Genomic DNA, 56,209 nt, shown 5'->3' with positions numbered 1-56,209 from the left:
GGGCCGCGGAACCTGCGCCTCGCCGGTGAGATCGCCGACGGTGTCATCCTGCTCAGCGGTGTCTCCCCGCGGACCCTGGCCGCCGCCACCGCCCGGGTGCGGGAAGGCGCCGAGGCGGTCGGCCGGAGTGCCGGGACACTGCCGGTGACCGTCTCCGCGTTCTGCGCGGTGACCGACGACATCGCGGCCGAGGCCCGGCAGATCAAGCCGATCTGCGCCTCGATCGCGCAGAACGGCGGCGCGCCCTTCCTCGCCCTCGCGGGGATCGACGTGGACGTCCCGGCGACGGTGGAGGGCGTCTATCCGGACCTCGTGCACGCCGAGGACTGGGACGCGGCCGTCAGGATCTGTTCGGCCTGGATCAGCGACGAGGCGGCCGTCCGGTTCGCCCAGGAGTTCTGCCTGTTCGGAACGGCCGCACAGATCACGGAACGGCTGCGGACACTGCGCGCGGCGGGAGTGACCGATGTGTTCCTGCAGCACGTCGGCTCCTACGACGCGCCCACCGAACTGATCGAGACCGTCGGCTCCTCGGTCCTGCCGGCCCTCCGTTCCGCCGCCCGGAGCGGCAAGGCCGGCACGTGAGGACGTCAGCGTCGTCCGGCGGGCGGCAGGAGATCCTTGCGTACGACGCCGTCCTGGACGACGCACACGATGTTCCCGGGATCGCCGAGCACCCCGATGTCCGTGAGCGGGTCGCCGTCGCACAGGACCAGATCGGCGGTCTTGCCGGCGGTCAGGGTGCCGAGCCGGTCGGAGAGGCCCAGGAGCTCGGCGGAGGTGCGGGTGCCGGCGACGACGGCGGCCATGGGGTCCATGCCCAGGTCCACGAGGTAGCGCAGCTCCAGCAGGTTCTGGCCGTGCGGGCAGACGGCGGCGTCGGTGCCGAGCGCGATGCGGGCGCCCTGCTCGATGGCGCGGGCGATGTTCTCCTTGGTGATGCCCGACCAGCGGATCTTCTTCTGGTAGTGGTGCGCGGGCATCGTGTCCTTGTCGATCCCCGCGAACACCGTGGACAGGGTCGGCACCACGAAGGTCCCCCGCTCGCCCGCCAGGTCCAGCGCCTGCTCGTCCAGGCCGTAGCCGTGCTCGATGCTGGTGACGCCGCCGTGGATGGCGTTGAGGATGCCCGCGGTGCCCTGGGCGTGGGCGGCGACCGGCTTGCCGCCGTGCCGCCGGCACTCGTCCACCACGGCCCGGATCTCCTCTTCGAGCAGCCCCTCGTCCTCGGGCTGGTCGTAGGGGCTGGCCATGCCGCCGGTGGCGCAGATCTTGATCACGTCGGCGCCCGCGCGCAGCATCGTGCGTACGGCGAGCCGGGACTCGTCCACGGTGTCGGCCAGTTGGGCCATCTCTCCGCCGCTGAGGTCGGTGCCGTCGGGCAGCCGGAAGTCGGCATGTCCGCCGGTGTGGCTGATGATGCGGACGGCGGTGTGCAGGCGGGGGCCGACGATCCGGCCGGTCTCGACGGCGGTACGGAATCCGGTGGACAGTCCGCCCAGGTCACGGGCGGTGGTGATGCCGGCGTCCAGGGTCTGCCGGAGCCGGGTCGCGGTGTCGTAGGTGACCAGCACCGGGTCGAGTTCGCCACGGCGCCCGGGCGGCGAGCCATGCGCGTACGCGAGGTGGGTGTGGCAGTCGAAGAACCCGGGGAGCACCGTCCGGCCGCCGGCGTCGATAATCCGGACCGTGGAGGTGTCACCGGGCATCGGCGGGGCCGTGGCGGCCGGGCCGGCGTAGGTGAGCGTTCCCTCCGCGTCCGAGACGATGACGGCGTCGTCCACCGGGAGGGCGCCGGTACCGTCGATGAGGCGGGCATTCTCGACTCGCAGCGCGGTCCTGAAGGTCTCTTGCGTCATGGCATCCGTCATGGTGGGGCCGAATCACTCCTCGGTATCAGGAACCCCGGTATCGGGCACCTCGGTGTCAGGAACAGGCGAAAGGGAGTCTGCAATGCACGAGAGAACCCAGCGCTACGGTGCAGCTTCCGGTCGTGATTTCAGTGGGGCACGCAGGAATGCGCCGTCCCAGGAGGCGCAGGATTTCGCTGCGTCGGACCTCGACGAACTCGACCGCGGTGTCGTGCACGCGCTGCAGATACACCCCCGGGCCCCGTGGACTCTGGTGGGCGACGTACTCGGCGTCAACCCGGTGACGGTCGCCCGGCGCTGGCAGCGGCTGGAGGAGGCCGGCCTGGCATGGGTGACCGCCTATCCGCGGCTGTCCGACTTCCGGATCGTGGTGACGGGCATCGTCGAGGTCGACACCGAGCCGGGCGTCGCGGAGGACGTGGCACGCGCGCTCGCCGCCGAGCACGCCGTGGCGAACGTCAAGATCACGGCCGGCGGACGCGATGTCGTGACCGCCGTACAGACCAGGGATCTCGACGAACTGGCCCACCTCACCACCCGGCTCTTCCAGCAGACACCCGGCGTACGGGCGACGCGTACGCACGTCTCCACCGGTGTCCCGACCGAGGGCAGCCGCTGGCGGCTGCGCAGCCTGGACGCGGCACAGTGCGCCCGTATCGAGGCGAGCCACGCGTCGGACGTTCCGCCCGATGCGGGCACGGGGACCACCGCGCCCTGGGACGCCCTGGACGCACAGATCCTGGAACTGCTCAGCTCCGACGGCCGGATGTCGATCCGCGCCCTGGCGACCGCCACCGGCGTCGGTCTCACCACGGTGCGCCGCCGGCTGCAGTCGCTGCTGGCCTCGCGGGTGAGCCTGCGCTGCGACCTGGCCAGGCCGCTGTCCGGCTGGCCGCTGTCCGCGGTGTACTTCGCGTCCGTCCCCGCCCAGTACCTGGAGGAGACCAGCCGCGTGCTGTCCGGTGTACGGGAGGTCCGCTCGTGCGCGATCACCGCGGGCCCGCACAACCTGGTGATCGACGTGTGGCTGCGCGCGCTGGCCGACGTGCACACCTTCGAGGCACACCTGTCGCGCCGGCTGCCCCGCCTCGTGATCGACGACCGCTCGGTGGTGCTGCGTACGGTCAAGCACATGGGACGGCTGCTGGACCGGGACGGCCGGTGCGTCGGCGTCGTGCCACTGCGGGAACCCCAGGCGACCCACGCCCCGGCCGACCGCCTCGCGGAGATGCCGGACGAGAGGCGTCTGTGGCGATGAGGACGCCACCTGCGAACCCACCGGCCTCCCGTTGCCCGACGCCTGCTGAGGAGCACTGATGCGATCCACGTACATCCCGACGGCCGGCGGCCACATGCGCTGGATCGACATCCCCGGCGAGGGCCCCGCGCAGGTGTACATCCACGGGCTGGGGTGCGCCGGTTCCGCCGATTTCACCGGGACCGTCACGCATCCCGGCCTCCAGGGCCGGCGGGCGGTGGTCGTCGACCTCCTCGGGCACGGGTTCAGCGACCGTCCGGAGGCGTTCCCGGGCACGCTGGAGGCCCATGCCGAGGCGGTCGCCGCCGTCCTGGACCACTGCGGGATCAAGGACGCCGTTCTCATCGGGCACTCGATGGGCGGGAGCATCGCGATCGTCCTCGCCGCGGCGCGCCCGGAGCTGGCCTCGCGGGTCGTCGTGGCCGAGCCCAACCTGCGGGCCGGCGGCGGGCTGTACAGCGCGGCCATCGCGGCCCATCGGGAGGAGGACTTCGTCAGCCATGGATTCCGTACCGTACTGGCGGGGCTGGAGCCCGACTACGCGGCACGGGTGCGAGCGGCGGACCCCGCGATCCTGCACCGCAGCGCGGTGAGCCTGGTGGGCGGTACCACTCCCGGGACGGCGGAGATCTTCTACGGCCTTCCGCAGCCCCGGGTCATGCTGCTCGGCACCCGCAGCCGCCCGTACGAGGACGAACGCGCGGTCCGGGCGGCGGGCATCCCGGTCGTCGAGGTCCCCGACGCGGGCCACCACATGATGCGCGACAATCCCGCGGGTTTCGTGGCGGCCCTCGTCGAAGGCGGTGCGGTGCCCGCCCTCACAGCGGAGGGAGGAGGGACTCGTACCGGGCGAGTCGCGCCGTGATGATGCCCGACGCCCGGGTCAGGGCCGGGAGCAGCCGGGAGATCCTGCTGCCCGCCGTGGGGGCGATGACCGACAGCGCGCCCAGGTAGGCGTCGTCGGTGCCGCGCACGGGCACCGCGACCGCGAGGTAGCCGAGCCGTCTCTCCTCGACCTCGACGGCGTGGCCCTGCTCCCGGATACGCCTGAGCTCGCCGGGAAGCTGGGCGGGGCCGAGCGTGTACGGGGTGCAGCGGACCGTCAGCGGGAGGATCCGCGTGAGCGGGTACTGCTCGGGGAGCAGGGCGAGGGTGAGCTTGCCCGCCGCGGTGCTGTGCAACTGCAGACGCCGGCCGCCGGCGGTGGAGCGGGCCCGGTTGCGGTGGGTGCCGAGGCTCTCGACGCACAGCAGCTCGGAGTCGTGCGGTATCGCCAGGATGACGGCGTTGTCGAGGCTCTGGGCGAGGTTCTCGATGACGGGCCTGGCCGCCTCGCGCAGGGTGCGCTGGTGGGGTGAGCGCAGACCCATCGCGTAAAGCCGTACGCCCAGACGGTAGTTGCAGCCGTCTCGCTCCAGGAAGTCGGTGGCGACGAGCTCCTGGCAGAGCCGGTAGACGGTGGCCTTGGCTATCCCGGTACGGGACCGCAGCTCGGCGAGGCCCAGCGAGAAGTCGTCGTCCCCGAAGGCGGACAGGATGAGACTCACCTTGCCGAGCACCGAGTTGGGCCGCTCGTCGGCCGCCCGGACATCGCTGACGGTGGTCATACCGCCGCCACCCATTCGAGGATGTGCCGGGAGAACTCCTCGGGAAGCTGCTCCGGCACGGGGACGTGGCCGCCGGGGATGACCAGCGTCTCGCAGCCTGCGTCCGCGAACTTCTCCAGACCCGGCATCGAGAAGTGGTCCTCGGAGGCGCAGACGGCGAGGGTGCGGGCGGTGACGAGGGGCAGCCGCTGGTCCATCATCGAGCCCCGGACCGCGACATGACCTTCCTCCACCCGGTCCAGCACGGTCAGCGCGTCGACCATGAACCGGTTGAGGGCGGCCTCCTCGCCGTCCTTGTAGAACGGGCGCCGGAGGTTCCACAGTTCGAGCAGATGCGAGCCGTCGGGGCGGGGGACGACATGGTCGACGGCCTTGCGCTGGTCCGCCGTACGCCGCTTCTCCTCGTCGATGAAGGGCGTGCCGGACAGGAACAGGCTCGCGACCCGTTTCCCGTGGCGCGCGGCGAGTTCCACCGCGATCACCCCGCCGGTGTGGTGGCCCACGAGATGGAAGCGCTCCAGGCCCAGTTCCTCGATCAGGTCGTCGGCCGCGTCCGCCCACCGGTCGATCGTGTGCGGTTCGTCGGGTTTCGCGGAGGCGCCGAAGCCCAGGGTGTCCATGGCGATGGCCCGGTGCACCGCCCCGACGCGGGGGAGCACCTCCAGGTACTCGGTCCAGGACCGGGGTGTCTGATGGAGCATCAGTACGGGCTCGCCCGTACCGCATTCGGCATAGTGCAGCTGACCGAAACGGCTGGATACGTAGCCGCGGCGCAGCGTGTGGGTCATGAGTGACTCCCTGGTTTGTGGCAGGCCGTCAGATGGCCCGGCGCCTGTTCGGTGAGTTCGGGGCGCTCGCTGCGGCAGTGGTCGTCCGCCAGCCAGCAGCGGGAGGAGAAGGGGCAGCCCGCCGGAACGTCCGCGGGGGAGGGCAGTTCGCCCTTGAGGACGATCCGTTCGCCCGGCTCGGAGCCGGCGCCCGGCTCCAGGACGGACGAGAGCAGCGCCATCGAGTACGGGTGCTGCGGAGCCTCGAACAGCTCCCCTGCCGGGGCGATCTCGACGATCGACCCGAGGTACATCACGGCCACCCGTTCGCTGAGGTGGCGGACCACACCGAGGTTGTGCGAGATGAACAGGTAGGCGATGCGGTCGCGCTGTTGGATCTCCTGGAGGAGGTTGAGGATCTGCGCCTGGATGGAGACGTCGAGTGCCGACGTCGGCTCGTCCAGGACGATGACGGACGGCCGCGGGGCCAACGCGCGGGCCAGTGCGAGCCGTTGGCGCTGGCCGCCGGAGAACTCGTGCGGGTAGCGGGTGGCCGCCGCCGCGTCGAGGCCGACCTCCTCCAGCACCTGCGCCAGTCGGGTACGCCGGTCGGCGCGCGGCACGCCCCGGGCGCGCAGCGGTTCCTCGATGCTGGAGCCGACCGGCAGCCGCGGGTTGAGCGAGCCGTTGGGATCCTGGAACACCATCTGCACCGCACGCCGGAAGGCCTTCAGGTCGGCACTCTTCGGCTGGTGCGTCATGTCCCTGCCCTCGAAGCGCACCGCGCCGCGAGTGGGCCGGTACAACCGGGTCGCGATCCGGCCCAGCGTGCTCTTGCCGCATCCCGACTCGCCGACCAGACCGACCGTCTCGCCGGGGTTCAGGGTGAGCGAGATGTCGTCGACCGCCCGGACACCGGAACGGCCCGGGCGGCCGCCGAACTCGTGCCCGATACCGGAGAGTTCGAGCAGCGGCTCGCTCACGGTCCGGTCCGGCTGCGCTTCACTCATCGTTTCCTCCGGCTGCCGTCGGGGCGTCCTCGATGTCGCGCCAGCAGCGCGACACCCACCCGTCACCGACCGGCCGCAGCGGCTGCGGGTCGGCGCAGGCGTCGGCGGCGCTCGGGCAGCGCGCCGCGAAGCGGCAGCCGGGCAGCCGGCGGGCGTCGTCGGTGAGCTGGCCGCGGATCGCGGTCAGCGGGGTACGGTCGCCGTCCCTCATCCGCGGTACCGCCGCGAGCAGCGCGCGCGTGTAGGGGTGCCGGGGTGCGTTCAGCACCTGGTCGACGGTGCCGGACTCGACCGCCTGACCGGCGTACATCACCTGCACCCGACTGCACATGGCGGTGATGACACCGAGGTCGTGCGAGATGAGCAGCATCCCCATGCCGTGCTCCTCCTGGAGCGAGCGCAGCAGGCGCAGGATCTCGGCCTGCACGGTGACGTCCAGCGCGGTCGTCGGTTCGTCGGCCAGCAGCAGCCGCGGGTTGCCCGCCATCGCGATGGCGATGACGACGCGCTGCCGCATGCCGCCGGACAGTTCGTGCGGGAACTGCCGGGCCCGGCGCTCGGGCGAGGGGATCTCCACGAGGCGCAGCAGTTCCACCGCCCGCTCCCGGGCCTCCTGCCGGCCTGCCTTGCCGTGGATCCGCAGCACCTCGGCGACCTGCGCGCCGACCCGCATGCACGGGTTGAGGGAGGTCATGGGCTCCTGGAAGACCATCGCCACCCGGTCGCCGCGCAGGCTCTCCAACTCGGCGGGGCTGCTGCCCAGCAGATCCGTGCCGCAGGCCGTCAGCCGGTCGGCCCGGACGGAGGCGCCGGACCCCAGCAGCCCCATGGCCGCGAGCGCGACGCTGGACTTGCCGCAGCCGCTCTCGCCGATCAGGCCGACCACTTCGCCCTGTTCGACGCGCAGGTCCACACCGGAGACCACGTCCGAGCCGCCGAATCCGATGTGCAGTCCCGACACATCGAGGACCGGGCCCGTGCCGTCCGCCTCCGTACCGGTCCGAGGGGGAGTCAGTGTGTCGGCTTTCACGGCACCAGCCACGCGTTCTTCAGGTTGAGGCGGGTCGCCGTGGCATCCGGCTGGTAGCCGTGCAGCCGGTCGCTCCACGCCTCGCCCCGCACCGCCTTGGCATAGGGCACCAGCAGGTAGGCCTCGTCGGCGATGTACTGGGCGAGCTGGTGGTACAGCGTCACCCGCTTGGTGTTGTTCTCCTCGGCCTTCGCGGCGGCCATCAGGTCCCACAGGTGCTGGTCCTTGACCTTGGTCCCCGGGCTGCCCTTGGCGAACCACAGGTCGAGGTACTGGCTCGGGTCGGCGTTCAGCACGCTGGTCATCATCACCATGTCGCTGTAGTCGCCGGCCAGCACGTGCGGCACGATGCTCGCGAACGGCACGAGCTTGAGGTTGAGGGTGATGCCGACCTTGGACAGCTGGGCCTTCATCAGCTCCATGGCGGAGATGTCGGGGCCGTAGGCCGGGTCGCTGGGGGCGAGCAGTTCGATGTCGACCTTGCTCTGGCCCGCCGCCCTGAGCAGGTCCTTGGCCTTGGCCTGGTTCTGCTGGTACATCGGGTCGGAGGCCGTGGGGGTGGTGCCGTACGGGTCCTGGGGCGGGATGACGTAGCCGAAGGTGGCGGAGCCGCTGCCCAGGGTCTTGATCAGGGTGTTGCGGTCGATGGCGAGGTTGAACGCCTGCCGCACCCGCTTGTCGGCGAGCGGCCCGCTCAGGGTGTTCATGTTGAGCCAGATGCTGGAGACGAGGGGCCCGTTGGCCTCGGTGACGCCGTTCGTGCTCTTGACGTCCTCGACCATGCGCAGGTCGCGGAAGGACAGCAGCTGTACCGAGTTCGAGCGCAGCGAGGCGACGCGCGAGGTCTCATCGGGTATGAGCCGGTAGGTGACCGAATCGAGGTACGGCTTCGGCTTCTCCCAGTAGCCGCGGTAACCGGAGAGCTGGATGGAGACGCCCTTCGTCCACTTCTTCAGGGCGAAGGGGCCGGTGCCGTTCTCCGACTGCTTGAGCTGGTTGCCGGTACGGGACGTCGTCCACTTCCGGCTCATGATGGCGCCGCTCCACGGGCGGGCCAGGAAGTTGTACAGGGACGGCTGGGGGGTGCTGAGCTTCACCTCCACCGTGCTGCCGTCCACGGCGGTCACCGTCTTGATCTTGTACTGCTGGGTGTACGGCGACTTGATCGCGGGATCCATCAGCCGCTTCAGGCTGAAGATCACGTCATCGGTGGTGAGCTTGCTGCCGTCGTGGAAGGTCACCCCGTCGCGGAGCGTGAAACGGTAGGTCGTGGGGTTCACCTGCTGGTAGCTCTTGGCGAGGCCGGGCTGCACCTTGCCCTTGCTGTCCAGGCTCAGCAGGCCCTCGTAGAACTGCGCGACGATCTGCTGGTCGAAGTACGCCTGGGCCACATGCGGGTCGAAGCCGACGGTGGGCTCCCCGTCGAGGCCCACGAGGAGGGATCCGCCGCTGACCGGCTTGCCCGAGACCTTGCCGGCCGTCGCCGTGCCGCCGCAGCCCGCGAGCAGCAGGCCGGCCAGCGTGCTCCCGCCGAGCGTCAGCGCCGTTCTGCGCGTGTGTACATGGTTCGTCATGGTGACCGCCTGTTTCTCAAGAACGTGAGGGTGAAATGACGTGGACCGACGTCCGATCAGGTGGTGCGGCGCTTGCCGCGCGGGTTCAGCTGTTCCTGCAGGCCGTCGGAGATCAGGCCGAAGGCGGCGGTGGCGACGGCCAGCGTGATGCCGGGGACGATCACCAGCAGCGGGTCGTCCTTCATGTAGCGCTGCCCTTCGAAGATCATCCGGCCCCAGCTCGGCGTCGGCGGCTGGATGCCGAGGCCCAGGTAGCTCAGGGACGCCTCGACCAGGACGCAGGTCGCCGCCGTGTTCGCGTACTGGACGAGCGCGGAGGACAGCACGTTCGGCAGCACATGGCGGCCGATGATCACCGGGGTGCGGACCCCGGCGATACGGGCCGCCGAGACGAAGTCGCGCTCGCGCACGGTCAGCGCCGGAGCACGCACGATCCGGGCGAAGTACGGCACGAAGATCAGCCCCATGCCGGTGATCAGGACCCACATGCCCGGGGTGAAGACCGACACCAGCACGAGCGCGAGCAGCACCGAGGGGATGGACATCGCGGTGTCCATCGCCGCCATCAGCACGGCGTCAAGCCGCCGGGCGTTGTAACCGGCCACGAGACCGATCGGCACGCCGATCAGCGCCGCGAGCGTGGTCGCCCCGAAGGCCACTAGGAGGGACTGCCGGGCGGCGACGAAAGTCCTGGTGAACAGGTCACGGCCGAGGTTGTCGGTGCCCAGCCAGTGGCTTCCCGACGGACCGGTGAGCAGCGAGTCGCTGACGTCCTCCGCCGAGTAGCGGCCGAAGCCGGCGATGAGCAGGGCCAGCACCACGATCGCGCCGAGGATGCAGACACCCGTGGTCAGCGTCGGGTTCCAGCCGAGGCGGAGCCGTCGTCGTGGCGCCGCGGTCACGGGGACGGCGGACGCGGTGGATTCAACCGTCACGGCGAGCTCCAGTCGTCCGGATGCGGGGGTCGATGAGGGGGTAGACCAGGTCGGTCACCAGGTTGATCAGCACGTAGGAGGCGCCCAGCGCGAGGATCGCGCCCTGGATCACCGTGAAGTCGTGCTGGGTGATGGAGTTGACGATCAGTGAGCCGAGCCCGGGGAGGGCGAAGACCTGCTCGACGATGACGGTGCCGCCGACCAGCACCCCGAGCTGGAGCCCGCCGGCGGTGACCACCGGCACCAGCGCGTTGCGCAGCGCGTGCCGCAGCATCAGCCGTCGCCGTCCCGCGCCCTTCGCCGCCGCCGTCCGCATGAAGTCCTGGCCCTCGACGTCGAGGACGGCGGTCCGCATGTAGCGGCAGAGCGTCGCGCCGAACGGGATGCCCAGCGCCACCGCGGGCAGCAGCAGCACCTGGAGGTTGAGGAGCGGGTCCTGGGAGAACGGTACGAACGAGAACAGCGGCCAGGCCGGTGCCAGCGTGCTGACCAGGAGGACCATGACCGTGCCGACCACGAACGGCGGGACGGCGAGCCCCATGAAGGCAGCGCTGTTGACCACCCGGTCCTTGACGCGCCCCTGGTGCATGGCCGACCAGATCCCCGCAGGAATGCCCCACAGGACCGCGATCACCGCGGCGTAGACGGCGAGTTCCAGGCTCACCGGGAGGCGCGCGGCGACCTGTGCGGCGACGCTCTGCCCGTCCAGCAGCGACGAGCCCAGGTCGCCCCGGACGGCGTGCCCGATCCAGCTGAGGTACTGCGACCACACGGGCTGGTCGAGTCCCAGTTGCCGGGTGATCTCGGCACGCAGCTGGGGAGTCGAGTTCTCGCCCGCGATCAGGGCCGCCGGGTCACCGGGGACGAGATGCGCCAGGGCGAACACGATGGCGCTGAGGCAGAGGACCACCGCGAGCGAGCGGACCAATCGGATCGACAGATAACGCAGCACTGGGTCTCTCCCCTTACATCGCGGCGGCCGGCGCCGACGCCCGGGGCGTCGGACGGGCCGGATCGGAGGGACGGCGGCGCGCGGCCAGGGCGGCGGGGACGGACTCGGCCGCGCCCGGGTCCACCGCCCGGCCCTCGCGGAACACCGCGCGCAGTCGCCGCCGGTCGGCGAGCACGCTCAGATCGGCGAGCGGATCGCCGTCCACCAGCAGCAGGTCCGCCCACATCCCCGGGGCGACCGTCCCCGTCCTGGCACCGAGGCCGAGGGCGTCCGCGGCCGCCGAGGTCGCCGCGACCAGGACCTCCGCCGGTGTCATGCCGATCTGCTCGTGCAGCAGCTCCAGTTCGCGTGCGTGGTTCCCGAAGCGCATCGTGTTGGAGGAGTCGCTGCCCGAGATGATCCGTACACCGGCCCGGTAGGCCCTGCGCACGGACGCCAGCCGGCGCTCGTGGAGCCGCTCCGCCTTGTCCAACTGCTCGGCGGCCAGGCCGCGCCCGGGCCCGTGTTCCCTCATGAACTCGCTGATCGAAAGGGTCGGGCACAGGAAGGTGCCCTGTTCGAGCATCAGCTCGATGAGGTCCTCGTCCAGGTCGGAGCCGTGCTCCAGGGTGTCGACCCCGGCGCTCAGCGCCGCCGTGATCCCGCCCCGGGTGTGCGCGTGGGCCGCCACCCGCAGGTCCAGGGCGTGCGCCTCGTCGACGATCGCGTCGATCTCGGCGTCCGTGTAGTTGCGCCACTCGGTCTTGTCGCCGAGGGAGAGCGTGCCGCCGCTCGTGCAGATCTTGATCAGGTCCACGCCCATCCGGGCGTACTGCCGGACCCGCTTGCGGCACTCGTCGACCCCGTCCGCCGGCGACCACATCCGCTTCTCGTCGAGTGTCGCCGGACAGAACATGTCGCCGTGTCCCGCGGTCATGCCCACGAGACCCGAGGCGACGACCCGCGCCCCGTCGAGGACGTACTCGTCGATCACGTGCTTGACCGCCACCTCGGGCAGCGAGCCGGCGGTGTCACGGACCGTGGTGAAACCGGACCGCAGCGCCTCACGGGCGTTGGCCGCGGCATGGAGGGTCTGTTCCTCCACCGAGGTCAGCATGTTCCACAGGTGCACGTCGTGCGGCCGGGTGCCCGCGTTGGACCGCAGATGCACATGACAGTCGATGAGGCCGGGCAACAGGGTCGTCCCCCGCAGGTCGTACACCGTGTCCCGGGGGGTCGTCGCCACCGTGTCCGCGGGACCCACCTCGGCGATCACGGCACCGTCGATCACCACGGTCGCATTCGCCCGCGCGGCACTCCCCGTGCCGTCGATCAACGTCACTCCCGACAGGACCGTTCGCTCCGTCATGAGGCTGTGTTCACTCCTCTCCGTGGGAACTGGTAAGGAGGAGTGTGAGTGGGCGAGGGTATGCCCGTGTTGCGGTGCAGCTTTCGCTTGGAATTCCGTCGGGAGGCGCAGGATTGCGCCACCCCTGGAGACGCAGATTTGCGCCACCCCGTCCGTCAGGCACGGTCTTCGAGGGAGTTCACGAAGGCGGTGTCGACACCCACCGGTCCCAGCCCGCTCGCCCCGCCCGGCGTGCCGAGGGGAGCCGTACGGCCGGACAGCGGCTCCTCGAAGAAGCGGCGGTTGTCGGCGCGGAACTCCGGGTCGGCCAGCCGGTCGACGGTGATCGCCTGCTCGGGGCAGGCCGTCTCGCAGGCGCCGCAGTCGATGCACTCCACCGGGTTGATGTAGAGCTTGCGCTCGCCCTCGTAGATGCAGTCGACCGGGCACTCCTCCATGCACGACCGGTCCATGATGTCGACGCAGGCCGATCCGATGACGTAGGCCATGTCAGTTCTCCTTCTCCGTGGAATGTCCGGGGAACAGGGCCGCCTCCGGATCGATGACGGTGGCCGCGTTGTTCACGGCGGTGGCGACCTCGCCGAAACCGACGGAGATCAGCCGCACCTTGCCCGGGTAGTCGGTGATGTCGCCGGCGGCGAACACCCGGGGCAGGTTGGTGGCCATCCGGGTGTCGACGGCGATCCGCCGGGCCTGGAGTTCGAGTCCCCAGGTCTGGAGTGGCCCGAGGTCGGCGACGAAGCCGAGGGCGGCGACGACGGTGCGGGCGGGCAGCAGCCGGGTGGTCTTCTCGGTACGGTGCCGGACCTCGACCCGCTCGACGCCCGACGCGCCGTGCAGCGCGCTCACCTCGGAGTCGGTGATGATCTCGATGCCGAGGGTGCGTACCTTCTCCACACTCGCCGCGTGCGCACGGAAGCGTGCGCTGCGGTGGACGAGGGTGACGGACCTGGCGATCGGGGCGAGCAGTGCCGCCCAGTCGAAGGCGCTGTCGCCGCCGCCGACCACGACCACGTCGTGGCCGGTGTGCTCGGCCGGGTCCGGCACGAAGTACACCTGCCCGCGGCCGAGGTAGTCCTCGCCCGCCGGGAGCGGCCTGGGGGTGAAGGTCCCCACTCCGCCGGTGATCACCACTGCCTCGGCCCGCACGACGGTTCCCCGGTCGGTGCGGACCAGGGGACGGCAGTCGGGCCCGTGGGCCAGGTCGACCGCCCGCTCCCCGAGGAGGTAGCGGACGCCGTACGGCGCGGCCTGCGCGACCAGGTTGTCGACGAGGTCGCGCCCGCGCACCGACGGGAACCCGGCGATGTCGAAGATGGGCTTCTCCGGGTACATCGCGCTGATCTGGCCGCCGCACTGGGGCAGTACGTCCATGACGGTGACGCGCAGTCCGCGGAAGCCGGCGTAGTAGGCGCCGTAGAGGCCGGACGGGCCGGCGCCGATGATCAGGATGTCGGTCTCGGTCACCGACGACTCGTCCGGGGCGACCGGCTCAACTGTAGGAACGCTCATGCTTCAGGAGCGTAGGAACGGGCCGCTCTCCGCCCAACGGAACCGGTCCGGCTGACGGGACGACGGTCAGGCGAGGGCCAGTTCGACGGTTCCCGTCACGCACGGGGTGCCGTCGGCCTTGTGGACGGCCACGTCCAGGGACACGCGCGCGCCCTCCACGGCCCGGACGGTCGCGGTCCAGGTGAGCGGTTCGCCGGCCACCGCGGTCGTACGGTTGCGCCAGCTCACCGTCTCCAGACGGGCGGCGGGTCCGGCCCACGCCAGCGCGTACCGGCTGAGTGTCTCGCCGTGCAGGGTGGACTGCACGACGACGTCCGGGAAGCCCTCCGAGGCGGCGAACCCGGCGTCGTAGTGGATGCGGTGGGCGTTCCAGGACACGGCGCTGAAGCGGAAGAGCTGGACGTTGCTGTGCGTGTACTGCCGCGGCGGACAGATGTCGCCGGCGAGGGGCGTGTTCATGCGGCTCCAGGGGAGTCGAGTGCCTCCATGACGACGATCGTCTCGTCGACGGCCGTCAGTTCGGTCCCGTCCGCCGAGGTGAAGCGGGTGGTGAGACCGAGCAGGACGAAGGCGCCGGACCGGCCCTGTTTGCGCTCGGCCGAGGTGACCGCACGCGAAGCGGTGACGCGACTGCCCGCGACCGGGGCCCGGCACAGCCGTACGGTCTGTCCGCCGTGCACCTGGCGCACCGGCAGGCCCTCGGTGCACGGTGACTCCCGGGCGGCCAGCCCGTCCGGCCGCAGGTCCCCCTCGACCGGCCCGTCCTCCCAGCTCATGGTGGCCGCGAGGAAGAGGACGGGCGCCTCGACCGCCGCGCCCGCCGCCTCCCGTTCCCGGGCCCGGCGGATGTAGTCGGCGTCGTTCAGCGCGGCGGCGTACCGGCAGAAGTCCTTGACGGTCACCGTGCCGCAGTCCTCGTCCTCCCACCGGCCGACGAGACTCCGGGCCCGGGCCAGTACCTGGTCCAGGACGCTCACAGAGCCGACCGCAGCGCCCGACCGATGCCCAGACCCGCGGTGCGCAGCGCGCTCGCGTGCGCGGCGGCGTCCACGCGGTAGGTCGGGGCGGTGATCGACAGAGCGCCGGCGAGGGTGTCCTGCCGGCCGAAGACGGGCACGGCCATGCTCATGTAGCCGAGCCGGACCTCTTCCGCCTCCGCGGCGATGCCCTCCGCCCGGATGCGCTCCACCTGACCGCGCAGCCGCCCCGGAGAGGTGATCGTGTGCCGGGTGAACGGTTTCAGCCCGTTCCTGACCACCTCCCCGAACAGGGTGGCGGGGGAGAAGGCCAGGATCGCCTTCCCGGTGGCGGTGCAGTACAGCGGGAGCCGCCCCGCCACCCGGGACTCCTCGCTCAGACCCCGGTGCGGCAGGATCTTCTCCAGGTAGACCACGTCGAGGCCGTCGTGGATCGCGAAGTGGATGGTCTCCTGGGTGGCCAGCAGCAGATCCTCCATGTACGGCTGGGCCACCTCGCGCAGGATCCGCTGCCGGTGCACCCGCTGCCCGATCTCGAAGAGCCGCAGCCCGAGCCGGTAGTCGCAGCCCGCCCGCTCCAGCAGTCCCCAGACGACCAGCTCCTGGCAGAGCCGGTGCACGGTCGCCTTCGCCACGCCCGTACGGCGCACGAGATCCGCGAGGGAGAGCGACTCGTCGTCGACGGTGAACGCCTCCAGGATGGGCCGCACCTTGCCGAGGACGGAGTTCATCGAGTCCGGACCGAGAGACGGCCCGGTCTCGGCAGGCGGGGCGGCAGGGGCCACGGCGCGGGCGATCGGGACGACGGTCATGGCAGACACCTCACGATCAGGGGTTACGGCTGGAATCTCACGATCAGTGACCGGATGACGACTCGGCGAGGAACGCGAGACTCAGCGGGTTGTACAGCGTGGCCTTCTCATGTTGCGGCCAATGCCCGCATTCGGTGAAGACCTCCAACCTCGCCCCGGGAATCGCGGCGGCGATCGCCTCGGCCTCCGGGACGTCCCCGAGCGGGTTCTTGTTGCCCCACACCACCAGTGTCGGGGCCTTGATCCGCGCCATCCGGTCGGGACGCAGCAGGTTCCGCTCGCGGGCGTCCACCTCCTGGAGGGCCAGCAGGTTGTGCAGGTTCCGCTGGAAGTCGGGGTGGTGGTAGATCTCGTAGCGCACCTGGGTCAGCTCCTCGCCCAGGTCCTCGTCCCACTCGGCCCACAGCAGGGCCAGCCGGTCGCGGGTGTAGGAGACCTCCGGCTCCAGGGCCGCGGCGCGGGTCGAGGTCTTCAGCCGCTCCATCACCGCCGGGTTGACCTTCGTACCGCCCATGCACAGCAGCTGGAGGGAGGCGACCCGGTCCGGGTGCTCGCTCGCCGCCCAGGACGACACCCACCCGCCCAGCGACTCGCCGACCAGGTGCGCGCGCTCGGCGCCCACCGCGTCGAGGTAGGCCATCAGGTGCTCCACGTACGCGGGGATCTCGCCCGGGCGGTCCGGCTTGCCGGTGTAGCCGTGGCCGAGCATGTCGATGGCGTGGCAGCGGTAGCCGGCCTCGGCGTGCGCCGGGATGTTGCGGACGAACGCCTCCAGGTGGCCGGTCGTGCCGTGCAGGAACACGACGTGCTCGCCGTCCTCGGGGCCGGCCTGCAGGGCGCGGGTGGTGACGTCGCCGGTCTTGACGTACGCGTGGCGGTAGTCGATGCCCGAGAGTTCGGTCCAGATGCTCATGACTGCCTTTCGGTGTGTGCCTGTGCGGGGTCGAGGACGGCGACGCCCATTCCGGTGAGCCACTCGGGCATCGGTTCGTACGCCAGCCGGCGGCCGGGCACGTGGTCGAGCACGGCCGACATGAGCAGCCAGGTGCGCAGCTCCTGCGCTCCGTTGCCGGCGACCTTCTCCAACTCCTCGGTGGAGTACGCGGTGATCCGCGCGGTCTCGCCGCGCTCGACGAGGGACAGGAAGCCGTCGTCGAACTCGGGGTTGAGCGCGGCCTCGGCGGCGCGGATGATCTCGCGGCGCCGGACGTCGTAGTCCTGCCAGTTCTCCCGGCCGTTCAGCCAGGCGCCGACCATGAACTCCTCGTCGTCGCCGTGCGGTTCCCGCCAGTCCGGCCAGGGCAGCCGGTGCGAGAGCCCGCCCGAGCCGATCACCGCGACGCGCCGGTCGCCGGGGAAGGCCAGTACGGCGTCCCGGATCGCCCGGCCCAGTTCCTCGCAGCGCGTGAGGGTGGGCAGGGGCGGGGCGAAGACGTTCACGACGAGCGGCACGATCTCCACGTCCAGCCCTTCGAGGAGGTACTGGATCGCGTGCGACTGGCCGTGGTCGATCTGGAGCCTGGCCGAGAACGCCGGGTCGAAACCGCCGTCTTCCACGAGGGAGCCGGCGATGTGCCGGGCCAGGGGGACGTCCACCGGCTGGGGGCCCTTCGGGGTGCCCGACTCGCCGCTCGCTATGCACTCGCCGACACCGATGGTGAAGCTCGGGATCAGGTCGAGCCAGAAGCCGCGGAAGTGGTTGGAGCCGACCAGGATCACGGTGTCGGGGCGGGCCGCGGCCAGGGCCTCCCGGGCCTCGACGAGCGCGTCGCGGAACCGCTCGGCGCGGTCCTTGTGGAAGGTCTCCTCCCAGTGGGTGTTCATCAGCGTGCTGTGGGATGCGCCGACGCCCAGGACGATCTCGGTCACGGTGTTGCTCCTTCCACCTCGGCGCGGGACCGGGTGACGGTGTCGACCGCCGTACGGATCAGATGGCGCGTCAGCTTCTCCATGGCCTGTACGGAGACGGTGTTCATGCCGCGGGCGAAGTCGATGTCGAACAGGGAGTCCGTGACCTTCGGCATGCCGACCCGCACGGTCGGGATGCCGCGCCCGCGCAGGATGTTGGCGTCGGTGGCCCCGCTGTTGCCCCGGATCACCTCGTGCGCGCGTCCCTCGAAGGCCTCCCAGCCGGCGGTCGCCGAGCGGCAGATCCAGCTCTCCGGGTCGGTCCGGGTGCCGGGGATCGCCAGGACCAGGTCGGCGGTGACGTCCGCCGGCACCTTGTCCAGGGCCGCGAGGAACTCCCGCTTGGCCTGCATCGGTGTCGTGTCCGGGCCGATGCGCAGGTCCACCATGAGGGTGCAGGCGGCCGGTGTCACCGCCGCCATCCGGGGCCAGCCGCCGCGGATCGAGGAGACGATGCCCTGCGGCGCGACCGTGCCGGCGGTGTGCCGGTCGGCGTACTCGACGAACCACTCCTCCAGATGCCGGGCGACCTCACCGGCGCGCGCGACGGCGTTGTCGTAGGGGAGGCGGTGGCGTGAGCCCACATAGGTGTGCGTGCCGTGGACCGTCACCTCGAACCACACGAGGCCGACCTCGTCCCAGGACACCGTCCAGCCGGGCTTGGCGATGAGCGCGTAGTCGGTCCACACGCCCTGCTCCAGGAGGAACGAACAGCCCACCCCCTGACCGGTGTTGCGGCGGGTGCCGCCGGGCCGGGCGTTGGTGGGCATGCCGCCCGCGCCGAAGGCCGCGACCAGGTCGCCGGTGAGCGGGATCCCGGCGAGGGCGATCGCCTCGGCGGCCATCATCACGCAGGCGGCGTGGCCCTTCGGGTTGGAGGCGCCGAGGCCGACGACCAGGTCGTCGTGGACGGTGGCCCGCGGGCGCATGTCGTCCCGCAGCTCCGGCCCGATCCAGGGCAGGTCCTCGCTCTCCTCGCCCACGGTCAGGGTGTCGATCGGGGCGTACAGCATGAGGTCGGGGCCGGTGCCGTCGCCGGAGAGCCGGGCCCAGGCGTTGGCCTGCCGGTCGTCCAGGGACTGGACCCGGGCAGGGCAGCCGGCGGCCGTGAGGGTGGCGGCGATGTGCTCCGCGAGCGGGCCCTCGTCGCCGGTGGGGCTCGGGATGTCGACGAGACCGGTGATCAGCTCGCGCAACCGGTCGCCGGAGACCTGCCGCCAGGCGTCCTCGACCCAGCCGCGCCGCCGGGCGTCCAGCCCCGCCAACTCGCCTGCGGCGCTCATTGGTTGATCCTGTGGACCTGGGTCATGGTGGTGCGCGCGAAGCGCTTCCTGGCCAGCGGGAGCCCGATGGCGATCCCGGCCCCGATCAGCAGGGTGAGCAGTGTGCGGCCCATGGTCATGCCTTCTTCTCGTCGGTGCCGGCATGGGAACCGCTGCCGGCGAGCTTCTTGCCGTACTCCTCCTCGCTGAGGTTCCGCCAGGCGGTCAGCGAGATGTCGGGGCGGTAGAGCTTCTCCGGGGGTGCGTCGGTGATGTCGACCATCCACGCGTCCTGGCCGGAGAACTGGCCGTGGAACAGCCAGCGGATCGCGCCCAGGTACTTGCCGTAGAAGCGCAGGGTGTCCCAGCCCTCGGTGAAGTTGACCATCACGCCGACGTAGCGGTGGTTGTCCTCGTCGACGGGGACGTAGAACTCGTAGTGGATGAAGTTCGGATACGCGATGCGCAGCACGCCGGGCATCGACAGCGACGCGAAGCCGGGGAACTCCTGGGCCTCGATCGTCGGGTCGACCTTGTCGGGCTTGCCCGTGTTGCCGATGTTGAAGGTCTCCTTCGGCGGCTGGGCCTTCCACCAGCGCTTGTTGGTCCAGCGGCCGACGCCGGGGAACTCCGCCTCCCAGTACACCTCGTCCTGCACGCGGAAGATCCAGCGGCCCTTGGCCACGATCCGGGTGATGTTCCAGGTGGGCATCGGCTTGAAGAGCCGCCACAGGGCCGTGCGGTGCAGGTACTTGGCGTGGCCCTCGTCGAAGCCGTTCTCGCAGGCGAAGCGCCAGTTGCCGCTGCGCGGATCGATCCGGCCGCCCATCACGAAGGCGTTGGAGACGAGTTCCTCGGGCAGTTGCGAGTCGATGGGGTGCGGTTCCTCGTCGGCGAGGGGGATGTACACCCACACCATGCCGAGGCGCTCCTCGACCGGGTACGTCCGCACCGAGACCTTGCCGGTCAGGCGGCAGCCGGGCCCGTCGGTGATGACCGCGGCCAGCTTGCCGGTGGGCAGGTCGAAGGTCCAGCCGTGGTACGGGCAGCTGACCGTGCCGGGGAACTGCTGGTTGCCCTCGGACAGCGGCACACCGCGGTGCGGACAGCGGTTGTGCAGCGCGTACGCGGTGCCGCCGTCCCGGATCAGTGTGATCTTCTCGCCGCAGATCGTGAACGGGAGCGGATCGGCGGTGATGTGGCTGGACCAGGTGACCGGATACCAGTACCCGCGAAAGCCCGCGCCCGCGGCGTCGTAGTGCGGCCACGACTTCCAGTCCTGGCGGCCGGGCTCTCCTGCTGGTCTGCGGCGGCTCCGGACCGGGGGCGGTGTGTCGGGAGAGTCGTCGACCGTCATCGTGGGCGTCCTCCTGCTGCCGGGTGAGCTGTGAGGTGAGCATGCGGCGGGCCGCAGGATCCGCCCAAGGGACCCGGTCCGCTGAGCAGACCGGGTCGCGTGGAGCCGCCGGAAGACCGGGGCCCACCTGCGCGTCCCGTTCAGCGGACCCTTGTCGATGCGCGACGGACACCCTCCGTTCTACGGTGCGCCAAATCCCGTGCCGCCCCCCACCGACCAGCCGAAGCCGGCGGTCTCCCATCGACCCCTGAGGTACTCATGGAGACACGGTCCACGACACGCCACCCCCTCGCAGGCCCCGCCGCCCTCGCCGTCGCACTGCTCACGCTCTCCGCGTGCAGCGCGGCCACCACCGACTCCGCCGCCGGCTCCGGCCAGAGCGCCGCGGGCCCCACGATCCGCATCGGCGTCGGTATCGACGCCTCGTACGCGCCCTTCTTCCTCGCCGACGCCGAAGGCCTGTGGGCCAAGCACGGTGTGAACGTCGAGCTGGTCCAGTTCGGGCAGGGCAGCGAAGGCGTCAACAACCTCGTCGCCGGCCAGGTCCAGATGTCCGGAAACTCGGACAGCACCACCATCAGCATGCTGCCCCAGGACCCCGACCTGCGGTCCTTGATGGTCTACGAGCAGTCCGGGAAGTACCTCAAGGTCGTCCTCGGCCCGAAGGTGGCGTCCCCTGCGAAGATCCGCAAGATGGCCGTGGCCCCGGGGCTGTCCGAACTCGCGGCGACCCGGTTCCTGGAGTCGAAGGGCATCGACCCGAAGTCGGTCGAGTTCGTCACCGCCGACCCGCCCGAGATCCCGGCGCTGATGAAGAAGGGCGACGTCGACGCGTACGTGCTGTGGGAGCCCTGGCCCACCAAGGGGGTCGCACAGGGCGGCAGGATCCTGGAGAACACCGGCGCCTACGGCGTGACCTACTCCCAGTGGCTGCTCACCAGCGCCGCCTGGCTGAAGGCCAATTCCGACACCGCCACCAAGGTCGCACAGGCCCTGGAGGAGGCGTCCCGGCTGACCGAGACCGACCCCGAGGCCGCGGCCCAGGCGACCGAAAAAGCGGTGAAGGTCCCGGCGGCCCAGACCCTGACCGCCATCAAGGAAATCGACTTCGGAGCCCGCGACTTCACCGCCGCCGACCTCAAGGGATACGCGGACACGGCCAAGTTCTTCGTCGACACCGGCAAGGTCAAGGCCCAACCGGACGTGTCGGCGGCCGTCCAACGCGGTTGGTTCACCCAGCACTTGAAGGGAACCTCATGACGGAGGCCGTGGGGACCCACCCCCCGCAGACCGGTCGCCGCGGCGCGGCCCTGACCGCCGACGGCGTCGGTATCCGCTTCGACTCCTTCCAGGCCGTACGGAACATCTCCCTCGACATCGCCGCCGGTGAGTTCCTCTGCCTGCTCGGCCCCAGCGGCTGCGGCAAGTCGACGCTGCTGTCCGCCATGGCGGGCTTCGTGACCGCGGACGAAGGCACTCTGTCCGTCGGCGGTTCCCCGATCACCGGTCCCGATCCGGAGCTGGGCATGGTCTTCCAGAGCAGCGAGGCGCTGTTCGACTGGATGACGGTGCGTCAGAACGTGGCGTTCGGCCCACGGATGCGCGGCGCCTCACGCGCGGAACAGACGAAGCTCGCCGACGAGTACCTGGGCCTGGTGGGGCTGCGCCACTGCGCGGACCGCTTTCCGGGGCAGCTCAGCGGTGGCATGCGCCAGCGGGTGCAGATCGCCCGCGTACTGGCCAACGAACCGGGCGTCATGCTGATGGACGAGCCGTTCGGGGCGCTCGACGCGCAGACCCGGCAGGTGATGCAGGAGGAGACGGACCGCGTCTGGCGCGCCTCGGGCTGCACCGTCGTCTTCGTCACCCACGACATCGACGAGGCGATCCTGCTGGCCGACCGGATCGCCGTCATGACGGCGGGCCCGGCGGCCTCGGTGAAGTCCGTCTATCCGGTGGACCTGCCCAGGCCCCGGGACGAGGACGATCCGGCCGCCGTCGAACTGCGGCGCCGGCTGCGGGAGGACATCGGCGAAGAGGTCCGCAAGGCGCTGCGCGACCAAGGGCTCGACACCGAGGAGGACGAGCGATGACCGTCGCGACGGCTGCCGCCGCCGGCAGCGCGGAAAGCCGCAAACGCCCGGCCTGGGCGAGCGTACGACGGCTGCGCACGATCGGGATGTACACCCTGTCCGTCCTCGTCGGTCTCGGCGTCTGGCAGCTGCTGGCGATGCGGTACGGCTCCTCGCTGGTCGCCTCCCCGAGCGAAACCCTCAGCGCCGCACGCCAGTTGGCGGCGGACGGCACACTCACCAACTCGATCGTCGCCTCCAGCCGGCGGATCCTGATCGGCTGGGGGCTCGGCGTCCTCGTCGGCGCACCGGTCGGTCTGCTCGTCGGACAGGTCCCGGTGGTACGCCAACTCCTGGAGCCCTACATCGAGTTCTTCCGGTTCATCCCGCCGGTCGCCTTCGTGACCCTGGCGGTGGTGTGGCTGGGCATCGGCGAGTCGTCCAAGGTCGTCCTGATCTTCTACACGGCCGTCTTCATCGTCACGGTGAACACCAGCGCCGGCGTGCTGGCCGTGAGCGAGTCGAAGCTGCGGGCCGCGCAGAACCTGGGCGCGAGCCGCCGCCAGATCCTCCAGGGGATCGTGCTGCCCTCGACCGTGCCGCACATCGTCACCGGTGCGCGCCTCGCCATGGGCAACAGCTTCCTGACCATCGTCTCCGCCGAGATCGTCGCCTCCCGGGTCGGGCTCGGCTCACTGATCTGGACCTCCCGCAACTACGGGCGGATCGACTGGGTCTTCGTCGGAATCATCACCCTGGGAATCCTCGGGTTCGTCTTCGACCGCGTCCTGCGGATCGTCGCGTCCCGCGTTCTGCGTCGATACGGAGTGAAGCTGTGACAACCGGTACGTCCCGCGCCCTGGTCCTGGAGACCTTCGGTTCCCTGCCCCGCCTGGTGGAGCGCCCGGTGCCGGAACCCCGCCCCGGCCACACCCTCGTACGGATGCGGGCGGCCCAGGTCGGCCACCTCGATCTGAACGTCGTGGACGGCAGGTTCGGCATCCTCCCCGATCTGCCGGCGGTACCGGGCACCACGGGATGCGGGGTCGTCCTCGCCTCGGACACCCACCCCGAGGGCAGCCTCGTCCGGCTCGGCGGGAAGGGCCTCGGCCTGCGCCGCGACGGCTGCTGGGCCGAGCACGCGCTGGTGCCGGACGCCGCCGTGGAGGCGGTCGCGGAGGGCACGGACCCCGCCCTGGCGTGCAGTTGGTTCTCGCCGGCGGGCACCGCGTGGGCGGCGGTGCACACGGTCGCCGCCGTACGACCGGGGGAGCGGGTGCTCGTGACCGGCGCGGCGGGCGCGGTCGGGGCGCTGACCGTGCAGGTCGCCGCGCGGGCCGGAGCCGAGGTGGTCGGCGTGGTCGGCCGGCCGGCCAAGCTCGGTCACGTCCCGGCTCCCGCCAAGCCCGTCCTCGCCGCCGAACTGTCCGCGGAGTCGGCGGGCGGGCAGTTCGACGTCCTCATCGACACGGTGGGCGGCCCGGTGCTGCGGGACGCCCTCCCGCTGGTCCGCCCGCGGGGCCGGGCCGCGCTCGTCGGCTACACCGCCGGACGCGAGTTCACCGTGGACCTCGCGGACTTCCTGCTGGCCGACGTGTCCGTGCTGCCGGTGAACCTGATGTCGCGGGGGAAGGAGGTCGCCGCCGACGCGGAGGGCCTGCTGGCCGACCTGCGGTCGGGGGCGCTGACCCTGGAGATCGAGCGCCACGGCCTCGACGGGCTGGCGGAGGCCGCCGACCGGCTGCGGACCGGCGAGGCGATCGGCAAGGTGGTGCTGGACCTGGACTGAAGGACCCCGGCGCCGCACCCGCGGCCGGCGACGCGCGCCCCGGTCCCGACGCTCAGGGTGCCGCTCGGCCGGCCGGGTCGGGGTAGGTGATGACCAGCATCGTCACCCCGTCCTCGGAGGTCCAGGGCCCGTGCGGCATGCCGGGCGGGCGGCACGCGTACATGCCGGCGATGAAGGTCGTGTCCAGCGTGAGGTCGTGCAGGGCTCCCGACAGGAGGTGGACCTCCTCCCAGAAGCCGTGCCGTGTCACGCCCTGGGCGGACGTGTCGGTGCCCGGCGCCCACCGCACGAGCGCGGTGCGGGCACCGGTGGCCGGGTCCTCGGCGAGGGTCTGTTCCTGTACGCCGAGGGCGGCTCCCGGTGGTGTGGTCCAGGGCGCGTCGGGCCGGTGGAACTCCAGCTCGGGCTTGCTCATCGGCACACCTCCGGTCGTCGGCCGCACACTTCTCGTCCACGGATCGTATGCGCTGGTCCCCCAGGACGAGCCGACCGCGGTGCACCCCCTGGGCCCGTCTACCCCGGGACCACCACCGCCCGCCCCCGGCAACACACCACGCCTTCGGCACCGCAGTGCTCGACCAGATCGAGAGTGACCGCACCGCTGACCGCGTCCACGGACGCCACGGTGCCGGTCACCACCAGCCGGTCACCCACGTGGGCCGGCGCCCGGTTCTGCCACCCCACCTCCCGCACCTGTCCGCCCGTGCCCGCGAACTCCGCGGCGGCACGGTAGAAGAGACAGCCGTGCAGCTGAGCCATCACGACCGGCCCGGCCAGCCCCTCCGACCGGGCGAACCCGGTGTCGTAGTGGATGCGATGGGCATTGCGGGTGACCGCGCCGAACCGCAGCAGGGTGACCGCATCGGGCGTCAGCTCCACGGGCAGGACCGCCTGCCCCACGACGATCCGCCGCGCCTGCTCCGTCATCGGACGATGAACCTCTCCGTGACCTCCACCAGCGTCCCCCGTTCCGCGCCGTACACCTTCTCCACGGTGAGCAGCAGGAAGCCCTCGCCGCTGCCCTTGCGCTCCACGGCCGTGAGCGTGCGCCGCATCTCGATCCGGTCTCCCGGCCGCACCGCCCCGATCCAGCGCACGGCCTGCCCGCCCGCCATCAGCCGGACGTCGAGCCCGTCGGTGCCGGGCACCTCGTCGCGGTACATGCCGTCCGGCCGGAACTCCGCCGGGTCGGCCCCGGGTGCCCCGCGCAACAGACTCACCACGTACATCGGATGGACGGCGAAGTCGGCGCAGGCGGGATCGACGAGACACGGCGTGCTCTCCCCGGCCGCCCGCGCGAACTCCGCCGCGTCCTCGGCCCGTACGATCCCCAGCGAGCGCCGCTCCGCACTCCCGATCGACGCCCGGGCCCGTTCCTCGGCCAGCTCCAGCACGGTGTTGTGGATCATGCGTTGCCTCCTGCGGTCGTCCGGTGCCCGGACGCTAGGGACGGCCGGCGCCGGCCGCCACGGAACCGGCCCGCTCAGCGGACCGTTCCGCTTGGGCGGGGATCGCCGCCGTCCCACCATCGGTCCATGGACCTCATGGACATCCAGGCGCCCCCGGAGGGCACCTACGCGGAAGCGGACGGCGTCAAGTACCACTACGTCGAACTGGGGGAGGGCAGCGCCACGGTCTTCCTGCACGGCGGCGGCCCCGGCTGCACCGGATGGTCGGACTTCGGGCAGGTGGCACCCCTGTTCGCCGCGGACCGCCGGTGCCTGCTCGTGGACATCCTGCAGTACGGGAAGTCCGCCAAGCCCGTCATCGAGGGCCCCATGTGGGACTACCACGCGGCAAAGACCGTGGCACTGCTCGACGAACTCGGTATCGAGCGGGCCGACTTCGTCTGCAACTCGTGGGGCGGCACCATCGCGCTCAACCTGGCCGCCAAGTACCCGGAACGCGTACGGTCGCTGGTGATCACCGGCAGCATGCCCGTCTTCTACGGCCCGCTCGCCCCCCTGCCGGAGGGCGGCCGCCGTGGCCGCAACGCCCGCGACGTGTACTACGGCGGCACCGGCCCCTCGTGGCAGAAGATGCGCGAACTCATCGCCCGCCTGGAGTGGTTCGACCCCGACGCCATCCCCGACGGCACCGTGACCCTGCGCCACGAACAGAGCCTCGACCCGGAGGAGACAGCCCTGGCAGGCGCCTCCGACAACCCGCGCGGCGACTGGCAGGACCTCACCGCCGAACTCGGCCGGATCGCCGCGCCGACGCTCTTCGTGTGGGGCATGCACGACGCGTTCCTGACCCCCGACTACCCGCTGATGCTGGCCCGCATGATCCCCAAGGGCAACCTGCACGTGATCAGCGAGGCCTCCCACCACCCGCAGGAGGAACGGCCGTACGACTACTACAGCGTCGTCTCCGGCTTCCTGAACCAGCGGCACAACTGACTCTCCGGGGAGGAGACATGAGCGAGACCGCCGTGCGTGTCGTCGAACTGTCCAGCCCCTTCACCCGGTTCGCGGGCAGGCTGCTGGTCGGGCTCGGGTACGAGGTCGTGCTCGTCGAGCCGCCGGAAGGCGACGCGACCCGACGCGACCTCGACGGCGACGCGTTCGTCCACTGGCACGCGGGCAAGCGATCGGTGGTCCCCGCCACGCCCGAGGACCTGCGTCGCCTGCTGGCGGGCGCCGACGTGCTGCTCGACGGGAGTCCGAGCGGAGCCGAGGCACTCACCGACGGTCTGGATCACCTGGTACACGTCCGCGTCACCCCGTTCGGCCTCGTCGGCCCCCGCACCGACTGGCAGGGCACCGACCTCGTGGTGGCCGCGCTGGGCGGGATGCTCGCACAGGTCGGTGATCCGGACGGCCCGCCGCTGCGGCTCCCGGAGCACCAGGCCGAGCAGCTCGCCGGCGTCAACGCGGCGATCGCCGCCGTGCTCGGCCTGCGCGCCCGGCGGAGCGGCCCGGGACAGCTCGTCGACGTGTCGGCCCAGGCATGCGTGGCGGCGGCCCTGGAGGCCGGAACCCTCGCCTACCTGCACGAGGACCGGGTGCCGCCACGCCCGGGCCGCGTCCATCCGCTGGTTCCGCACGGTCTGTTCCGGGCCGCCGACGGCTACCTGGGCGGTGGTCTAGGCGGCAGCCCGCGGATGTGGGACGCGCTGCTCGACTGGCTGCGCGAGGAGGGCGCGGCGGCCGATCTCACGGAACCGCGCTGGCAGGACCCGGTCGAACGCAAGAAGCACCAGGAGCACGTCTTCAAGGTCGTCCAGGACTTCGTGGGGACGTGGCCGAAGGCCGAGTTCGCGGAGCGGGCCCAGGCCAGGAAGCTGCCCTGGGCCGCCGTCGACCTGCCCCACGAACTTCCCCGCAACCCGCAGCTCGAGGCCCGCGGCTTCTTCACCCGGGTCCGCACCGAGGCGGGGGAGCGGACCGACCTGGGCTTCCCGTTCGCGTTCCCGGAAGGCCGCCGGGTCCGTGAGCTGGACGTACCTGGTCCGGGCGCGGACCAGGACCTGCTCGGCGAACACCGTCCGAAACCTTCTGCCGCGGACCCGCAGGACCCCGTACGCCCCGCCCTCCACGGCATCCGGGTCCTCGACCTGACGTGGGTCCTCGCCGGGCCGTACTGCACGAAGATCCTGGCCGACCACGGCGCCGACGTGATCAAGGTGGAGTCCGCGGGCCGCCCCGACCCCACCCGCTTCGCCCCCTTCATGCACCTGTCCCGCGGCCCGCACACGAACCCGGACACCAACGGTTACTTCAACGAGGTCAACCGCAACAAGCGCAGCATCGCGCTCGACACCCGGACCGGCGAAGGCGTCGCGGTGCTGCGGGACCTCATCGCCCACTGCGACGTGCTCGTGGAGAACTTCAGTTCCACGGTCATGAAGAAACTCGGCCTGGGCTACGAGGAGTTGCGCCGGATCAACCCGGACCTCGTGTACGTCAGCATGTCGGGGATGGGGCACACCGGGCCGCGCAACGGCTGGGTGTCCTACGCCGACACGGTCTCGGCGAGCTCGGGACTGACCGGACTGACCGGCTGGGGACCGGGCGACGTGGTCGGCGTGATCTACGGTCACGGCGACATCGTCGCGGGCCTGCAGGCAGCCCTCGCCACGGTGGCGGCGCTGGAACACCGGGCCGCCACCGGGCGCGGGCAGCACGTCGACCTGTCCCAGCTGGAGGCGATCGCCGCCCACATGGGCACCAGCCTCCTCGGCGGACCGCAGGTGGAGCCGAGCGGCAACACTCACCCGAGGTGGAGCCCGCAGGGCGTCTACCGATGCCTCGGCGCCGACCGCTGGCTGGCCGTCAGCGTGCGCGACGATGCCGAATGGGCGGCGCTGTGCGAGGTGATCGGCCGCCCCGGACTCGCCACCGACGAGCGGACCCGGACGGCCGAGGCACGCAGGCACGCGGTACCCCTGGTCGATGCCGCGCTGGAGGAGTGGACCCGCACGATGCCCGCCGACCTCGCCGCCGAGGCGCTCCAGGCACACGGCGTCCCGGCCGGAGCCGTCCAGGACGGCCGTGAACTGGTCGAACACGACCCGCAGTTGCGGGCCCGCGGATTCTACGTGCGCAAGGAGCACCCGGTCGCGGGAGCCTTCCTGCACGAGGGCGTCCCGATCCGCCTCACCCGCACACCCGGCGCGATCCGCACGGCCGCACCCGTCCTCGGCGCCGACACCGACGCCGTACTGAGCGAGGTGGCCGGGTTTCCGGCCGAGCGCGTCCGGGAGCTCCGGGAGGCCGGAGTGCTGCGGTGAACGACACCATCCCCGGTCTGCTCGACGCGGCGGCCCGGGACTTCGGTGAACGGACCTTCCTGCGCGTGGGAGAGGTGACGCGGACGTACGCGCAGTCCCGTACGGCCGCGGCCACGATGGCGGGAGCGCTCGCGGAGCGCGGCTGCCGGCCGGGCGACCGTGTCGCCGTGATGGCCGGCAACCGGATCGAGGTCGTCGACCTGATCCTCGGCTGTGCCTGGCTGGGAGCGGTGCTGGTCCCGCTCAACACCGGCCTGCGGGCCGGCGGGCTGCGGCATGTCCTGCGCGAGGCCGGACCGCGGTTCCTGCTCGCGGAACCGGAGGCGGCCGGGCGCGCCGTCGAGGCCGGCTTCCGGGGGGAGTTGTGGATCGTGGGCGGGGACGACGTCCCCGTGCCGGGCGCGGCCCACGCCGTACCGGCGGCCCGCGTGCGTCCGGAGGACACCGCCTTCGTCCTGTTCACCTCGGGCACCACGGGAACGGCGCGGGGCGTGCGCTGTCCGCACGCCCAGACCGTGTGGTGGGGCCGCAACGTCGCGGACTCGCTCCGCCTCACCGCCGACGACGTGCTGTACACCTGCCTGCCGCTCTTCCACACCAACGCCCTCAACACCCTGGCGCACGCCATGGCCGTCGGAGCGAGCTGTGTCATCGGCGAGCGGTTCTCCGCCACCCGTTACTGGGAGCGGGTGGCCGGGGCCGGTGCCACCGCCGTCTACCTGCTGGGCGCGATGGTGCCCATGCTCCTCGCCCAGCCCCCGGGCCCCGGCGACCGTGCGCACCGGGCCTGGCGCGGTCTCTCCCCGGCCACCCCCGGCTCCGCGTGGCAGCCCTTCCGCGAGCGGTTCGGGGTCACTCTCGTCGACGGATTCGGTTCCACGGAGACGAACCTCGTCATCGGGTCGACTCCCGAGCATCAGCGGCCCGGCTACGTGGGCACGGTGCGCGACGGCTTCTCCGCGCGCGTCGTCGACGACCGCCTCGCCCCGGTCCCGGACGGCGTGCCCGGTGAGCTGCTGGTCCGCAGCGCCCGTGCGTTCGCCTTCAGCACCGGCTACCTGGGGGAGCCCGAGCCGGACCGCACCGCCTGGCGGCATACCGGCGACCGGGTGGTCCGCGAACCCGACGGATGGTTCCGCTTCGTCGACCGGATCAAGGACGTCATCCGCCGGCGCGGCGAGAACGTCTCCTCGCAGGAGGTGGAGTCGGCCGTCCGCACGCACCCGGCGGTCGCCGACGCGGCGGCCTTCCCGGTGCCCTCGGAACTGGCCGAGGACGAGGTCATGGTCGCGGTCGTCCCCCGGCCCGGTCACCTGCTGAACGCTCCGGACCTCCTGCGGCACTGCGCGGGCGAGCTGCCCGCCTTCGCGGTGCCCCGGTACGTCGACACCGTCCCGGAGCTGCCGCTCACCGAGACCGGCAAGGTCCGCAAGGCGGTCCTGCGGGAGCGTGGGGTCACCGCCACCACCTGGGACCGTGAGAGCCACCAAACGGATTTTATGGAACATCTCATGCCATATGCTGTCAGAAGTGATGGTGAATCTGAGGGTAGTGGTGGATCAGGGGACGGCAGGCGTTAGCGTGGTGGGTGCTGATGGCGAGCCTGTGCTGGTTCGTGCTGGTTTTTGAGGGGTAGCAGGGGTGAATGTGCAGGGCGGCGCGATTTCATGAGATTTCTGCACACTTCCGACTGGCATCTCGGCCGTGCCTTCCACCGGGTGAACATGCTCGGCGCCCAGGCCGAGTTCATCGGCCACCTCGTGGCGACCGTGCGTGAGCACGCCGTCGACGCCGTGGTCGTGTCGGGAGACGTGTACGACCGTGCCGTCCCGCCGCTGGCCGCGGTCGAGCTGTTCGACGACGCCCTGCACCGGCTCGCCGACCTGGGCGTGCCCACGGTGATGATCTCCGGGAACCACGACTCGGCCCGCCGTCTCGGCGTCGGCGCCGGTCTCATCGACCGCGCCGGCATCCATCTGCGCACCGACCCGTCGGCCTGCGGCACGCCCGTCGTCCTCGCCGACGCCTTCGGCGACGTCGCCTTCTACGGCCTGCCGTATCTCGAACCCGCCCTGGTGAAGGACGAGTTCGCCGTCGAGAAGGCCGGGCACGAGGCGGTGCTGGCCGCCGCCATGGACCGCGTCCGCGCCGACCTCGCCGCCCGCGCGCCCGGCACGCGTTCCGTCGTCCTCGCGCACGCCTTCGTCACCGGCGGCGAGGCCAGCGACAGCGAGCGCGACATCACCGTCGGCGGAGTGGCCGCCGTCCCCGCCGGAGTCTTCGACGGCGTCGGCTACGTGGCACTCGGCCATCTGCACGGCTGCCAGACCCTCACCGAGCGCGTCCGCTACTCCGGCTCCCCGCTGGCCTACTCCTTCTCCGAGGCCGACCACCGCAAGAGCATGTGGCTCGTCGACCTGGCCGCCGACGGCGCCGTCACCGCCGAACGCCTCGACTGCCCGGTCCCGCGCCCGCTTGCCCGCATCCGCGGCACGCTCGACGACCTGCTCGCCGACCCCGCCCTGACCCGGCACGAGGACGCCTGGATCGAGGCCACCCTCACCGACCCGGTCCGCCCCGCCGACCCCATGGCCCGCCTCACCGACCGCTTCCCGCACGCCCTCAGCCTGGTCTTCGCCCCCGACCGCGCCCCGGAAGACCCCGACGTGACCTACGCCCGCCGCCTGGCCGGCCGCACCGACCGCCAGATCGCCGAGGACTTCGTCGCCCATGTCCGCGGCGCCGGCCCCGACCAACGGGAACTGACCGTGCTGGGCGAGGCGTTCGACGCCGTGCGCGCGGACGCCACGGTGCGGGAGGTGGCGCGGTGAGGACCCACACGCGACGGAACACGGAGGCCGTGCGGTGAGGCTGCACCGGCTCGACATCACCGCCTTCGGCCCCTTCGGCTCCACCCAGAGTGTCGACTTCGACGCGCTCTCCGGCGCCGGGCTCTTCCTCCTGCACGGCCCGACCGGCGCCGGGAAGACCTCCGTCCTGGACGCCGTCTGCTACGCGCTGTACGGCACTGTCCCGGGCGCCCGCCAGAGCGGCCAGGGCCTCACCCTGCGCAGCGACCACGCCGACCCGGCCACCCGCACCGAGATCCGCCTCGAACTCACCGTCGGCGGACGCCGGTTGGAGATCACCCGGCAGCCGCCCTGGGAGCGCCCCAAGAAACGCGGCTCGGGCACCACCCTCGACAAGGCCCAGACCTGGCTGCGCGAGTACGACGCGACAGGCGGCGCGTGGAAGGACCTCAGCCGCTCCCACCAGGAGATCGGCGAGGAGATCAGCCAGCTGCTCGGCATGAGCCGCGAGCAGTTCTGCCAGGTCGTCCTGCTGCCCCAGGGCGACTTCGCCCGCTTCCTGCGCGCCGACGCAGGCGCCCGCGGCCAGCTGCTCGGCCGCCTCTTCGACACCCAGCGCTTCGCCGACGTCGAGAAGCGCCTCGCCGAGCGCCGCAGGACGACCGAGGCCCGGGTGCGGGAGGGCGACTCCGCGCTGCTGGCCGACGCGCACCGCATGCAGCAGGAAGCCGGCGACGCGATGGAGCTGCCGGAGCTGACCCCGGGCGAGCCCGGTCTCGCCGAGGCCGTCCTCACCGCCGCCGCCGTCGCCCGCAGCACCGCCCGCGAGCACCTCACCCTCGCCCACTGCCGCCTCACCGCGGCCGAGTCCGCCCAGTTCGCCGCCGACCGCGCACTGGCCGCCGTCCGCGAACTGGCCCGGTTGCAGGGCCGGTTCGCCGAGGCGCGGGAGCGGGCCGGACGGCTGGAGGAGCGGGCCGGGGACCGCCATGAGACGCAGGCGCGGATGGAGCGGGGGCGGCGGGCGGCGGCGGTGGCGCCGGCGCTGGAGCTGCGGGAGGCCGCCGAGGCCGGGCACCGCGGGGCGGCCGCCGCCGAGGCACGCGCGCGTGCGCTGCTGCCGGAGACCTTCGCCGAAGCCGGAGCGGCAGGGCTCGCCACCGCTGCCCGCCGGGCCGCCGAGGAGCTGGGCGGGCTGGAGTCCGCGCGCCGGGCCGAGCGACGGCTCGCCGAGGTCGTCGACGAGCGCGGGCACCTGGACCGGCAGGAACGGGACGACGAGGACGCCCGGCGCGAGGCAGCGGCCTGGCTCGCCGACTGGGACGCCCTGCGCGCGGGACTGCAGTCCCGTATCGACTCCGCCCAGGAGGCCGCGACCCGCGCCGAGCAGTTCGCCGTACAGCGCGAACCCGCCCACCGGCGGCTGGCGGCGGCACGGCTGCGGGACGAGCTGGGCCGGGACACGGACGAGGCCCAGCGCACGGCCCTGACCTCCGCGCGCCAGGCCGTCGACGCCCGGGCCCACTGGCTCGACCTCAAGGAACAGCGGCTGAACGGCATCGCCGCCGAGCTGGCCGCCGATCTCACCGACGGCGCACCCTGCGCGGTCTGCGGGTCCACCGAACATCCCGCGCCCGCACGGAAGTTCGCGGGGCACGTCGACCGGGAGGCGGAGGAGCGCGCGCTCGCCGCCTACCAGCGCGCCGACGAACAGCACGCCGGGGACGAGCGGCGCCTCGGCACCGTCCGCGAGGCACTGGCCGCCGCCACCGCCGAGGCGGCCGACACGCCTACCGGCCAACTCGCCGCCCAGGCCGACGAGTTGGAGCAGGAGTACGCGCGAGCCCGGCGCGGTGCCTCCGACCTGCACGCGGCACACGAGGAGCTGCGGCTCGCCGAGCAGGAGCGCGAGCGCCGGCTGACCGGCCGGCAGCAGGCCGAGGTCCGGGCCGCCTCCCGGCTGACCCGGCGTGACGGCCTCGACGCCCAACAGGCCTCCCTGGAGGAGGAGTTGGCGAAAGCCCGGAGCGGTGCGGCCAGCGTCGCCACCCGGGCCGCGCAGCTGGAGCGGCAGACGGCGCTGCTCACCGACGCCGCCGACACCGCCCGCGCCGCCGACGACACCGCCCGGCACCTGAAGGACGCCGACGCGCGGCTCGCCGACGCCGCCTTCCGGGCCGGCTTCGACACCCCGCAGGCCGCGGCCGCCGCCCTCCTCGACGACACCGCCCACCGGGAACTCCAACGGCGTCTGGACGACTGGCAGTCCGAGGAGGCGGCGGTGCGCGCGGTACTGGCGGAGGCCGACACCGCGGCGGCCGCCCAGCAGCCGCCCGCCGACCTCGACGCGGCGGAAGCCGACGCCGCCGCGGCGGGCCGGCGGCTGCGCGACGCCGCCTCCGCCCGGGACCGGGCCGCCGGCTGCTGCGCCGAACTCGACCGGCTGTCCGCCCGCGCCACCGAGGGCGTACGCCGGCTCGGGCCGCTGCGCGAGGAGTACGAGCGGGTCGCCCGGCTCGCCGCCCTCACCGCCGGCACCTCCGCCGACAACGAGCGCCGGATGCGGCTGGAGTCGTACGTCCTGGCCGCCCGCCTGGAACAGGTCGCCGCCGCCGCGACCGTACGCCTGCACCGCATGTCCTCCGGCCGCTACACCCTCGTCCACTCCGACGACCGCACCGGACGCGGCCGCAGCGGCCTCGGGCTGCACGTCGTCGACGCCTGGACCGGACGGGAACGGGACACCGCCACCCTGTCCGGCGGCGAGACCTTCTTCGCCTCCCTCGCGCTCGCCCTCGGCCTCGCCGACGTCGTCACCGACGAGGCCGGCGGGGTCCGGCTCGACACCCTCTTCATCGACGAGGGCTTCGGCAGCCTCGACGAACAGACCCTGGACGAGGTCCTCGACGTCCTCGACTCGCTGCGCGAACGCGACCGCAGCGTGGGCATCGTCAGCCATGTCGCCGACCTGCGCCGCCGCATCCACGCCCAACTGGAGGTGGCGAAGGACAGGTCGGGCTCGGCGCTGCACCAGCGCGGGGTCTAGGTGCCGATGGCGCGGCGGGGGAGGGGCGAGGAGTAGACGACGCTCGTCGTCACCGAGCCCAGGGTGCCGATCCTGCCGGAGATCTCCTCCAGGTGGCGCATCGAGCGGGCGGTGACCTTGATGACGAAGCAGTCGTCGCCGGTGACGTGGTGCGCCTCCAGGATCTCGGGGGTGGCGGCGACCAGGTCGTGGAACGGCCGGTAGTTGCCGTTGGGGTAGCGCAGCCGGACGAAGGCGAGGATCGGCAGGCCCAGCCGCTCCGGGTCGACCACGGCCGCGTACCCCTGGATCACGCCCGCCTCCTCCAGGCGGCGCACCCGCTCGGTCACCGCGCTCGGGGACATCGCGACGGCACGCGCCAGCTCCGCGAAGCTGGCCCGGCCCTCGCGCTGGAGGACATCGAGGATGCGCCAGTCGGTGGCGTCCGGGGAAAACACGGTCATGGGCGATGGATAACAGGGAATCCCCGGCCGGACAAGGCCGGGGCCGCGGATCACACCTTCAGGGCGGTCGGTCACCGGCCGTAGATTTCGGGTCAAGGAGATCCGCCGCACCGGCGGCCAGCGAAAGGCCCCAGATGCCCGCCACCACCGTGAACCCCGTCCTGCGCGTCGCCCCCGCCGCCCCCGCCGAGGCCGCCGCCCACTTCCGGGCGAGCCTCGTCTTCCACGCCGACGTCTCCGACGTGGCCGCCGCCCTCGCCGCCGACGGCGACCCCGGCTTCGTCGTCCTGGACTCCCGCTCCACCGAGTCCTGGGACCAGGGCCACATCCCCGGCGCCGTCCACCTGCCCACCGCGCTCATCCCCGAGCAGGCGGACCAACTCCTCGACCGGGACGTGCCCGTGGTGACCTACTGCTGGGGTCCCGGCTGCAACGGCGCGACGCGGGCCGCCCTCGCGCTGGCCCAACTCGGCTTCCGGGTCAAGGAGATGCTCGGCGGGTTCGAGTACTGGGTGCGTGAGGGCTTCGAGTTCGAGACCTGGCAGGGCCGTGCGCGCCGGGATCCGGACCCGCTGACCGCACCCGTCCAGGGCGACTGCGGTTGCTGATTCCCGGGGGCGAAGGTGCGCCGTCGCTGTACGTGTAGGTTCACCCCATGACTCGTTATGCGGATCCAGGCGCGGTGGAGTGGGTGGAGTCGGGCGGCGGCCCGCTCGTGGCGGTCCCGGAGACGGTCCTGCCGTTCTGGGCCGGAGCCGACAGCGAGGAACTGGCCACCGACTACGACCGGGCCTGCGAGGTCGACGGCTATGTCGGACTGCTCCCGGTCGGGGACAGCGCGGCCCTGGTCCTCGGCGACGAACCCGCCTCGACGTCCTTCCTGCCGGACCACGGCACGTTCGTACGCTGGTCCGCGGCCAACTCCGAGGACGAGCTCCTGGCCCAGGTCCCCGCCGCGCTGGACACCGCCGTGTGGGAGAACGAGATCCGCTGGCAGGTGCCGGGCCCCGTCGTCCTGTTCGACTCCGCCTGGCCGGGTGGCGAGGCCGAGGGCGGGGACCATCTGCGGGTCCCGCTGGAGCCCGGCACCTACCAGGTGCGCGCCGCCTACACCAGGCCCGGCCCGGAAACCTGGCTGGGCCTGGTGCAGTTGCGCAGGATCGAGTCCTGACCCGCCGTCACTTCACCCCGTCGATCGCGATGTTGAGGTGGCGCGGGCCGCGGAGCACCGCGTTGGGACGATAGGGCGGCGGGTCCTCGACCAGCCGCGGATTGTCGAGCCGGCGGGCCAGCTGCGACAGCGCGAGCTGGGCTTCGATGCGGGCCAGCGGAGCGCCGAAGCAACTGTGGATGCCGCTGCCGAAGCCGAGGTGCTGGATGTCCTGGCGATCCGGGTCGAAGCGGTCGGGGTCCTGGAACCGCTCCGGGTCCCGGTTGCCGGCGCCCAGGACGAGCCAGATGCGCGAGCCCTTGGGAATGGTCACCCCGCGCACCTCGATGTCGGCGATACAGGTGCGCTGCGGCACGAGCTGCACCGGCGGCTCGTAACGCAGCAGTTCCTCCACGATCCGCACCGACAGCCCCGGGTCGTTGCGCAGCCGCTCCAGGATCTCCGGGTGCCGCAGCAGTGTGAGCATGCCGTTGGTGATCAGGTTGACGGTCGTCTCATGGCCGGCGATGAGCAGCAGCACCGCGGTGCTCAGTACCTCCATGGTCGTCATGGAACCGTCCGGACCACTGCTGTGCACCAGGTCGGACAGCATGTCGTCACGGGGCTCCCTGGCGCGCTGCTCCACCAGCCCGTTCAGGTACATGCCGAGCTGCAGCCGGGCCTCCTGCGCGGTGCGCTGGGAGTCGGCGGCCGTACGGGTGTCGGGGTCCAGGCCGGCGACGATCGGGTCGACCCAGGTACGGAAGCGGGGCTCGTCCTCGCGCGGCACGCCGAGCAGCCGGCAGATCGCGGTGACCGGGAAGGGGTACGCGACCTGGTCGACGAGGTCGATCTCCCGTGCGTCCCCGAGGCCGTCGATGAGACCGGTGATGATCTCCTCCAGCTGGCCCCGCATGTTCTCGATCCGGAGCGGCCGGTGCGGTGGCCCGAAGGAGCTGTTGGCGATCCTGCGCAGCCGGTCGTGCTCCGGCGGGTCGAGCCGGATGAAGCTCGGCGGCAGTCCCGTCGCCTCCGGACCGGACAGGTCGTCCCGCCCGCCGACGGTCACATTGGACTCGTCGGAGCTGATCCGCGGATCGTGGAGCAGGGCCTCGATGTCGTGGTAAGAGCTGATGAGGTAAGGACCGTCGTCCTCCTCATGCAGCACCGGCGTCTTGCGGAGTTCCTCGTACACCGGGTACGGGTTGGCGCGGTTCGCGAAGTCGGTGATCTGGCGCAACATCGAGGTCTGCGTCGTCATGACAGGTCCTTGGAGCGTCGGGGCCGGGGCACGGTCAGTGGCGGGCGGGGTGGAAGACCAGCTGCTGGTCGGTCGGCGAGTAGCCGCTGAGGGTCACCATGGGGCCGTGCGTCGGCAGGGCGGGGTCCGGGAAATCGGCGTCGACCGGCACCCGGCCCTCGGGGCGGCGGTCCACCGTCGGGAACTCCACCGGGAACGGCGCGCCCTTCTCGATCTGCCGCTGGTAGAACTCCAGCCACCGGGTGTTGTCGAAGCTCACCGCGGCGATCGTCCGGCCCTTGTAGCCGTACACCCCGACGAACCGGCGTTCGGCCAGCGAGCCCTGCGTGATCATGATCTGCTCGCCCATCGGCGGCACCCCGACCGACTTGATGTTCACCCCGAACTGGGACGACCAGAACGCCGGCACCCACAGGTGCGGCCTGCGCTCGGCGCTCGGGCTGATCATGTTGTGCGCGGCGATCTCGGCCTGCGCGACCGCGTTGCCCCAGTGCTCCAGGGAGAGGAACTGGTAGCCGAACAGCGCGTGCGGGGACCGGGCGACATCGCCGGCGACGAAGATGTCGTCGGTCACGATGCCCCGGAAGTCGAAGGCACGGCAGCCCGCGTCGCAGGCGATGCCCTGGGGGCCCGCGCCGAGACCGGATCCGGTGAGCCAGCCGGTGTTGCGGGTCGCGCCGAGCGACACGATCACGACGTCCGCCTCGACGATGTTCTCGTCGGACAGATGGACGGCGCGCACCCGGCCCGCCGGGTCGCCCTCCAGCGCGGTGACCATGACCCCGGTGCGCAGGTCCACCCCGTTCTCGCGGTGCATGTCGGCCGCGACCGCGCCGATCACCCCGCCCAGGGCGCCCACCAGCGGCGCGCCCGCGCGCTCCGCCACGGTGACCTCGATGCCGTGCTCCCGGCAGGCCGAGGCGATCTCCGAACCGGTGAACCCGGCGCCGATCACGAACACCCGGCGCGGGCCGGCCTTCAGCCGCCGCAGCAGCGCGGCCGCGTCGTCCCGGGTGCGCAGGGTGAACACGCCGTCCAGCCGGGCCTCGTCCTCCTTGGGCCAGGGCCGGGCGCTCACTCCGGTCGCGATCAGCAGACGGTCGTACTCGACCTCGTCGCCGTCGGCCAGCCGTACCCGCCTGGCCTCGATGTCGAGACCGGTCGCCGCCACCCCCAGCCGCCACTTCGCGTCGACCTCCCGGCGGTGGGGCAGCTCGGTGTGGAGCGGGGACGCCTTGCCGAGCAGCACCCCCTTGGACAGCGGCGGCCGGTCGTACGGCTCGTACGGCTCGTCGCCGATCATGGTGAGTTCGCCGGCGAAGCCCTCGGCACGCAGCGTCTCGGCGGCGCGCAGCCCGGCCAGCGAGGCACCCACGATCACGATCCGGCCCTCGCGCCGGAGCCAGTCGAGGTAGTCAGCGGGCGGCATCGGAGGTCCTCCCCACGGCCACGTCCAGACCGTCGGCCGTGATCGCCTGCACGGGGCAGGCGGCGACGGCGCGGGCCAGCCGCTCCCGCTGCTCCGCCTCGGCGTGCGGGTTGTAGACGAGCGATTCCTCGCCGTGCATGGTGAAGACGTCCGGAGCGAGGAACGCGCACTGCGCGTATCCCTGACATCTGTTGAGATCGACGACAAGGCGCATCATGGCTTCGCCCTTCCGGTGGCCAGGTGTCGTGCGTACCGCCAGCCCTCCGTCCGGTGCCGGACGGCGGGGAACTCCCCGCACGCCAGCATGGGCGCTCGTGCGTGCCACCGCGCGCCGGGGACTTCCGATCGGGTGAGCGCTCAGGACGCCGGGGCCGCGGCGGAGCGGCGAAAGCTCTCCATGACGATGTACACACTGAGCAGCAGGGACCAGGCCGGGAACACCAGTTCCGACCAGGGCACGGCGGCGGAGACGAACAGCAGGACCAGTGCGGTGAGGAAGCCCAGCAGCGTCAGCCAGCGGGGCAGGATGCCCAGGCGGTGCCCGATCACCGACGTGGAACAGACGAAGACGGCCGCCATCCGCATCGCGTACTCGATCATCAGCGTGTAGGCGAGGTGCTGGCCGAAGTCCCAGGTGGGCCGGGAGGGGGAGGTACCCGCCGGATGGGCGGTGGCCAGCACGGCCGAGGCCACCGCGGCGGCGGCGAACATGGTGGCCGTGAAGACCACGGCGCTGCCGAGGTACACGGTGGCCACGAACCGGTCCTCGGCCTCGCCGACGTGCGAGCGGACGGCACCGACGAACCACAGGAAGAAGATGCCGGCGAACGGCACCAGCAGGAGGGCCGCGTGGACGGCGCTGCGCCGGGTGGGATCCGGCTGCTGGGTGGAGACCGCGTCGGCGCCCTGGGGGATGCCGAGCCGGATGAGCACGATGGCGGCGGCGAGCAGCAGTGCGAACACGATCCCGGCCACGCCGGCGGCGCGTGGGGTCTGCAACGGCTCCCGCCGTGGGGGCGTGGAGGTCTGCATGCGCGGCTCGCTTCCTGTCCGGTGGCCCCCGGCACCAGCAAGCCTCCTGCCACCGGCCGCCGCCACCGGAGCACCCCCGAACGGCAGACCGCGGCGACCCGGCAGCGGCCGCCGCCGGGCGCCTACCACTGGTGGGCGCCTGGATCGGGGTGGCCGCTCCTCAGGCTGCCGTCAGAGCTGCGACAGCTCGTCCACCAGGTCGTCCAGGCCCAGCGAGCCCTGGGACAGGGCCGCCATGTGCCAGGCCTTGAGGTCGAAGCCGTCGCCGCGCCGCTCCCGGGCCTGCTCCCGGCCCAGCAGCCAGGCCCGCTCGCCCAGCTTGTAGCCGATGGCCTGGCCCGGCATGGACAGATAGCGGGTCAGCTCGCTCTCCACGAAGTCCGCCGGGCGGCTGCTGTGCGCGCCGAAGAACTCCTGCGCCAGCTCCGGCGTCCAGCGCTCCCCGGGGTGGAAGGGGGAGTCGTCCGGGATCGTCAGCTCCAGGTGCATGCCGATGTCGATGATGACCCGCGCGGCGCGCATCATCTGTGCGTCCAGGTAACCGAGCCGGCGCTCCGGATCGGGGAGGAAGCCCAGCTCGTCCATCAGCCGCTCCGCGTACAGCGCCCAGCCCTCGGCGTTGGCGCTGACCATGCCCACGCTGGCCTGGTAGCGGGAGAGGTTCTCGGCGACGTGCTTCCACTGCGCCAGCTGGAGGTGGTGGCCGGGCACGCCCTCGTGGTACCAGGTCGAGACCAGGTCGTAGACCGGGAAGCGGGTCTGGCCCATGGTCGGCAGCCAGGTGCAGCCCGGGCGCGAGAAGTCGTCCGACGGCGGCGTGTAGTAGGGCGCCGCCGCGCTGCCGGGGGGAGCGATCCGGGACTCGACGCGGCGGACCCGCTCGGCCAGGTCGAAGTGGGTGCCGTCCAGCTTCTCGATGGCCTCGTCCATCACGGACTGCAGCCAGCGCTGGACCTCGTCGACGCCCTCGATGTGGGTGCCGTGCTCGTCCAGGTGCGCCAGCGCCACCCACGGCGTGGCCGCGCCGGGCAGGATCTTCTCGGCCTCGGTCTTCATCTCGCCGAGCAGCCGGTGGTATTCGGACCAGCCGTACGCGTACGCCTCGTCCAGATCGAGGTCGGTGCCGTTGAAGTAGCGCACCCAGCGGGCGTACCGCTCGCGGCCCACCACGTCCGGCGCCCCCTCGATCGCCGGCGCGTACACGTCCCGCATCCAGTCGTGCAGCGCCACCGCACCCTGGGTGGCGGAGCGGGCCGCTTCGTCCAGCTCGGCGCGCAGCGCCTGGGGCCCGGACGCCGCGAACTGCTCGAACCAGCCCCGGCCGTCACCCGTGTCGGCCCATTCGCCGAGCTGTCCGACGAAGGTGGCGGTGGCACGCGGACCCGCGTGCAGCTTCCGCTCCAGACCGAGTTCCAGGGACTGCCGGTAGCCCTCCAGCGCGGCCGGCACCGCGCGCAGCCGCTCGGCGACCGCCGCCCAGTCCTCCTCGGTGGCCATGGGCGTCACGGTGAACACCTGGCGTACCGCGTGCGCGGCCGAGCTCAGGTTGCTGACGGAACGCAGGCTCTCGTCCGCCTCGTGCACGGCGAGGGAGGCGGTGAGCCGCTCGCGCAGCAGACGTGCGCAGCGACGCTCGATGTCACTGTCCGCGCCGGGCTGCCGTTCGGCTTCGTCGAGCCGGGCGAGCGTGTCACGCTGGAGCCGGGCGAGCGCCTCGCCGCCGGCCGGCGAGGTGTCGGGCAGCCGGCTCGAACTCTCTTTGACGCCGAGGAACGTACCGGTGATCGGATCGAGGGCGATGAGTTCGTCGACGAAGGTGTCGGCGACCTGACGGGGCAGCGGGCTGTTGGTCTGTGACATGCGGTCCATCCTCGTACGACGGGCCGCCGGACGTCACTGGGTTTGAGCCGACGGCGTAGGCGGGAGCAGCGGTCCGCACTCCCACTGCTGGAAGATCAGGCGGGTCTCCACCCGGGCCACTTCGCGCTGGGACGTGAACTCGTCCAGGACCAGCCGCTGGAGGTCCGCCATGTCGGCCACGGCCACATGCACGAGGTAGTCGTCGGGACCGGTCAGATGGAACACCGTCCGCGACTCCGGCAGCGCCCTGATCCGCTCCACGAACGGCCCCACCAACTCCCGCCGGTGCGGCCTCACCTGCACCGACAGCAACGCCTCGAGACCGCGCCCGAGCTTGGCCGGATCGAGCTCCAGCCGATGCCCGAGGATCACTCCGGAGCGCCGCAGCCGGGTCACCCGGTCCAGACAGGTCGACGGCGCCACGCCCACCCGGGCGGCGAGATCGCGGTAGGTGGTCCGGGCGTCGTTCTGCAGCAGCCGCAGCAGATGCAGATCGACCGGATCCAGTACGACAGATTCGGCCATACGGCGAACGTAACACGGTGTTCGCTCCCCGTACCCCGCTCGATGTTCACCCTTCGGCCATGGACTCGACAAGCACCTACGACGACTCGGTGAGCGCCTACGACGACTCGGTGCACCTCCGCGACGGCGCGACGCGAGGGGCCGGCGCCGCGCGCGCCCTGGCCACCGAGGCCGTGCACGCCGGCCGTGACGACCTCGCCCGCCAGGGCCTGCACGCCCCGCCGATCGATCTCTCCACCACCTACCCGTCCTACGACAGCCGCGCCGAGGCCGCCCGCATCGACGCCTTCGCCGCCGACGGCGCGGACCCGGCGGGCCCGCCGGTCTACGGGCGCCTCGGCAACCCGACGGTCGCCCGCTTCGAGACCGCCCTGGCCCGCCTGGAGGGCACCGAGTCGGCCGTCGCCTTCGCCAGCGGCATGGCCGCGCTGAGCGCCGTGCTGCTCGCCCGCGCGGCGGCCGGCCTGCGCCATGTCGTCGCCGTACGGCCCCTGTACGGGTGCAGCGACCACCTGCTCACCGCCGGTCTCCTCGGCACCGAGGTCACCTGGACCGACCCGGCCGGCATCACCGACGCGCTGCGCCCCGACACCGGCCTGGTGCTGGTCGAATCCCCGGCCAACCCGACCCTCGCCGAACTCGACCTGCGGGCCGTCGCCCACGCCTGCGGCACGGTCCCGCTGCTCGCCGACAACACCTTCGCCACCCCCGTGCTCCAGCGCCCCGCCGAACACGGCGCCCGGCTGGTGCTGCACAGCGCCACCAAGTACCTCGGCGGCCACGGCGACGTGCTGGCCGGGGTGGTCGCCTGCGACGAGGAACTCGCCGGGCAGCTCAGGAAGATACGTTTCGCGACCGGGGGCGTACTGCACCCGCTGGCCGGCTATCTGCTGCTGCGCGGCCTGTCCACGCTCCCGGTACGGGTCCGCGCCGCCTCCGTCACCGCCGCCGAACTGGCACACCGCCTCACCGGCGACCCACGCGTCGCCCGCGTCCACTACCCGCGGCTGGGCGGCGCGATGATCGCCTTCGAGGTGTACGGCGATCCCCACGAAGCCGTCTCCCGGGTACGGCTGATCACCCCGGCCGTCAGCCTCGGCAGCGTCGACACCCTCATCCAGCACCCGGCCTCCATCAGCCACCGCGTCGTGGACGAGGGGGACCGCAGAAGCGCCGGGGTCAGCGACCGCCTGCTGCGGCTGTCGGTGGGGCTGGAGGACGTGGACGATCTGTGGGCCGACCTGGACTGGGCACTGGGGGACATCTGAGCGCCCCGAAGGGGGCGCGGGGCTGCATGCATGTGCGGCTGCCGCCGCGTGGGCGCGACCAGCCCCCACGCACCCGCAGTCGTGCGACGGCCCTGAGCCCTACGGCGCTTCGGACTTCCCCATCTCACCCGCACCGGAATGCCACCCCATGGCAGCCACGGCACCCCCCGGCTCCGCCGGCACCGCCGCCAGCCGCGCCGTGATCACCAGCGTCCCCTCCTCGATCTGATAGTCCAACGGCAACCCCAGCCCCCGCATCGCCGCCACCATCCCCGTGTTGGACGCCTGCGTCACCGCGTACACGCTCTCGCAGCCCGCCTCGACGGCCAACCTCACCAGCCGGCCCAGCAGCTCGCTGCCGATCCCGCGCCGCTGCCAGTCGTCCTCGACGAGCAGCGCGACCTCCGTCTCGTCCCCGTCCCACAGCAGATGCCCGAGGCCGACGATCCGGCCCGACGCGGTCTGCACGGCAAGGGTCCGGCCGAAGCGGGGGCTGAGCAGGTGGTTCAGATAGCGGTCCGCGTCCCCGACCGGACCGTGGTAGCGCAGCCCGAGAGTCCGTGCCGAGCAGCGCTCGTGCATCGCCTTCGCGGCCTCCACGTCACCGGTGTCGGCCCGGCGGACGGTGATCTCCCTGCCCTCGGGCAGGGTGAGCACGTCCTGACTGCGCGGGATGCGCGGCCCGAGCCGGGCGTCCAGCTCCACCAACGCCCGCGCCCGCGCGAACTCGGTCGGCGTGAACGGCAGATACGGCCGCTCCACGGTGATCACTCCACCCTCCGGTGCGCGCAGCCGCATCACGGTGTCCTCCAGCGCCCCTTCGACGGGAACCGTCTCGGGGCTCCGGGCCCCGCCGACCGGATGGGCGGGGAGTGAGCGGATCGTGCACCTCCCCAACAACTGCCGGAGGGCCAGCGGAAGTTCCGCCGCGTCCAGTGCGGTTCGGGTCGCCAGGCTCAGGACCCGGGTCGGGGCGTCCACCAGATCGTGCGCGTCGGCCCGCTCGATCCAGGTGTCCGTGCCCCCGGCCAGCGCGACCGCCCGGGTGATCTCGCCGGCCGTCAGCAGGCCCGGGGCCCGCAGCAGGAACTCGTCCACCGTGCCGTCGGCCAGCGGGTGCGTCTGCAGGTTCAGGATGTCGACCGCGTGCCCGGCGAGCGCGCTGCACAGCGCCGCCAGCGAGCCGGGCTCGTCCCGCACGGTCGTCCGCATCCGCCACAGCGTGCTGTCCACGCCTTGGGCCGCCGGGGCCTGCGTACCGGTCCCGGCCTGCCGCGTCTTGGTGACGGTCGGCCGGGCGCCGGTATCGCTGTCGGTCACCGGAGGTGCGTGACCTGGGCGCCTCGCCCACCAGACGTGGAAGCCTGCCGTCGCCGCCAGCACCAGCGCCGAGATCACCAGCAGGGCCGGACCGTCGGGGCCGTGCCCGATCAGGTTCGCCACCCCGTCCGCCGCCGCGACGGCCGTGAACAGGGCGGCGAGTTCGACGACGTCCCGTCGCCAGTGGTGCACGGGGCGTCCGTCCCGCGTGCGCCTCACATCAGACATGTCTCGATTCATGCAACCACTGTGAAGGAAGGGTGTTGCGTGATCACGAACGCTCTGTGACCGACGGGTAAAGCGTGCTTATGTTGTTTTTGTGTCAGTTTTACTGTTGCCGAGCTATCTGAAATGACCGGTTCTGACCTCTGTCATGCGGCCACCTTCTCGCCCAGCGCGTCCCGCAGTCGACGGGCCTGGACCACCAGACGGGACGAGCCGCGCCGGGCCGCCGCCTGGGAGAGATGGGGCAGCGCACCGCGGGCCCCGGACCGCTCGGCGCACTCGGCGGCGACCGAGAGCAGCTCCCCGAGCCCACGGGCCGGCCCCGGAGTGCCCGCGCCCGCCGTCGCGAGGTCGGCGAGCAGCATGGGAAGGGCGTGCCGGAGCATCTCCCATATCGTCGTGTTGGCACCGGTGGCCGCGGCCGTCCGCGCCGACTCGGCCAGCCGCAGCGGCTTCACCGCACCGCGCCGGACCAACTGGCCCAGGTCGGCGCCCAGCCGCTCCGCGTCGAGCTGCCCGCGCGCGGCCAGCACCAGCAGTGCGTCCACCGCGGCGAGCCGGTCCTCCGGATGCCGGGCGCCCAGCCCGTAGGCGACGCACAGCCGGGTGCTCTCGCCGGCGGTGCCGCCGGACTCGGCGAGCAGCGGAAGGGCGGCGGCGATGCCCCGCTGGTCGTCCACGGCGGCCTGGGACAGATCGTGCACCAGCCGCACGGCGACCAGCTCGCGCTGCTCGGGGAGCATGGCCAGCCAGTGCTGGTGGTTCTCCTGGCCCCAGTGGTGGCAGTACCGCCGCTCGTCGCCGGCCGTGACCGGCCGGCCCAGCCGCCGGAACGCCTCCGGGAAGTCCGCCTGGAGTTCGGGGACTTCACCCGACTCGACCAGGATCCGCACCCCCGAGGTCCGGTGGTGAGCCGCGGGCAGGGCGGGTCCCCCGGCGGAGAGCCGGCGCGCGAGCCGCTCGCCCTCCGGCGTGCCGAGTGCCGACGCCCGCTCGGCCGCCGCCAGGGCCGCCGCACGGTCCTCGCGGCGTACCCGCAGCAGCGCCTGCGCGAAGTCGGCGGCGCCGACCCGGGCGCCCAGCCGGCCGTAGACCGCGAGCCGGTCGACCAGCGCGCCCGGTTCCACAAGCCCCGTGCTCCACGACGGTGTGGCCAGCAGCAGCGGCTGCGGATCCGTCCGTATCCGGTACGCCAGTTCGCGCAGCCGGACGTCGAACACCCGGGAGAACCCGGTGTGTGCGCACTCGTGGTCGGCCGGGCCGCGCTGCTGGGCGGCGAACAGGGTGTCCGTGCCGACCACCCCGAACAGCGTGGCCAGCAGCAGCTCCAGGCCGTCCCGGGCGCCGAGGAGGCCGTAGCGGGTGTTGCCGAAGTACTCGTCGGTGTGCCACCAGCGGCGGGCGTCGGGCTGCCGCCACCAGCGGGTGGCGGCCACCGGTTCGAGCGCCGCCCGCAGCGCGTCCTGGTCGCGGTGGGCGTGCCGGGTCAGCCCGTCCAGCGCCCGCTCGAACGCGGCCACGTCCCCGTCGGCCGCCAGCAGGGCGCCGACCTCCTCGGCGAGTTCCACCGCCGAATCCGGCGCCGGAGCGAGCCGGAACGGCTCCGGCGCCGGCGGCAGCACCTCCTCGTACTCCTCGGGTGCCGCTACGGCCGCGATCCCCAGGGCATCGGCCGCCCGGGTACGCAGGACGGGACTCAGCTGCCCGGCCGCGCCGGCGATGTCGGACCAGGCCGCCGGGTCGTCGAGCCTCTGCGCGTGCCGCTCCACCAGCTTCAGCGCCCGTTCCTGCACCTGGGTGTCCCCGTGCCCGAACGCCTGGGCCACGGCCGGCAGCAGCTGTGCCGCCGAGGCAGGCTCACGGGCGAGCGCCTTGCCCAGCAGCACCAGCTGGGCGCGCACCAGCTTCTTCTCGGTGCGGAACAGCAGCCCTTCGGAGGCCTCGGCCAGCTGCCGCGCGGTGAGCCCGCCGTCGAGCGCCAGGGCGGCGAGGACCGCCTGGGCGTGGGCGGCGACGGGGGAGACGGCGTCCCGGGCCAGAGCCGTCCAGTCGGTGACCCGCTCGCGCTCCTCCTCCCGGGTGAGGGCGAGCTGGACCAGCACCGGCAGGAAGATCCGGTGGTCGGTCGGGCCGCCGCCGCGCAGCAGCCGGGCGACACAGGCGTCGGCCACGGCCCCGCGGTCCAGTTCACCCGTGCGGGTGAGCTCGGCGATCGCGCTCTGCCAGGAACCGGGACCGTCGCCGAACAGCCAGCGGACCTCGCTCAGATCGGAGAACTCGAACAGGCCGTTCACCAGCGGCGCGAGGTCCGGCTCGGCCCGCAGCCGGTCGATCAGGGGGACGCGCCCCCAGCCATGGCCGATGTGCCGGACCCAGCCGACCACATAGGCGTCCGTCATCGGCACCTCGCACCCCGAGCGGCGCACCAGCCCGGCCATCAGCGGGAAGGGCACGTCCGCGGAGACCGGCCGGGCGGCGAGGCGGCGCGCCACATCGGCCTGCCAGCCGGTGTCCCGGTCGGCCAGCGCCCGCAGCAGCGTCTCCGTCGGCGCCTGCCGCCAGCGCATGTCCGCTCCGGCGATCCAGGTCGCGGCAGCCGCCGCCCCCGAGTGACACATCGCCCCGGCCACCTGAAGCGCCGGATACATGCGCTCAAGCCGGTTCCGCTGCTCCCACGGCAGGGCCCGCACCTCCTTGCGCAGCCTCTTCAACTCCGGCAGCAGCGCCCGCCGTTCGGTATCCGGCGTGCTCCTCAGCAGGACCTCCGTCTCGCCCGCGCGCCCCATCCGCACCGCTTCCAGCACCGCACTCATCGCGTACCCCCGTCGATCTCCGCCATGTCCTGCTCCACCCCTGCACCGCGCCGCACCATCCGCACCGCCAGCGCGTGCTTGCACGGCCCGCGCCCGCCCCGGTACTTCGCCCACCACAGACAGCTGCAGCTCAGCACCCCCGCGGCATCCCGCACCCGGTGCACATGACCGTCCTCGGCCGTCACCGTGCCGACAGCGCCGTCGACGGTCACCGCGCCCGCGGCCACCAGCGCCCGGGCCGAGCGCAGCCGGGGGTTGTGCCGCTCGACGCGGCCCGCGTCGTACGGCAGCTCGCGGTGGAAGTAGGCGGCCTCCGCCGTGTCGTATCCGACGCGTCCCGAGGTGCCGAGGCGGATCAGGGCCGCGCGGACCCGCTCCGGGGTGAGCCCGGCCGAGGCGGCCAGGTCGGCCACGTCGACCCGGGGCTCCCAGGCCAGCAGCACCGCGATCAGCTCCGCGTCCTCGGCGGCCGCGTCGGTGGCGAGCGCGTCCAGCACCCCGCCCTCGCCGGAGAACCCGCGGGCCGCGTCGGGCGACAGGGTCAGCGTCAGCCGCATGCCCGGCAGCACGACCTCCCAGGCGGCGGCCGTCCCGGAGACCGCGAGGGCGCCCTGCGGGCCGTAGACCCGCAACGCCGTCGCATGGCGCAGCACCCGCTGGAGCGCGGCCAGCCGCTCCGGTCCCGGCAGGCACACCGCGCCCGGCACCGGGCGGGTCGTCGGCCGCAGCCCCCGGCCCGCCGGCACCACCCAGCGGGGCCCGGCCGAGCCCCGGCGGGCCGTGCCGGCGCGGGGAAGCGAGCGCAGGAACCGCACCGCCTCGTCGGCCGGCAGCTCGGCCCGCAGATCGAACCCGGCCGCTATGACCTGCGCCTCCGCGAAGCCGCGCAGCCAGCGGTCCGGCAGCGGGACCTTCTTCTCCACCACGGGACCGTCGAGCGTGGTCACCGCCAACTCCTCCGGGCCGACGCGCAGATGCAGCGGATCGTCGGTGCCGAGCCGGGAAAGGGCCTCCCGCAGCGGGTTGTTGACGTCGACGTTCGTCGTGCCGTGGCCCACCTCGCCGCCGTCCAGGCCCGGGCCGAGGACGTCCAGCCGGGCGTACACCCCGCCGCAGCCGGAGAAGGACTCGAAGCGCAGCCGGTCGCCGTTGCCCGTCACCACCGGGTCCAGCGAGGCGCGCAGCTGCGGCTGGTAGTACCGCGCGGCCGCCACGTCGGCCACCGCGAGCAGTCCGGCGGCGGCCACCTGAGGCGAGGTCAGGAAGCCCGTGAAGAACCGCGGATGGTCCTCGACCCCGGTGGGTGTCGCACCCCGGGAGGTCTCCAGTCCGAGCTGGCGTCCGTCGGCGGCGGAGCGCAGCACGGAGGGTTGGCGATAGGCCACGGCCTGTGCAGATCGCGTCATGGAAAAACCGTAGAGGCGACCACTGACAATCGGCTCTGACCTGCGAAAACACCCTGTGGGTGGGGGAGTTCGGGGCTGCGGCGGGGCCCGCGCGGGGAATGTGGCTCGGAGCGTGCCGACGATGTGGCGGGACCCGTGCCGGGGAGTGCGGCAGGGCCCCGCACCGGGGGATGACGCCGGTGCGCGGCCCTGCGAAAAGCGTACGGGAGTTACTGGCCGACCCGGCCCGGCTGCAGGGTCCGGGTGAACAGCACGGTGCCGTCGTACTCGCGCAGACGGACCGTCAGCTCACCGCTGTGGCCGTCGATGTCGACCTCGCCGAAGAACTGGTAGCCCTCCGCGGGAGACACGTTCGAGGCGGTCGGCGCCTTGACGAACACCCGGTCGGGGCCGAACGTGCCGTCCAGCGCGCTGGCCGGGAAGGCACCGGCGTTGAGCGGGCCCGAGACGAACTCCCAGAACGGCGCGAAGTCCTTGAACGCGGCCCGCGACGGGTCGTAGTGCTGGGCCGAGGTGTGGTGGACGTCCGCCGTCAGCCACACCGTGCCGGTGATCCTGCGGTGCTTGATGTACCGGAGCAGTTCGGCGATCTGCAGCTCGCGGCCGAGCGGCGCGCCCGGGTCGCCCTGGGCGACGGCCTCGAAGTTCGCCAGGCCCTCGACCGGGTCGGGTACCACCAGGCCGAGCGGCATGTCCGCGGCGATGACCTTCCACACCGCCCGCGACCGGGACAGCTCGCGCTTGAGCCACTCCAGCTGCTCGGCGCCGAGGATGCCCTGCGGGTCGGTCGTCTGGTTGTCGGGCGAGTTCGCGTTGCGGTAGGTCCGCATGTCCAGCACGAACACGTCGAGGAGCGGGCCGTGGTGGTGGACGCGGTAGATCCGGCCGTCCGGGCGGCCGCTGATCGTGGAGATGGGGAAGTACTCCGAGAACGCCCGCCGGGAGCGCACCGCCATGTCGTCCAGCCTGGTGCCGGCCGGGTAGGGGGTACCGGTGCCGATGACCTCGCCCGGGTACCAGTTGTTGCGGACCTCGTGGTCGTCCCACTGGATGACGTTCGGCACCTGGGCGTTGAACCGGCGCAGCGCCTCGTCCAGCAGGTTGTAGCGGAAGTTGCCGCGGAAGTCGTCCAGGGTGACCGCGACGTGCGACTTCGCCTCGCTGGTGACATTGCGGTACAGGCCGCCGTCGGGCAGCGCCTGGGTCGCCGTGATCACGCCGTCGGCGTAGATGTTGTCACCGCTGCACAGGAAGAAGTCCGGGTCCAGCTTCGCCATCGCGTCGAAGATGCGGTAGCCGCCGATGGACTCGTTGATGCCCCAGCCCTGCCCGGCCAGGTCGCCGGACCACAGGAACTTCACGCCCTGGCGCCGACGGGCGGACGCGGTGCGGAAGGTGCCGGTGACCGGCTCGCCGGTGCGGCGCGGGTCGTCGGGGTCGGCGAGCAGCACGCGGTAGTGGATCTGCTCGCCGGACGGCAGCCCGTGCAGCCGCGTGGTGCCGGTGAAGTCGCTGTCCGCGCCGAGCAGCGGGCCGTGCCATCTGCGCGGGTTGCGGAACGACTCGGTGGCCGAGGTCTCCACGATCATCCGGGCCGGACGGTCCGAACGGACCCACACCAGGCCGGAGTCGGCGGTCACGTCGCCCGCCTGCACACCCCAGTCCGCCCGGGGCCGTCCGGAGAGCGCGAACGCCGGGGCCGCACCGAGTGCCGTGGGCAGGGTCAGGGCCGCCGACGCGGCGAGGGAGCCGCGCAGCACGCTGCGGCGGCCGGGGAGCGAAAGGGACATGAAGGGCCTCCAGAACGAGATCCGGCCAGTTGTGCACAGCCACAACTACTGGTGCGCCGCAGCGCTCACGGAAACCACAAGTGAACAACTGCCCGGCTCCGGACGGTCACCCGTCGAGTGCCTGAGCCATCACCCGTACCCCCTCCCGGATCCGCGCCGGCGGCAGCTGCGCGTACCCCAGCACCAGCCGTACGACGGAGTCCTCGGCCCGCGTGCGCGTGCACGCGCCCAGCGGGCGCACCGCGACCCCGGCGGCCGCCACCCGCGCCACGAAACGGCTCTCCGGCCCGCAGGACTCGGGGAGTTCGGCGATCGCGTGCAGCCCCGCCGCGATCCCCGACACGCGCGCGTGCGGGAAGTGCTCGGCCAGCGCGGCCACCAAGGCGTCCCGGCGTTCCCGGTAGGCGCGCTGACAGCGGCGCAGCTGACGGTCGTAGTCGCCGCGCTCCAGGAACCGGGCGAACACCGCCTGGTCGAGGGAGGGATGCCCCAGGTCCGTGGTCCGCTTGCGGTCGACGACGTCGTACGCCAGGAACTCCGGCACCAGCAGCCAGCCGAGCCGCAGCCCGGGGGCGAGGGACTTGCTGACCGATCCCATGTAGGCGACGCGTTCCGGGTCGAGACCCTGGAGCGCGCCGACCGGGGCGCGGTCGTAGCGGAAGTCGCCGTCGTAGTCGTCCTCCAGCAGCAGGCCGTCCACCGAACGGGCCCAGTCCAGCAGCCGCGTCCGGCGTTCCGCGGAGTAGGCGATCCCGGTCGGGTACTGGTGGGCGGGCGTCGTCACCACCGCGCGTACCCCCGAGTCGCGGAGCGGGCCGAGGGCCAGGCCCTCGGTGTCCAGGGGCAGCGGTACGGTGCGGATCCCGGCCGCCGCGTACAGGCCGTCGTGCTGGGGGCTGCCGGGGTCCTCCACGCCGATCTCGCGCACCCCGCGCGCGTGCAGCACGGATCCGAGCAGCGCGGCCGCCTGCGCCACCCCGGAGACGACCGTGATCCGCTCCGGGTCGGCGACCACGCCCCGGCGCCGGGCGAGCAGTTCGGCGAGGGCCGAGCGCAGCCGGGGCAGCCCGCGCGGGTCCGGGTAGCCGAGGTCGCGGTGCGGGAGCTCCGCCAGCACCTCGCGCTGTGCGGCGGCCCAGGCGGCGCGCGGGAACAGAGCCAGATCCGGTGACCCCGGTACGAAGTCCACCCGCACCCCCGGCGGGCGCGGCGCCAGATCACGCGCGCGTGCCGACGCCGCCCGTACGGCACCGCCCACCCAGGTCCCCGCACCCCGGCCGCTGCGCAGGTAGCCCTCCGCCGTCAGCTGTTCGTACGCCTCGGTGACCAGCCCGCGCGACACGCCGAGATCCTTGGCCAGCTCCCGGCTCGACGGCAGCCGGGTACCGGGCGCGAGCCGCCCCGTACGGACCGCCTCGCGCAGGGCCGCCTGGAGGAAACGGCCACGCGCGCGTGCCGGTGCCGACGCGGCCGGCAGCAACAGCTCCCAGGCGGCGGAACCCGGCAGGCCGTCCGGATTGGTCCCCGATGACGTCATGGAAGTGGACCTTAATCCGGGCCGCCGGTGTTCCTAGCGTCGTCCTCATGAACGCGACCACCACACGCGGCGCCCTCCTGACGGCGTTCGCCTATGTGCTCGTCGGGGCCTCCTTCACCGCCAACAGCGTGCTGGGCCGCTACCCCTACGCGGGCGGCCAGTTCCTGCGCTACGGGCTCGCCTGTCTGCTCCTCGTGCCGTTCGTCGGCCCGGGCGTCCTGGGGCGGCTGCGGGGGCTCGGGCCACGCGGGTGGCTGCGGCTGGCCCTGCTCGCGGCCGTCGGGATGGTCGGCTTCAATCTGGCGATCCTCGCCGCCGAACGCACCGCGGAACCGGCGGTTCCCGGTGTCTTCGTGGGCTGCGCTCCGGTGGTGGTCGCGGTCCTGGTCCCGCTCCTCGACGGGCGCGGGCCCCGACGCCGGGTCATCCAGGGGGCGTTGCTGGTAGCCGTCGGTGCCTTCGCCGTCCAGGGCTGGGGGCGTACCGACGCGAGCGGCATCGCCTTCTCGGTGTGCGCGCTGGCCGGCGAGGTCGGGTTCGCGGTGCTCGCGGGGCCGGTGCTGCGGGCGCTGGGGCCACGGCTGCTGACCGCCACGGTGTGTGCCGTCGCCGCGGCCGAGGCGGCGGTGGCCGGGACCGTGCTCGACGGCGGGGCGTGGCTGCGCCGGCCCGACGCCACGGAGACGGCCGCGCTGCTGTGGCAGGCGGCGGTCGTCACCGTCGTCGGTTTCGTCTGCTGGTACATGGGCGTGCAGCGGATCGGCACGGAGCGCGCGACGCTCCTCACGGGCCTCGTCCCGCTCGCCGCCGTCGCCACCGCCCCACTCGTCGGAGCGGGCGTCTACGGCCCCGCCCAGGCCGTGGGCGGCGCCCTGGTGGGCATGGGGGTCGCCCTGGGCTCCGGGACGCTGCCGCGCATCGGCCGCAGTGCGGCGGGGGCCGGTGCGCTGCGTCGTGTCGGCCACAGTGTGGCAGGGGTCGGTGTGCTGTGCCGTGTCGGCCGCAGTGTGGTGGGTGTCCGTGCGTCGCGCCGCGGCAGCCGCCGGTCAGCGGTTGCCGGAGACCGGTCCGGGACGGGGCGTCGGCCGGTGACCGCCGACGCCCCACCCCGTCTCGGGCGACGCTCAGCGGCTGCCGTCCAGGATGACCCGTGCGACCAGCGCCGGGTCGTCGTTCATCGGGCAGTGGCCGCAGCCGGGCAGCCGGACCAGGCGGGCCTTGGGGATGATCTGCTTGGCCCGGACCCCCTGACGGCGCACCAGCAGCATGTCCCGGGTGCCCCAGCCCACGGTGACCGGGATGCCGGGCACGTCGTCGGTGAACTGGACGGCGGAGCCCGCCCGCAGGGTCTCGGCGAACCCGGTGGCCCGCGCGAGCGCGAGCGTCTCGGCGACCACGGCCTCGGGTGAACGGCGCGCCGGGCGGGCGTAGATGGTGCTGGTCAGAGCCGTCCGCCCGGCGGCCGTCCGGGACAGCCGCTCGACCAGCGGGAGCGGCAGCCGCTCCGCGATCCGCCGCATGGCGATGAGCACACCGAAGGCGTAGCGCCGCTCGGCCTGCGACCAGAATCCGGCGGGGGAGAGGGCGGTGACGGACCGTACGAGCTTCTCGCGGCCCAGCTCCAGGGCCAGCAGCCCGCCGAGCGAGTTGCCGGCCACATGCGGCCGGTCCAGCTCCAGCGTCTCGAACAGGGCGGCGAGCACGGCGTTGGTCGTGGGCAGGTCGTAGGTGAGACCCGCGGGAAGCCCGGGGGACGCGCCGAAGCCGGGCAGGTCCACGGCGATCACGTCCCGCTCGGTCGCGAGGATGTCCACCACCGGGTCCCAGGCCTGCCGGTGATGCCCTATGCCGTGGATCAGGACCAGCGGCTCACCGCGGCCCACGCGCGCGTAGGAGACGGTCACGTCCTGCAGGCCCTGCGCGGCCGGGACTTCGAGCGAGACGGTGGCGGACATGGAGGCTCCTCGTCTGGGACATCGGCTGACGTCGTAGACAGCTTGTCAGCAATTGCTACTGGCGGGTAGTCCCCGGTCGGTGTGTCGCGCCCCGGCGGCGGGCAGTGTCACCCAACGCACCCTGCACGGCTCCGGGTTGACATCGGGGTGCCCGAAGCGCCGCGTGGGCGTCAGCCACACCGGCGGCCGCATGTCCACGGCCTGCGGGGCCGCCGGCCAACAGCGGTCCGCGGATCATTCTGGGCCGAGCGCGCGGCGGACGGGGTGATTCCGACCGGAGGCGGGGAAACGTGTCGGATGGCGCGAGGCCGTGATCGGCGCCGCCGACGGTCCCCTCCGGACCCACGGGACCGTCCGCATCATCCGTGGGACCAACGGCGGACCCCTCGCGCCCCTCCGGCCCCGGCCGCCCCACGGCGCCCGTCGTACGACGGGAGCTTTGCCGCAATGTCACGAAAACGCACCCGTGCGAACGCCCCGTGAACGCTGCATGGCACCGCTTTCTATGCGCTGCCCATGGGATCGAGGATTGGTCTTGACCAAGGGTGTGCGCCGCCTTATGGTCGCAGATAAGTACAACAACCTTTAATAAACAAGGGCGCTAAAACGCCGCCGGACCACGGCGATTGCGGAGGACAGGGTGGGGACCACGCAGCTGGAATCGGTGCCGGAACCGAAGTACTGGCATCTCAAGACCGTGCTCAGTGAGGCACTCGACTCGGAGTTCTCGGTCGGTGAGATCCTGCCCAACGAGCGCGACCTCGCCGCCCGCTTCGGCGTGGCCCGCGCCACCCTCCGTCAGGCCCTCGAGCAGCTCGAACTGGAGGGTCGCCTCCAGCGCCGCCGCGGTGTCGGTACGACGGTGGCGCCCCCGCGCATGGGCGTGGCCGTCGGCACCGACGAGCACGCCTGGCCGGGTGCCCCCGAGGACGCCTGGCAGCCGGTCGACTGCACCCTCGCGGTGCCGCCCGGCGCCGTCGCGGCCGCCCTGGAGACCGGCGCGGAGGAGCCGGTGCACATCGTGCGCCGCTCCCGTGTCTCCCACGGCCAGCCCGTCGCCGCCGAGCTGCTCTACATCCCGGCGTCCTCGGTCCCGGACCTGACGGCGATCGACGCGCCGTCCGGATCGGCACGCGCGCGTGCCGTGCTGCGGGAGCTGCAGCGCCTGGCGCTGGAGGGGCAGGACCGCTCCGTGGAGCTCGGCTCGGCCCGCGCCGACGACGCCAAGGAGCTGGACCGCCTCCCCGGCGCCCCGGTCCTCGTCGTCACCACCCGCTTCCTCGTCGCCGGCCGCACCGCCGCGCTCTCCGTCGCCACGTACCGCGCGGACACCTGCCGGCTGACCTTCGGCGACTCGGGCGGTGTGGAGATCCACCACGGACCCGAGCGGCAGGCCTCGTAGCCACCGAGCCGGAACAGGACGCGCCCCGGAACTCCTCCGGGGCGCGTCGCGTTTTCGCCACGGCTGCACGGCTGCACGGCTGCACGGCTGCACGGCTGCACGGCTGCACGGCTGCACGGCTGCACGGCTGCACGGCTGCACGGCTGCACGGCTGCACGGCT

50 protein-coding genes and 1 pseudogene (1 of these 51 running past the window's edge) are annotated in these 56,209 nt (G+C 72.5%); 17 read left to right on the top strand and 34 right to left on the bottom strand.

Features of this window, described 5'->3' with window-relative positions; translation table 11 throughout:
* On the top strand, positions 1-585 hold the 3' portion of the coding sequence (locus ACFWXC_RS37515) for an LLM class flavin-dependent oxidoreductase (protein ID WP_384485952.1). It extends 504 nt beyond the left edge of the window; the window shows 585 of its 1,089 coding nt (coding positions 505-1,089); its start codon lies beyond the left edge, outside the window; it ends in the stop codon at positions 583-585.
* 5 nt (positions 586-590) lie between these two features.
* On the opposite strand, the gene ACFWXC_RS37510 is transcribed toward ACFWXC_RS37515, so the two are convergent.
* On the bottom strand, positions 591-1,871 hold the full coding sequence (locus tag ACFWXC_RS37510) for an amidohydrolase family protein (RefSeq protein ID WP_384485950.1): 1,281 nt from the start codon (positions 1,869-1,871) through the stop codon (positions 591-593).
* Positions 1,872-1,953: 82 nt separating this feature from the next.
* Between ACFWXC_RS37510 and ACFWXC_RS37505 the strand changes: the two genes are divergently transcribed.
* Both ACFWXC_RS37505 and ACFWXC_RS37500 read left to right on the top strand, forming a co-directional pair.
* Positions 1,954-3,129: an Lrp/AsnC family transcriptional regulator gene (locus ACFWXC_RS37505; RefSeq protein ID WP_384485948.1), complete on the top strand. Its 1,176-nt coding sequence runs from the start codon at positions 1,954-1,956 to the stop codon at positions 3,127-3,129.
* A gap of 58 nt (positions 3,130-3,187) precedes the next feature.
* On the top strand, positions 3,188-3,994 hold the full coding sequence (locus ACFWXC_RS37500) for an alpha/beta fold hydrolase (RefSeq protein WP_384485946.1): 807 nt from the start codon (positions 3,188-3,190) through the stop codon (positions 3,992-3,994).
* Here ACFWXC_RS37500 and ACFWXC_RS37495 read toward each other — a convergent pair.
* The 17 genes from ACFWXC_RS37495 to ACFWXC_RS37415 all read right to left on the bottom strand — a co-directional run bounded on the left by ACFWXC_RS37495 (position 3,948) and on the right by ACFWXC_RS37415 (position 20,180).
* The gene (locus ACFWXC_RS37495) at positions 3,948-4,736 is read right to left on the bottom strand and encodes an IclR family transcriptional regulator (RefSeq protein WP_384485944.1); all 789 of its coding nucleotides are present in this window, start codon (positions 4,734-4,736) and stop codon (positions 3,948-3,950) included. The two genes, ACFWXC_RS37500 and ACFWXC_RS37495, sit on opposite strands and share 47 nt — an antisense overlap.
* Entirely contained in the window at positions 4,733-5,524 is a 792-nt protein-coding gene (locus ACFWXC_RS37490; protein ID WP_384485942.1) for an alpha/beta fold hydrolase, read from the bottom strand. Before ACFWXC_RS37490 ends, ACFWXC_RS37495 begins: the two co-directional genes overlap by 4 nt.
* Positions 5,521-6,513, bottom strand: coding sequence for an ABC transporter ATP-binding protein (locus ACFWXC_RS37485; RefSeq protein ID WP_384485940.1), 993 nt, complete (start codon positions 6,511-6,513; stop codon positions 5,521-5,523). Before ACFWXC_RS37485 ends, ACFWXC_RS37490 begins: the two co-directional genes overlap by 4 nt.
* Positions 6,506-7,543: an ABC transporter ATP-binding protein gene (locus ACFWXC_RS37480; protein WP_384485938.1), complete on the bottom strand. Its 1,038-nt coding sequence runs from the start codon at positions 7,541-7,543 to the stop codon at positions 6,506-6,508. Before ACFWXC_RS37480 ends, ACFWXC_RS37485 begins: the two co-directional genes overlap by 8 nt.
* The gene (locus ACFWXC_RS37475) at positions 7,540-9,117 is read right to left on the bottom strand and encodes an ABC transporter substrate-binding protein (RefSeq protein ID WP_384485936.1); all 1,578 of its coding nucleotides are present in this window, start codon (positions 9,115-9,117) and stop codon (positions 7,540-7,542) included. Before ACFWXC_RS37475 ends, ACFWXC_RS37480 begins: the two co-directional genes overlap by 4 nt.
* Before the next feature lie 56 nt (positions 9,118-9,173).
* Positions 9,174-10,052: an ABC transporter permease gene (locus ACFWXC_RS37470; protein ID WP_384485934.1), complete on the bottom strand. Its 879-nt coding sequence runs from the start codon at positions 10,050-10,052 to the stop codon at positions 9,174-9,176.
* Positions 10,042-11,004, bottom strand: coding sequence for an ABC transporter permease (locus tag ACFWXC_RS37465; protein ID WP_384485932.1), 963 nt, complete (start codon positions 11,002-11,004; stop codon positions 10,042-10,044). The genes ACFWXC_RS37470 and ACFWXC_RS37465 overlap by 11 nt, the downstream gene beginning before the upstream one ends.
* A gap of 13 nt (positions 11,005-11,017) precedes the next feature.
* Complete coding sequence (locus ACFWXC_RS37460) at positions 11,018-12,352, bottom strand: amidohydrolase family protein (RefSeq protein ID WP_384485930.1); 1,335 nt, start codon at positions 12,350-12,352, stop codon at positions 11,018-11,020.
* A gap of 155 nt (positions 12,353-12,507) precedes the next feature.
* Positions 12,508-12,840: a ferredoxin gene (gene fdxA / locus ACFWXC_RS37455; RefSeq protein WP_384485928.1), complete on the bottom strand. Its 333-nt coding sequence runs from the start codon at positions 12,838-12,840 to the stop codon at positions 12,508-12,510.
* 1 nt (position 12,841) lies between these two features.
* Positions 12,842-13,864: an NAD(P)/FAD-dependent oxidoreductase gene (locus ACFWXC_RS37450; RefSeq protein WP_384485926.1), complete on the bottom strand. Its 1,023-nt coding sequence runs from the start codon at positions 13,862-13,864 to the stop codon at positions 12,842-12,844.
* A gap of 66 nt (positions 13,865-13,930) precedes the next feature.
* The gene (locus tag ACFWXC_RS37445; RefSeq protein ID WP_384485924.1) at positions 13,931-14,323 is read right to left on the bottom strand and encodes an acyl dehydratase; all 393 of its coding nucleotides are present in this window, start codon (positions 14,321-14,323) and stop codon (positions 13,931-13,933) included.
* Positions 14,320-14,841 (bottom strand): MaoC family dehydratase N-terminal domain-containing protein, encoded by a 522-nt coding sequence (locus ACFWXC_RS37440; protein WP_384485922.1) that lies wholly within the window; start codon positions 14,839-14,841, stop codon positions 14,320-14,322. Before ACFWXC_RS37440 ends, ACFWXC_RS37445 begins: the two co-directional genes overlap by 4 nt.
* Entirely contained in the window at positions 14,838-15,653 is an 816-nt protein-coding gene (locus ACFWXC_RS37435; protein WP_384485920.1) for an IclR family transcriptional regulator, read from the bottom strand. Before ACFWXC_RS37435 ends, ACFWXC_RS37440 begins: the two co-directional genes overlap by 4 nt.
* Before the next feature lie 43 nt (positions 15,654-15,696).
* The gene (locus tag ACFWXC_RS37430) at positions 15,697-16,566 is read right to left on the bottom strand and encodes an alpha/beta fold hydrolase (RefSeq protein ID WP_384485918.1); all 870 of its coding nucleotides are present in this window, start codon (positions 16,564-16,566) and stop codon (positions 15,697-15,699) included.
* Entirely contained in the window at positions 16,563-17,522 is a 960-nt protein-coding gene (locus ACFWXC_RS37425; RefSeq protein WP_384485916.1) for a catechol 1,2-dioxygenase, read from the bottom strand. Before ACFWXC_RS37425 ends, ACFWXC_RS37430 begins: the two co-directional genes overlap by 4 nt.
* Positions 17,519-18,844, bottom strand: coding sequence for a M20 family metallopeptidase (locus ACFWXC_RS37420; protein WP_384485914.1), 1,326 nt, complete (start codon positions 18,842-18,844; stop codon positions 17,519-17,521). The genes ACFWXC_RS37425 and ACFWXC_RS37420 overlap by 4 nt, the downstream gene beginning before the upstream one ends.
* A gap of 115 nt (positions 18,845-18,959) precedes the next feature.
* A complete protein-coding gene (locus ACFWXC_RS37415; protein ID WP_384485912.1) occupies positions 18,960-20,180 on the bottom strand; it encodes a Rieske 2Fe-2S domain-containing protein in 1,221 nt (406 codons plus the stop codon).
* A gap of 258 nt (positions 20,181-20,438) precedes the next feature.
* Between ACFWXC_RS37415 and ACFWXC_RS37410 the strand changes: the two genes are divergently transcribed.
* Genes ACFWXC_RS37410 through ACFWXC_RS37395 form a run of 4 tightly spaced genes read left to right on the top strand, consistent with a single transcriptional unit; the run spans position 20,439 to position 24,041 of the window.
* Entirely contained in the window at positions 20,439-21,440 is a 1,002-nt protein-coding gene (locus ACFWXC_RS37410; RefSeq protein WP_384485910.1) for an ABC transporter substrate-binding protein, read from the top strand.
* On the top strand, positions 21,437-22,273 hold the full coding sequence (locus ACFWXC_RS37405) for an ABC transporter ATP-binding protein (RefSeq protein WP_384485908.1): 837 nt from the start codon (positions 21,437-21,439) through the stop codon (positions 22,271-22,273). Before ACFWXC_RS37410 ends, ACFWXC_RS37405 begins: the two co-directional genes overlap by 4 nt.
* Positions 22,270-23,091, top strand: a complete 822-nt coding sequence (locus tag ACFWXC_RS37400) for an ABC transporter permease (protein ID WP_384485906.1) — start codon at positions 22,270-22,272, stop codon at positions 23,089-23,091. The genes ACFWXC_RS37405 and ACFWXC_RS37400 overlap by 4 nt, the downstream gene beginning before the upstream one ends.
* Positions 23,088-24,041, top strand: coding sequence for a zinc-binding alcohol dehydrogenase family protein (locus ACFWXC_RS37395; protein WP_384485904.1), 954 nt, complete (start codon positions 23,088-23,090; stop codon positions 24,039-24,041). Before ACFWXC_RS37400 ends, ACFWXC_RS37395 begins: the two co-directional genes overlap by 4 nt.
* Before the next feature lie 52 nt (positions 24,042-24,093).
* Here the strand turns inward: ACFWXC_RS37395 and ACFWXC_RS37390 are convergent, their stop codons facing one another.
* The 3 genes from ACFWXC_RS37390 to ACFWXC_RS37380 form a co-directional block, all read right to left on the bottom strand.
* Entirely contained in the window at positions 24,094-24,456 is a 363-nt protein-coding gene (locus ACFWXC_RS37390) for a cupin domain-containing protein (RefSeq protein WP_384485902.1), read from the bottom strand.
* Positions 24,457-24,554: 98 nt separating this feature from the next.
* Positions 24,555-24,968: an acyl dehydratase gene (locus ACFWXC_RS37385; protein ID WP_384485900.1), complete on the bottom strand. Its 414-nt coding sequence runs from the start codon at positions 24,966-24,968 to the stop codon at positions 24,555-24,557.
* Entirely contained in the window at positions 24,965-25,450 is a 486-nt protein-coding gene (locus ACFWXC_RS37380) for a MaoC family dehydratase N-terminal domain-containing protein (RefSeq protein WP_384485898.1), read from the bottom strand. Before ACFWXC_RS37380 ends, ACFWXC_RS37385 begins: the two co-directional genes overlap by 4 nt.
* A gap of 126 nt (positions 25,451-25,576) precedes the next feature.
* Here ACFWXC_RS37380 and ACFWXC_RS37375 point away from each other — a divergent pair, with 126 nt between their 5' ends.
* From ACFWXC_RS37375 to ACFWXC_RS37355, 5 genes are all read left to right on the top strand, one after another.
* Positions 25,577-26,443 carry an alpha/beta fold hydrolase gene (locus ACFWXC_RS37375; protein ID WP_384485896.1) on the top strand — a complete coding sequence of 289 codons (867 nt, stop codon included), beginning with the start codon at positions 25,577-25,579 and terminating at the stop codon, positions 26,441-26,443.
* A 17-nt stretch (positions 26,444-26,460) separates the two neighbouring features.
* Positions 26,461-28,776 carry a CoA transferase gene (locus tag ACFWXC_RS37370; RefSeq protein WP_384485894.1) on the top strand — a complete coding sequence of 772 codons (2,316 nt, stop codon included), beginning with the start codon at positions 26,461-26,463 and terminating at the stop codon, positions 28,774-28,776.
* Complete coding sequence (locus ACFWXC_RS37365) at positions 28,773-30,356, top strand: AMP-binding protein (RefSeq protein ID WP_384485892.1); 1,584 nt, start codon at positions 28,773-28,775, stop codon at positions 30,354-30,356. Before ACFWXC_RS37370 ends, ACFWXC_RS37365 begins: the two co-directional genes overlap by 4 nt.
* An 87-nt stretch (positions 30,357-30,443) precedes the next feature.
* The gene (locus tag ACFWXC_RS37360; RefSeq protein WP_384485890.1) at positions 30,444-31,607 is read left to right on the top strand and encodes an exonuclease SbcCD subunit D; all 1,164 of its coding nucleotides are present in this window, start codon (positions 30,444-30,446) and stop codon (positions 31,605-31,607) included.
* Between the two features lie 34 nt (positions 31,608-31,641).
* On the top strand, positions 31,642-34,632 hold the full coding sequence (locus ACFWXC_RS37355; protein WP_384485888.1) for an AAA family ATPase: 2,991 nt from the start codon (positions 31,642-31,644) through the stop codon (positions 34,630-34,632).
* Here ACFWXC_RS37355 and ACFWXC_RS37350 read toward each other — a convergent pair.
* Positions 34,629-35,075 (bottom strand): Lrp/AsnC family transcriptional regulator, encoded by a 447-nt coding sequence (locus ACFWXC_RS37350; RefSeq protein ID WP_360495034.1) that lies wholly within the window; start codon positions 35,073-35,075, stop codon positions 34,629-34,631. The two genes, ACFWXC_RS37355 and ACFWXC_RS37350, sit on opposite strands and share 4 nt — an antisense overlap.
* A gap of 134 nt (positions 35,076-35,209) precedes the next feature.
* On the opposite strand from ACFWXC_RS37350, the gene ACFWXC_RS37345 reads away from it, so the two are divergent.
* Both ACFWXC_RS37345 and ACFWXC_RS37340 read left to right on the top strand, forming a co-directional pair.
* Complete coding sequence (locus ACFWXC_RS37345; protein ID WP_384485886.1) at positions 35,210-35,683, top strand: rhodanese-like domain-containing protein; 474 nt, start codon at positions 35,210-35,212, stop codon at positions 35,681-35,683.
* A 47-nt stretch (positions 35,684-35,730) separates the two neighbouring features.
* Positions 35,731-36,246, top strand: coding sequence for an immunity 21 family protein (locus ACFWXC_RS37340; protein ID WP_384485884.1), 516 nt, complete (start codon positions 35,731-35,733; stop codon positions 36,244-36,246).
* Between the two features lie 7 nt (positions 36,247-36,253).
* Here ACFWXC_RS37340 and ACFWXC_RS37335 read toward each other — a convergent pair whose 3' ends face one another.
* The 6 genes from ACFWXC_RS37335 to ACFWXC_RS37310 all read right to left on the bottom strand — a co-directional run bounded on the left by ACFWXC_RS37335 (position 36,254) and on the right by ACFWXC_RS37310 (position 42,332).
* On the bottom strand, positions 36,254-37,486 hold the full coding sequence (locus ACFWXC_RS37335; protein WP_384485882.1) for a cytochrome P450: 1,233 nt from the start codon (positions 37,484-37,486) through the stop codon (positions 36,254-36,256).
* A 34-nt stretch (positions 37,487-37,520) separates the two neighbouring features.
* Positions 37,521-38,915, bottom strand: a complete 1,395-nt coding sequence (locus tag ACFWXC_RS37330; RefSeq protein ID WP_384485880.1) for an NAD(P)/FAD-dependent oxidoreductase — start codon at positions 38,913-38,915, stop codon at positions 37,521-37,523.
* Positions 38,902-39,129 (bottom strand): ferredoxin, encoded by a 228-nt coding sequence (locus tag ACFWXC_RS37325; RefSeq protein WP_384485968.1) that lies wholly within the window; start codon positions 39,127-39,129, stop codon positions 38,902-38,904. Before ACFWXC_RS37325 ends, ACFWXC_RS37330 begins: the two co-directional genes overlap by 14 nt.
* Before the next feature lie 143 nt (positions 39,130-39,272).
* Entirely contained in the window at positions 39,273-39,947 is a 675-nt protein-coding gene (locus tag ACFWXC_RS37320) for a hypothetical protein (RefSeq protein ID WP_384485878.1), read from the bottom strand.
* Between the two features lie 171 nt (positions 39,948-40,118).
* Complete coding sequence (locus ACFWXC_RS37315) at positions 40,119-41,807, bottom strand: DUF885 domain-containing protein (RefSeq protein WP_384485876.1); 1,689 nt, start codon at positions 41,805-41,807, stop codon at positions 40,119-40,121.
* A 33-nt stretch (positions 41,808-41,840) separates the two neighbouring features.
* Complete coding sequence (locus ACFWXC_RS37310; RefSeq protein WP_384485874.1) at positions 41,841-42,332, bottom strand: Lrp/AsnC family transcriptional regulator; 492 nt, start codon at positions 42,330-42,332, stop codon at positions 41,841-41,843.
* Between the two features lie 59 nt (positions 42,333-42,391).
* Here ACFWXC_RS37310 and ACFWXC_RS37305 point away from each other — a divergent pair, with 59 nt between their 5' ends.
* The gene (locus ACFWXC_RS37305) at positions 42,392-43,600 is read left to right on the top strand and encodes a trans-sulfuration enzyme family protein (RefSeq protein WP_384485872.1); all 1,209 of its coding nucleotides are present in this window, start codon (positions 42,392-42,394) and stop codon (positions 43,598-43,600) included.
* Between the two features lie 99 nt (positions 43,601-43,699).
* Here the strand turns inward: ACFWXC_RS37305 and ACFWXC_RS37300 are convergent, their stop codons facing one another.
* From ACFWXC_RS37300 to ACFWXC_RS37280, 5 genes are all read right to left on the bottom strand, one after another.
* Positions 43,700-45,112: a GNAT family N-acetyltransferase gene (locus ACFWXC_RS37300; RefSeq protein WP_384485966.1), complete on the bottom strand. Its 1,413-nt coding sequence runs from the start codon at positions 45,110-45,112 to the stop codon at positions 43,700-43,702.
* A 179-nt stretch (positions 45,113-45,291) separates the two neighbouring features.
* Positions 45,292-47,958, bottom strand: a complete 2,667-nt coding sequence (locus ACFWXC_RS37295; protein WP_384485870.1) for a DUF6493 family protein — start codon at positions 47,956-47,958, stop codon at positions 45,292-45,294.
* The gene (locus tag ACFWXC_RS37290) at positions 47,955-49,364 is read right to left on the bottom strand and encodes an SWIM zinc finger family protein (RefSeq protein WP_384485868.1); all 1,410 of its coding nucleotides are present in this window, start codon (positions 49,362-49,364) and stop codon (positions 47,955-47,957) included. Before ACFWXC_RS37290 ends, ACFWXC_RS37295 begins: the two co-directional genes overlap by 4 nt.
* Before the next feature lie 209 nt (positions 49,365-49,573).
* Positions 49,574-51,154, bottom strand: a complete 1,581-nt coding sequence (locus ACFWXC_RS37285; protein ID WP_384485866.1) for an alkaline phosphatase D family protein — start codon at positions 51,152-51,154, stop codon at positions 49,574-49,576.
* Positions 51,155-51,260: 106 nt separating this feature from the next.
* Positions 51,261-52,691: a PLP-dependent aminotransferase family protein gene (locus tag ACFWXC_RS37280; RefSeq protein ID WP_384485864.1), complete on the bottom strand. Its 1,431-nt coding sequence runs from the start codon at positions 52,689-52,691 to the stop codon at positions 51,261-51,263.
* On the opposite strand from ACFWXC_RS37280, the pseudogene ACFWXC_RS37275 reads away from it, so the two are divergent.
* Positions 52,682-53,143, top strand: a pseudogene (locus ACFWXC_RS37275) (EamA family transporter); the annotation flags it as partial. The gene ACFWXC_RS37280 and the pseudogene ACFWXC_RS37275 overlap by 10 nt on opposite strands.
* Before the next feature lie 672 nt (positions 53,144-53,815).
* On the opposite strand, the gene ACFWXC_RS37270 reads toward ACFWXC_RS37275, so the two are convergent.
* On the bottom strand, positions 53,816-54,646 hold the full coding sequence (locus tag ACFWXC_RS37270) for an alpha/beta fold hydrolase (RefSeq protein WP_384485862.1): 831 nt from the start codon (positions 54,644-54,646) through the stop codon (positions 53,816-53,818).
* Between the two features lie 640 nt (positions 54,647-55,286).
* On the opposite strand from ACFWXC_RS37270, the gene ACFWXC_RS37265 reads away from it, so the two are divergent.
* A complete protein-coding gene (locus ACFWXC_RS37265) occupies positions 55,287-56,048 on the top strand; it encodes a GntR family transcriptional regulator (RefSeq protein WP_384485860.1) in 762 nt (253 codons plus the stop codon).
* The last annotated feature ends 161 nt before the right edge of the window (positions 56,049-56,209 follow it).

Origin of the sequence: Streptomyces sp. NPDC058683 (genome assembly GCF_042716195.1) — a bacterium.
Taxonomy (GTDB): Bacteria; Actinomycetota; Actinomycetes; order Streptomycetales; family Streptomycetaceae; genus Streptomyces.
This window is presented reverse-complemented; position numbering and strand designations above follow the sequence as displayed.

Bases quoted from the DNA above. Each gene is read 5' to 3' on its own strand.
- ACFWXC_RS37380 (WP_384485898.1), bottom strand. From the start codon at position 25,450: ATGATCCACAACACCGTGCTGGAGCTGGCCGAGGAACGGGCCCGGGCG.
- ACFWXC_RS37330 (WP_384485880.1), bottom strand. From the start codon at position 38,915: ATGCCGCCCGCTGACTACCTCGACTGGCTCCGGCGCGAGGGCCGGATC.
- ACFWXC_RS37490 (WP_384485942.1), bottom strand. From the start codon at position 5,524: ATGACCCACACGCTGCGCCGCGGCTACGTATCCAGCCGTTTCGGTCAG.
- ACFWXC_RS37310 (WP_384485874.1), bottom strand. From the start codon at position 42,332: ATGGCCGAATCTGTCGTACTGGATCCGGTCGATCTGCATCTGCTGCGG.
- ACFWXC_RS37385 (WP_384485900.1), bottom strand. From the start codon at position 24,968: ATGACGGAGCAGGCGCGGCGGATCGTCGTGGGGCAGGCGGTCCTGCCC.
- ACFWXC_RS37335 (WP_384485882.1), bottom strand. From the start codon at position 37,486: ATGACGACGCAGACCTCGATGTTGCGCCAGATCACCGACTTCGCGAAC.
- ACFWXC_RS37340 (WP_384485884.1), top strand. From the start codon at position 35,731: ATGACTCGTTATGCGGATCCAGGCGCGGTGGAGTGGGTGGAGTCGGGC.
- ACFWXC_RS37485 (WP_384485940.1), bottom strand. From the start codon at position 6,513: ATGAGTGAAGCGCAGCCGGACCGGACCGTGAGCGAGCCGCTGCTCGAA.
- ACFWXC_RS37295 (WP_384485870.1), bottom strand. From the start codon at position 47,958: ATGAGTGCGGTGCTGGAAGCGGTGCGGATGGGGCGCGCGGGCGAGACG.
- ACFWXC_RS37320 (WP_384485878.1), bottom strand. From the start codon at position 39,947: ATGCAGACCTCCACGCCCCCACGGCGGGAGCCGTTGCAGACCCCACGC.
- ACFWXC_RS37435 (WP_384485920.1), bottom strand. From the start codon at position 15,653: ATGACCGTCGTCCCGATCGCCCGCGCCGTGGCCCCTGCCGCCCCGCCT.
- ACFWXC_RS37350 (WP_360495034.1), bottom strand. From the start codon at position 35,075: ATGACCGTGTTTTCCCCGGACGCCACCGACTGGCGCATCCTCGATGTC.
- ACFWXC_RS37315 (WP_384485876.1), bottom strand. From the start codon at position 41,807: ATGTCACAGACCAACAGCCCGCTGCCCCGTCAGGTCGCCGACACCTTC.
- ACFWXC_RS37415 (WP_384485912.1), bottom strand. From the start codon at position 20,180: ATGACGGTCGACGACTCTCCCGACACACCGCCCCCGGTCCGGAGCCGC.
- ACFWXC_RS37305 (WP_384485872.1), top strand. From the start codon at position 42,392: ATGGACTCGACAAGCACCTACGACGACTCGGTGAGCGCCTACGACGAC.
- ACFWXC_RS37510 (WP_384485950.1), bottom strand. From the start codon at position 1,871: ATGACGGATGCCATGACGCAAGAGACCTTCAGGACCGCGCTGCGAGTC.
- ACFWXC_RS37360 (WP_384485890.1), top strand. From the start codon at position 30,444: ATGAGATTTCTGCACACTTCCGACTGGCATCTCGGCCGTGCCTTCCAC.
- ACFWXC_RS37450 (WP_384485926.1), bottom strand. From the start codon at position 13,864: ATGAGCGTTCCTACAGTTGAGCCGGTCGCCCCGGACGAGTCGTCGGTG.
- ACFWXC_RS37420 (WP_384485914.1), bottom strand. From the start codon at position 18,844: ATGAGCGCCGCAGGCGAGTTGGCGGGGCTGGACGCCCGGCGGCGCGGC.
- ACFWXC_RS37405 (WP_384485908.1), top strand. From the start codon at position 21,437: ATGACGGAGGCCGTGGGGACCCACCCCCCGCAGACCGGTCGCCGCGGC.
- ACFWXC_RS37285 (WP_384485866.1), bottom strand. From the start codon at position 51,154: ATGTCCCTTTCGCTCCCCGGCCGCCGCAGCGTGCTGCGCGGCTCCCTC.
- ACFWXC_RS37430 (WP_384485918.1), bottom strand. From the start codon at position 16,566: ATGAGCATCTGGACCGAACTCTCGGGCATCGACTACCGCCACGCGTAC.
- fdxA (WP_384485928.1), bottom strand. From the start codon at position 12,840: ATGGCCTACGTCATCGGATCGGCCTGCGTCGACATCATGGACCGGTCG.
- ACFWXC_RS37370 (WP_384485894.1), top strand. From the start codon at position 26,461: ATGAGCGAGACCGCCGTGCGTGTCGTCGAACTGTCCAGCCCCTTCACC.
- ACFWXC_RS37280 (WP_384485864.1), bottom strand. From the start codon at position 52,691: ATGACGTCATCGGGGACCAATCCGGACGGCCTGCCGGGTTCCGCCGCC.
- ACFWXC_RS37290 (WP_384485868.1), bottom strand. From the start codon at position 49,364: ATGACGCGATCTGCACAGGCCGTGGCCTATCGCCAACCCTCCGTGCTG.
- ACFWXC_RS37475 (WP_384485936.1), bottom strand. From the start codon at position 9,117: ATGACGAACCATGTACACACGCGCAGAACGGCGCTGACGCTCGGCGGG.
- ACFWXC_RS37400 (WP_384485906.1), top strand. From the start codon at position 22,270: ATGACCGTCGCGACGGCTGCCGCCGCCGGCAGCGCGGAAAGCCGCAAA.
- ACFWXC_RS37410 (WP_384485910.1), top strand. From the start codon at position 20,439: ATGGAGACACGGTCCACGACACGCCACCCCCTCGCAGGCCCCGCCGCC.
- ACFWXC_RS37500 (WP_384485946.1), top strand. From the start codon at position 3,188: ATGCGATCCACGTACATCCCGACGGCCGGCGGCCACATGCGCTGGATC.
- ACFWXC_RS37270 (WP_384485862.1), bottom strand. From the start codon at position 54,646: ATGTCCGCCACCGTCTCGCTCGAAGTCCCGGCCGCGCAGGGCCTGCAG.
- ACFWXC_RS37505 (WP_384485948.1), top strand. From the start codon at position 1,954: ATGCACGAGAGAACCCAGCGCTACGGTGCAGCTTCCGGTCGTGATTTC.
- ACFWXC_RS37460 (WP_384485930.1), bottom strand. From the start codon at position 12,352: ATGACGGAGCGAACGGTCCTGTCGGGAGTGACGTTGATCGACGGCACG.
- ACFWXC_RS37375 (WP_384485896.1), top strand. From the start codon at position 25,577: ATGGACCTCATGGACATCCAGGCGCCCCCGGAGGGCACCTACGCGGAA.
- ACFWXC_RS37345 (WP_384485886.1), top strand. From the start codon at position 35,210: ATGCCCGCCACCACCGTGAACCCCGTCCTGCGCGTCGCCCCCGCCGCC.
- ACFWXC_RS37325 (WP_384485968.1), bottom strand. From the start codon at position 39,129: ATGCGCCTTGTCGTCGATCTCAACAGATGTCAGGGATACGCGCAGTGC.
- ACFWXC_RS37495 (WP_384485944.1), bottom strand. From the start codon at position 4,736: ATGACCACCGTCAGCGATGTCCGGGCGGCCGACGAGCGGCCCAACTCG.
- ACFWXC_RS37445 (WP_384485924.1), bottom strand. From the start codon at position 14,323: ATGAACACGCCCCTCGCCGGCGACATCTGTCCGCCGCGGCAGTACACG.
- ACFWXC_RS37390 (WP_384485902.1), bottom strand. From the start codon at position 24,456: ATGAGCAAGCCCGAGCTGGAGTTCCACCGGCCCGACGCGCCCTGGACC.